55 protein-coding genes and 3 tRNA genes (2 of these 58 cut by a window edge) are annotated in these 54624 nt (G+C 63.4%); 24 read left to right on the top strand and 34 right to left on the bottom strand.

Annotated elements, in window-relative coordinates; translation table 11 throughout:
• Nucleotides 1-635, top strand: the 3' portion of a protein-coding gene (locus ACJ8FR_RS05910) for an SDR family NAD(P)-dependent oxidoreductase (RefSeq protein WP_407827695.1). It extends 358 nt beyond the left edge of the window; 635 of the gene's 993 nt are visible here — the last part of the coding sequence; its start codon lies off the left edge, out of view; the stop codon is at nt 633-635.
• A 161-nt stretch (nt 636-796) separates the two neighbouring features.
• Nucleotides 797-1603 (top strand): alpha/beta fold hydrolase, encoded by an 807-nt coding sequence (locus ACJ8FR_RS05905; RefSeq protein ID WP_407827694.1) that lies wholly within the window; start codon nt 797-799, stop codon nt 1601-1603.
• Here the strand turns inward: ACJ8FR_RS05905 and ACJ8FR_RS05900 are convergent.
• Genes ACJ8FR_RS05900 through ACJ8FR_RS05890 form a run of 3 tightly spaced genes read right to left on the bottom strand, consistent with a single transcriptional unit; the run spans nt 1600 to nt 5170 of the window.
• Nucleotides 1600-2889: a dihydrolipoamide acetyltransferase family protein gene (locus tag ACJ8FR_RS05900; protein WP_407827693.1), complete on the bottom strand. Its 1290-nt coding sequence runs from the start codon at nt 2887-2889 to the stop codon at nt 1600-1602. The genes ACJ8FR_RS05905 and ACJ8FR_RS05900 overlap by 4 nt on opposite strands.
• Entirely contained in the window at nt 2889-3902 is a 1014-nt protein-coding gene (locus tag ACJ8FR_RS05895; protein WP_407827692.1) for an alpha-ketoacid dehydrogenase subunit beta, read from the bottom strand. The genes ACJ8FR_RS05900 and ACJ8FR_RS05895 overlap by 1 nt, the downstream gene beginning before the upstream one ends.
• Nucleotides 3902-5170 carry a 3-methyl-2-oxobutanoate dehydrogenase (2-methylpropanoyl-transferring) subunit alpha gene (locus ACJ8FR_RS05890; RefSeq protein ID WP_407827691.1) on the bottom strand — a complete coding sequence of 423 codons (1269 nt, stop codon included), beginning with the start codon at nt 5168-5170 and terminating at the stop codon, nt 3902-3904. The genes ACJ8FR_RS05895 and ACJ8FR_RS05890 overlap by 1 nt, the downstream gene beginning before the upstream one ends.
• Before the next feature lie 128 nt (nt 5171-5298).
• Between ACJ8FR_RS05890 and ACJ8FR_RS05885 the strand changes: the two genes are divergently transcribed.
• Entirely contained in the window at nt 5299-5589 is a 291-nt protein-coding gene (locus tag ACJ8FR_RS05885) for a DUF3297 family protein (protein WP_407827690.1), read from the top strand.
• Here ACJ8FR_RS05885 and ACJ8FR_RS05880 read toward each other — a convergent pair.
• A complete protein-coding gene (locus tag ACJ8FR_RS05880) occupies nt 5550-5777 on the bottom strand; it encodes a hypothetical protein (RefSeq protein ID WP_407827689.1) in 228 nt (75 codons plus the stop codon). The genes ACJ8FR_RS05885 and ACJ8FR_RS05880 overlap by 40 nt on opposite strands.
• A 219-nt stretch (nt 5778-5996) precedes the next feature.
• Here ACJ8FR_RS05880 and ACJ8FR_RS05875 point away from each other — a divergent pair, with 219 nt between their 5' ends.
• Genes ACJ8FR_RS05875 through ACJ8FR_RS05860 form a run of 4 tightly spaced genes read left to right on the top strand, consistent with a single transcriptional unit; the run spans nt 5997 to nt 7573 of the window.
• Nucleotides 5997-6149 carry a hypothetical protein gene (locus ACJ8FR_RS05875; protein ID WP_407827688.1) on the top strand — a complete coding sequence of 51 codons (153 nt, stop codon included), beginning with the start codon at nt 5997-5999 and terminating at the stop codon, nt 6147-6149.
• Nucleotides 6142-6924: a PspA/IM30 family protein gene (locus tag ACJ8FR_RS05870; RefSeq protein WP_407827687.1), complete on the top strand. Its 783-nt coding sequence runs from the start codon at nt 6142-6144 to the stop codon at nt 6922-6924. The genes ACJ8FR_RS05875 and ACJ8FR_RS05870 overlap by 8 nt, the downstream gene beginning before the upstream one ends.
• A 17-nt stretch (nt 6925-6941) precedes the next feature.
• Nucleotides 6942-7343 carry a PspC domain-containing protein gene (locus ACJ8FR_RS05865; protein ID WP_407827686.1) on the top strand — a complete coding sequence of 134 codons (402 nt, stop codon included), beginning with the start codon at nt 6942-6944 and terminating at the stop codon, nt 7341-7343.
• On the top strand, nt 7343-7573 hold the full coding sequence (locus ACJ8FR_RS05860; RefSeq protein ID WP_407827685.1) for a hypothetical protein: 231 nt from the start codon (nt 7343-7345) through the stop codon (nt 7571-7573). The genes ACJ8FR_RS05865 and ACJ8FR_RS05860 overlap by 1 nt, the downstream gene beginning before the upstream one ends.
• A gap of 70 nt (nt 7574-7643) precedes the next feature.
• Here ACJ8FR_RS05860 and ACJ8FR_RS05855 read toward each other — a convergent pair whose 3' ends face one another.
• The gene (locus tag ACJ8FR_RS05855; protein WP_407827684.1) at nt 7644-9875 is read right to left on the bottom strand and encodes a TonB-dependent receptor; all 2232 of its coding nucleotides are present in this window, start codon (nt 9873-9875) and stop codon (nt 7644-7646) included.
• A 161-nt stretch (nt 9876-10036) separates the two neighbouring features.
• Here ACJ8FR_RS05855 and ACJ8FR_RS05850 point away from each other — a divergent pair, with 161 nt between their 5' ends.
• The 3 genes from ACJ8FR_RS05850 (at nt 10037) to xth (ending at nt 13215) form a co-directional block, all read left to right on the top strand.
• A complete protein-coding gene (locus ACJ8FR_RS05850) occupies nt 10037-10930 on the top strand; it encodes a cation diffusion facilitator family transporter (protein WP_407827683.1) in 894 nt (297 codons plus the stop codon).
• A complete protein-coding gene (locus ACJ8FR_RS05845) occupies nt 10927-12117 on the top strand; it encodes a threonine synthase (RefSeq protein WP_407827682.1) in 1191 nt (396 codons plus the stop codon). Before ACJ8FR_RS05850 ends, ACJ8FR_RS05845 begins: the two co-directional genes overlap by 4 nt.
• 306 nt (nt 12118-12423) lie before the next feature.
• Entirely contained in the window at nt 12424-13215 is a 792-nt protein-coding gene (xth, locus tag ACJ8FR_RS05840) for an exodeoxyribonuclease III (RefSeq protein ID WP_407827681.1), read from the top strand.
• On the opposite strand, the gene ACJ8FR_RS05835 is transcribed toward xth, so the two are convergent.
• The 6 genes from ACJ8FR_RS05835 to ACJ8FR_RS05810 all read right to left on the bottom strand — a co-directional run bounded on the left by ACJ8FR_RS05835 (nt 13212) and on the right by ACJ8FR_RS05810 (nt 17593).
• Nucleotides 13212-13550: a hypothetical protein gene (locus ACJ8FR_RS05835; RefSeq protein WP_407827680.1), complete on the bottom strand. Its 339-nt coding sequence runs from the start codon at nt 13548-13550 to the stop codon at nt 13212-13214. The genes xth and ACJ8FR_RS05835 overlap by 4 nt on opposite strands.
• Nucleotides 13551-13647: 97 nt before the next feature.
• Nucleotides 13648-13723 (bottom strand) — tRNA-Thr (locus tag ACJ8FR_RS05830).
• A gap of 17 nt (nt 13724-13740) precedes the next feature.
• A complete protein-coding gene (locus ACJ8FR_RS05825; RefSeq protein WP_407827679.1) occupies nt 13741-14592 on the bottom strand; it encodes a hypothetical protein in 852 nt (283 codons plus the stop codon).
• Entirely contained in the window at nt 14589-14933 is a 345-nt protein-coding gene (locus ACJ8FR_RS05820; protein ID WP_407827678.1) for a hypothetical protein, read from the bottom strand. The genes ACJ8FR_RS05825 and ACJ8FR_RS05820 overlap by 4 nt, the downstream gene beginning before the upstream one ends.
• Entirely contained in the window at nt 14933-16228 is a 1296-nt protein-coding gene (locus ACJ8FR_RS05815) for a mechanosensitive ion channel (protein ID WP_407827677.1), read from the bottom strand. Before ACJ8FR_RS05815 ends, ACJ8FR_RS05820 begins: the two co-directional genes overlap by 1 nt.
• Before the next feature lie 24 nt (nt 16229-16252).
• Complete coding sequence (locus ACJ8FR_RS05810) at nt 16253-17593, bottom strand: replication-associated recombination protein A (protein ID WP_407827676.1); 1341 nt, start codon at nt 17591-17593, stop codon at nt 16253-16255.
• Between the two features lie 94 nt (nt 17594-17687).
• Between ACJ8FR_RS05810 and ACJ8FR_RS05805 the strand changes: the two genes are divergently transcribed.
• Complete coding sequence (locus tag ACJ8FR_RS05805) at nt 17688-18323, top strand: PadR family transcriptional regulator (RefSeq protein ID WP_407827675.1); 636 nt, start codon at nt 17688-17690, stop codon at nt 18321-18323.
• On the opposite strand, the gene ACJ8FR_RS05800 is transcribed toward ACJ8FR_RS05805, so the two are convergent.
• Nucleotides 18316-19494 (bottom strand): glycosyltransferase family 4 protein, encoded by a 1179-nt coding sequence (locus ACJ8FR_RS05800; RefSeq protein ID WP_407827674.1) that lies wholly within the window; start codon nt 19492-19494, stop codon nt 18316-18318. The two genes, ACJ8FR_RS05805 and ACJ8FR_RS05800, sit on opposite strands and share 8 nt — an antisense overlap.
• 25 nt (nt 19495-19519) lie before the next feature.
• Here ACJ8FR_RS05800 and ACJ8FR_RS05795 point away from each other — a divergent pair, with 25 nt between their 5' ends.
• From ACJ8FR_RS05795 to ACJ8FR_RS05785, 3 genes are all read left to right on the top strand, one after another.
• The gene (locus ACJ8FR_RS05795) at nt 19520-20026 is read left to right on the top strand and encodes a DNA-deoxyinosine glycosylase (protein WP_407827673.1); all 507 of its coding nucleotides are present in this window, start codon (nt 19520-19522) and stop codon (nt 20024-20026) included.
• 24 nt (nt 20027-20050) lie between these two features.
• Entirely contained in the window at nt 20051-20359 is a 309-nt protein-coding gene (locus ACJ8FR_RS05790; protein WP_407827672.1) for a hypothetical protein, read from the top strand.
• A gap of 59 nt (nt 20360-20418) precedes the next feature.
• Nucleotides 20419-20494 (top strand) — tRNA-Glu (locus ACJ8FR_RS05785).
• Nucleotides 20495-20592: 98 nt separating this feature from the next.
• On the opposite strand, the gene ACJ8FR_RS05780 is transcribed toward ACJ8FR_RS05785, so the two are convergent.
• The 3 genes from ACJ8FR_RS05780 to ACJ8FR_RS05770 all read right to left on the bottom strand — a co-directional run bounded on the left by ACJ8FR_RS05780 (nt 20593) and on the right by ACJ8FR_RS05770 (nt 21785).
• Nucleotides 20593-20925: a hypothetical protein gene (locus ACJ8FR_RS05780; protein WP_407827671.1), complete on the bottom strand. Its 333-nt coding sequence runs from the start codon at nt 20923-20925 to the stop codon at nt 20593-20595.
• A 28-nt stretch (nt 20926-20953) separates the two neighbouring features.
• Complete coding sequence (locus ACJ8FR_RS05775; protein WP_407827670.1) at nt 20954-21205, bottom strand: hypothetical protein; 252 nt, start codon at nt 21203-21205, stop codon at nt 20954-20956.
• A 148-nt stretch (nt 21206-21353) separates the two neighbouring features.
• Nucleotides 21354-21785 (bottom strand): hypothetical protein, encoded by a 432-nt coding sequence (locus ACJ8FR_RS05770; RefSeq protein WP_407827669.1) that lies wholly within the window; start codon nt 21783-21785, stop codon nt 21354-21356.
• Between the two features lie 83 nt (nt 21786-21868).
• Here ACJ8FR_RS05770 and ACJ8FR_RS05765 point away from each other — a divergent pair, with 83 nt between their 5' ends.
• On the top strand, nt 21869-22108 hold the full coding sequence (locus ACJ8FR_RS05765; protein ID WP_407827668.1) for a helix-turn-helix domain-containing protein: 240 nt from the start codon (nt 21869-21871) through the stop codon (nt 22106-22108).
• 239 nt (nt 22109-22347) lie between these two features.
• Here the strand turns inward: ACJ8FR_RS05765 and ACJ8FR_RS05760 are convergent, their stop codons facing one another.
• The 6 genes from ACJ8FR_RS05760 to ACJ8FR_RS05735 all read right to left on the bottom strand — a co-directional run bounded on the left by ACJ8FR_RS05760 (nt 22348) and on the right by ACJ8FR_RS05735 (nt 27180).
• A complete protein-coding gene (locus tag ACJ8FR_RS05760; RefSeq protein WP_407827667.1) occupies nt 22348-22974 on the bottom strand; it encodes a DNA-3-methyladenine glycosylase family protein in 627 nt (208 codons plus the stop codon).
• Nucleotides 22971-23405: a very short patch repair endonuclease gene (locus tag ACJ8FR_RS05755; RefSeq protein ID WP_407827666.1), complete on the bottom strand. Its 435-nt coding sequence runs from the start codon at nt 23403-23405 to the stop codon at nt 22971-22973. Before ACJ8FR_RS05755 ends, ACJ8FR_RS05760 begins: the two co-directional genes overlap by 4 nt.
• Before the next feature lie 13 nt (nt 23406-23418).
• Entirely contained in the window at nt 23419-24510 is a 1092-nt protein-coding gene (locus ACJ8FR_RS05750) for a PmeII family type II restriction endonuclease (RefSeq protein ID WP_407827665.1), read from the bottom strand.
• Nucleotides 24511-24524: 14 nt separating this feature from the next.
• Nucleotides 24525-25862 (bottom strand): DNA cytosine methyltransferase, encoded by a 1338-nt coding sequence (locus ACJ8FR_RS05745; RefSeq protein WP_407827664.1) that lies wholly within the window; start codon nt 25860-25862, stop codon nt 24525-24527.
• Between the two features lie 152 nt (nt 25863-26014).
• Complete coding sequence (locus ACJ8FR_RS05740) at nt 26015-26623, bottom strand: hypothetical protein (RefSeq protein WP_407827663.1); 609 nt, start codon at nt 26621-26623, stop codon at nt 26015-26017.
• Between the two features lie 77 nt (nt 26624-26700).
• Complete coding sequence (locus tag ACJ8FR_RS05735) at nt 26701-27180, bottom strand: hypothetical protein (protein ID WP_407827662.1); 480 nt, start codon at nt 27178-27180, stop codon at nt 26701-26703.
• A 171-nt stretch (nt 27181-27351) separates the two neighbouring features.
• Here ACJ8FR_RS05735 and ACJ8FR_RS05730 point away from each other — a divergent pair, with 171 nt between their 5' ends.
• The gene (locus ACJ8FR_RS05730) at nt 27352-28119 is read left to right on the top strand and encodes a PDZ domain-containing protein (RefSeq protein WP_407827661.1); all 768 of its coding nucleotides are present in this window, start codon (nt 27352-27354) and stop codon (nt 28117-28119) included.
• A gap of 31 nt (nt 28120-28150) precedes the next feature.
• The gene (locus ACJ8FR_RS05725) at nt 28151-28801 is read left to right on the top strand and encodes a hypothetical protein (protein ID WP_407827660.1); all 651 of its coding nucleotides are present in this window, start codon (nt 28151-28153) and stop codon (nt 28799-28801) included.
• Between the two features lie 15 nt (nt 28802-28816).
• Here the strand turns inward: ACJ8FR_RS05725 and ACJ8FR_RS05720 are convergent, their stop codons facing one another.
• From ACJ8FR_RS05720 to ACJ8FR_RS05695, 6 genes are all read right to left on the bottom strand, one after another.
• Entirely contained in the window at nt 28817-29572 is a 756-nt protein-coding gene (locus tag ACJ8FR_RS05720; RefSeq protein WP_407827659.1) for a hypothetical protein, read from the bottom strand.
• A gap of 14 nt (nt 29573-29586) precedes the next feature.
• A complete protein-coding gene (locus tag ACJ8FR_RS05715) occupies nt 29587-30486 on the bottom strand; it encodes a DUF5677 domain-containing protein (RefSeq protein WP_407827658.1) in 900 nt (299 codons plus the stop codon).
• Nucleotides 30487-30528: 42 nt separating this feature from the next.
• Nucleotides 30529-30891 carry a thermonuclease family protein gene (locus ACJ8FR_RS05710; RefSeq protein WP_407827657.1) on the bottom strand — a complete coding sequence of 121 codons (363 nt, stop codon included), beginning with the start codon at nt 30889-30891 and terminating at the stop codon, nt 30529-30531.
• Nucleotides 30892-30894: 3 nt separating this feature from the next.
• Nucleotides 30895-31473, bottom strand: a complete 579-nt coding sequence (locus ACJ8FR_RS05705) for a hypothetical protein (protein WP_407827656.1) — start codon at nt 31471-31473, stop codon at nt 30895-30897.
• Nucleotides 31474-32821: 1348 nt separating this feature from the next.
• Nucleotides 32822-32998, bottom strand: coding sequence for a helix-turn-helix domain-containing protein (locus ACJ8FR_RS05700; protein ID WP_407827655.1), 177 nt, complete (start codon nt 32996-32998; stop codon nt 32822-32824).
• Between the two features lie 215 nt (nt 32999-33213).
• The gene (locus ACJ8FR_RS05695) at nt 33214-34569 is read right to left on the bottom strand and encodes an integrase (protein ID WP_407827654.1); all 1356 of its coding nucleotides are present in this window, start codon (nt 34567-34569) and stop codon (nt 33214-33216) included.
• A gap of 101 nt (nt 34570-34670) precedes the next feature.
• Between ACJ8FR_RS05695 and ACJ8FR_RS05690 the strand changes: the two genes are divergently transcribed.
• Together ACJ8FR_RS05690 and ACJ8FR_RS05685 are read left to right on the top strand one after the other, a co-directional pair.
• A tRNA-Glu gene (locus ACJ8FR_RS05690) sits at nt 34671-34761 on the top strand.
• A 106-nt stretch (nt 34762-34867) separates the two neighbouring features.
• Complete coding sequence (locus tag ACJ8FR_RS05685) at nt 34868-35635, top strand: Stf0 family sulfotransferase (RefSeq protein WP_407827788.1); 768 nt, start codon at nt 34868-34870, stop codon at nt 35633-35635.
• A 26-nt stretch (nt 35636-35661) separates the two neighbouring features.
• Here ACJ8FR_RS05685 and ACJ8FR_RS05680 read toward each other — a convergent pair whose 3' ends face one another.
• Genes ACJ8FR_RS05680 through ACJ8FR_RS05660 form a run of 5 tightly spaced genes read right to left on the bottom strand, consistent with a single transcriptional unit; the run spans nt 35662 to nt 42647 of the window.
• On the bottom strand, nt 35662-36681 hold the full coding sequence (locus tag ACJ8FR_RS05680; protein WP_407827653.1) for a cupin-like domain-containing protein: 1020 nt from the start codon (nt 36679-36681) through the stop codon (nt 35662-35664).
• Entirely contained in the window at nt 36681-38216 is a 1536-nt protein-coding gene (locus ACJ8FR_RS05675) for a tryptophan halogenase family protein (RefSeq protein ID WP_407827652.1), read from the bottom strand. The genes ACJ8FR_RS05680 and ACJ8FR_RS05675 overlap by 1 nt, the downstream gene beginning before the upstream one ends.
• On the bottom strand, nt 38213-39748 hold the full coding sequence (locus tag ACJ8FR_RS05670) for a tryptophan halogenase family protein (protein ID WP_407827651.1): 1536 nt from the start codon (nt 39746-39748) through the stop codon (nt 38213-38215). The genes ACJ8FR_RS05675 and ACJ8FR_RS05670 overlap by 4 nt, the downstream gene beginning before the upstream one ends.
• A complete protein-coding gene (locus ACJ8FR_RS05665) occupies nt 39745-41136 on the bottom strand; it encodes a tryptophan 7-halogenase (RefSeq protein ID WP_407827650.1) in 1392 nt (463 codons plus the stop codon). Before ACJ8FR_RS05665 ends, ACJ8FR_RS05670 begins: the two co-directional genes overlap by 4 nt.
• Nucleotides 41133-42647, bottom strand: a complete 1515-nt coding sequence (locus ACJ8FR_RS05660) for a tryptophan halogenase family protein (protein WP_407827649.1) — start codon at nt 42645-42647, stop codon at nt 41133-41135. Before ACJ8FR_RS05660 ends, ACJ8FR_RS05665 begins: the two co-directional genes overlap by 4 nt.
• 265 nt (nt 42648-42912) lie before the next feature.
• Between ACJ8FR_RS05660 and ACJ8FR_RS05655 the strand changes: the two genes are divergently transcribed.
• Nucleotides 42913-46566 (top strand): TonB-dependent receptor, encoded by a 3654-nt coding sequence (locus tag ACJ8FR_RS05655; protein ID WP_407827648.1) that lies wholly within the window; start codon nt 42913-42915, stop codon nt 46564-46566.
• Between the two features lie 61 nt (nt 46567-46627).
• On the opposite strand, the gene ACJ8FR_RS05650 is transcribed toward ACJ8FR_RS05655, so the two are convergent.
• Nucleotides 46628-48730: an alpha-glucuronidase family glycosyl hydrolase gene (locus ACJ8FR_RS05650; RefSeq protein ID WP_407827647.1), complete on the bottom strand. Its 2103-nt coding sequence runs from the start codon at nt 48728-48730 to the stop codon at nt 46628-46630.
• A gap of 73 nt (nt 48731-48803) precedes the next feature.
• Between ACJ8FR_RS05650 and ACJ8FR_RS05645 the strand changes: the two genes are divergently transcribed.
• Genes ACJ8FR_RS05645 through ACJ8FR_RS05630 form a run of 4 tightly spaced genes read left to right on the top strand, consistent with a single transcriptional unit; the run spans nt 48804 to nt 52930 of the window.
• Nucleotides 48804-49925, top strand: coding sequence for an endo-1,4-beta-xylanase (locus ACJ8FR_RS05645; RefSeq protein WP_407827646.1), 1122 nt, complete (start codon nt 48804-48806; stop codon nt 49923-49925).
• 12 nt (nt 49926-49937) lie between these two features.
• Nucleotides 49938-50318, top strand: a complete 381-nt coding sequence (locus ACJ8FR_RS05640) for a hypothetical protein (RefSeq protein WP_407827645.1) — start codon at nt 49938-49940, stop codon at nt 50316-50318.
• 6 nt (nt 50319-50324) lie between these two features.
• On the top strand, nt 50325-51998 hold the full coding sequence (locus ACJ8FR_RS05635) for a glycoside hydrolase family 43 protein (RefSeq protein ID WP_407827644.1): 1674 nt from the start codon (nt 50325-50327) through the stop codon (nt 51996-51998).
• Complete coding sequence (locus ACJ8FR_RS05630; protein ID WP_407827643.1) at nt 51995-52930, top strand: polysaccharide deacetylase family protein; 936 nt, start codon at nt 51995-51997, stop codon at nt 52928-52930. The genes ACJ8FR_RS05635 and ACJ8FR_RS05630 overlap by 4 nt, the downstream gene beginning before the upstream one ends.
• On the opposite strand, the gene ACJ8FR_RS05625 is transcribed toward ACJ8FR_RS05630, so the two are convergent.
• Nucleotides 52920-54624, bottom strand: partial view of a glycoside hydrolase family 3 N-terminal domain-containing protein gene (locus tag ACJ8FR_RS05625; RefSeq protein WP_407827642.1) — the 3' portion only. It continues 677 nt past the right edge of the window; 1705 of the gene's 2382 nt are visible here — the last part of the coding sequence; its start codon lies beyond the right edge, outside the window — the gene reads right to left on this strand; the stop codon is at nt 52920-52922. The genes ACJ8FR_RS05630 and ACJ8FR_RS05625 overlap by 11 nt on opposite strands.

The following is a 54624-nucleotide window of genomic DNA, read 5'->3' as shown; positions in this document are numbered from 1 at the left end:
CTCAGTTCGGAACCAACCATCTCGGCCATTTCGTGTTGGTCAACCGGATCGCTCCGCTGGTCACCGACGGTGGGCGGCTCGTGAATCTGTCCTCGGCGGGCCACCGCTATTCGGACGTCGACCTCGACGACCCGAACTTCGAGCGCACGCCCTACGACCCGATGGTCGCCTATGGCCGCTCGAAGACGGCCAACATCCTGTTCGCCGTCGAGTTCGACCGCCGCCACAAGGGCCGAGGCGTGCGAGCGACCGCCGTCCATCCCGGCGGGATCAGGACCGAGCTCGCCCGCTACATGAAGCCGGGCGAACTCGACGAGTGGGTGATGAGGATCGACGCCGACCTCGTCAGTCGGGGCGAGCCGCCACTCGAGTTCAAGACAGTACCGCAGGGCGCCGCGACCTCGGTCTGGGCCGGCGTGGTTGCGAACGGCGACGAGGTTGGCGGCCGCTATTGCGCCGACTGCCATGTCGTCACCAATGTGACCGACAGCGAGCTTTCAGTCCTGAGCGACGGGGTACGCCCCTATGCGCTCAATCCGGAGCACGCCGAGGCGCTCTGGGCAAAGAGCGAGGAGATGGTCGGCGAGCGCTTCGACCCTCCGGTGGCGCGCGTCGCGGAAGCAATTGCGGTCTAAGTGCTGAGGAGACGCAGCCGGCCTCAAACTGAGGCCCGCTGGCGTTCCGAGAGCCCCGGCGTTTTCCGCTCCCCTCGCCGGCGCCGGGGCTCCGCCTGAAATTCGACGCATTGCAAATCCGTCATCAGCTGCACAACCGGTGGAAAGTCGGATTTCGCCAAATGCCCTGTTTCCTTCAACAAGGTGAGATCGTCGTGATCGACAGGAGAGCCTTTTCGAGCTTGTTGATCGCCGGTGCAGCTGCGGCGGCCGTTACGCCCGAGCGCTCGTTCGCGACTCCGTTCACGCGACCAAAGGCCCGCAACATCGTCATGGTGCACGGGCTCTTTGCAGATGCCTCGTGCTGGTCGGAAGTGATCTCCAGGCTGCAACCGGCGGGCTTCAACGTGACGTCGGTCCAGAATCCGCTGACGACGCTGCCGGAAGCGGTCGCCGAAGCGACCAAGGTGCTGGATCGTCAGGACGGCCCGACGGTGTTCGTCGGCCATTCCTTTTCCGGCATGATCCTGACCGAAACGGGCATTCATCCGAAGGTTTCGGCCCTCGTCTATGTCGCGGCGCGAGCGCCCGACGCCGGCGAGGATTATGCAGCGCTTGCGGCCAAATATCCGCCGCCGCCGGCATCGGCAGGCATCGTCTATGACGGGGATGAGGGGAGACTCAGCGAAGAAGCATTCCTGAGCGACTTTGCCGGAGACATACCGGCCGCGAAGGCGAGGGTGCTTTACGCCGTGCAGCAGCCGTTCCACAAAGCGCTCCTCACCGCCAAAACCACCCGCGCCGCATGGCGTTCAAGGCCGTGCTATTATGCGGTCTCGACCGAAGACCGGACGATCAACCCGGACCTTGAGCGCTTCATGGCCAATCGGATGGGCGCAAAGACGATCGAGCTGAAGTCAAGCCATCTGTCGCTGATCTCGCATCCCGACGAGATCACGCGGCTGATTGTGGAAGCGGCCGCGGCCTAAGCCGACAAGAGCCGTAGCGGGTTTTCGATGTAGCCTTTCAAGGCCTGCATGAAGTTCGCCGCGTCCCACCCGTCGACCACCCGATGGTCGCAACTGACCGACAAGTTCATCCGCTTGCGGATTTCGATCTCGCCGTCGATCGGCACCAGCTTTTCCTCGACCTTGTTGACGGCGAGAATCGCGACTTCGGGACGGTTGATGACGGGGGTCGAAGTGACCCCGCCCATCGGCCCCAGGCTGGAGATGGTGATGCTCGATCCGCTGAGCTCGTCGCGCGCCGCCTTTCCGCTGCGCGCGGCCTCGGCGAGCCGGAGAATCTCGCTTGCAAGCTGCCAGACGCTCAACGACTGCGCATTGCGGATCACCGGCACCATCAGACCATTGGGGGTTTGGGTCGCGACACCCATGTGCACCGCGCCCGAGCGGGTGATGACGTTGGCGTCGTCGTCGTAGGTGGCGTTGAGCATCGGCCATTCGGCCAGCGCCCGCGCCATGGCGGTGATGAGGAAGGGCAGGAGCGTCAGCTTCGGGTTTGAGCCGCGGTCGGCGTTCATCATCGCCCGCGTCTCCTCGAGCGCGGTGACGTCATATTCCTCGACCAAAGTGAAATGCGGGATTCGGCGCTTCGCCTCCTGCATATTCTCGGCGATCTTGCGCCGCAGGCCGACGACCTTGATCGTCTCGTCAGGCCGGGCCGCGCTGCTGGCGCGGGGCGCCACCGTGCCGCCGTTGTAGAGCAAGTAAGCGTCGAGGTCGGAGTGGCGAACGCGGTCGCCGGCCGTCTTCACCTCGGCGAGGTCGATGCCGAGGTCCCGCGCGCGGGCGCGCAAGGCAGGGGAGGTGAGGACGTGGCCACCGGACGGTTCCTTGCCCGCAACCTCAGGTTCGACGCGCGGCGCCGGGGCCGGCTTCGGCTTCCTCGCTTCGACGTCGGCCGCGACCACCGGGATTTCCTTCGCCTGCTCCGGCGTCGCTTCGACCGCGCCGTCGGCGAGCGGACGTTCGTCCTTGCTGTCGTCGACCGGTTCGGCGGCGCGGTCCGCGCCCTCGGTCTCGATCACCGCGAGCACCGAGCCGATCGGCACCAGGTCGCCGACTTCGCCGGCAAGCTCGATGACCTTGCCCGCGACCGGGCTTTCCATTTCGACCGTCGCCTTGTCGGTCATCATGTCGGCGATCTGCTGATCCTCGGCGATGCTGTCGCCGACCTTCACGTGCCAGGCGACGATCTCCGCCTCGGCGATGCCCTCGCCGATGTCAGGCAGCTTGAATTCGTATCTCGCCATCAGTCGGCCATCACTTTCTCAAGCGCTGTCTTCATCCGCTTCGGGCCAGGAAAATAGGCCCATTCGTAGGCGTGCGGGTAGGGCGTGTCCCATCCTGTGACCCGCTCGACCGGCGCTTCGAGATGATAGAAGCAGCGTTCCTGGACCAGTGCGACGAGCTCGGCGCCGAAGCCGCTGGTGCGCGGCGCTTCATGGACGACGAGGCACCGCCCGGTCTTCTTCACCGAGGCCTCGATCGTATCGAGATCGAGCGGCACAAGCGTGCGAAGATCGATTAGCTCGGCATCGAGCCCCTGCGCTTCGACCGCGGCGAGGGCGACATGGACCATCGTGCCGTAGGCGAGAATGGTGAGGTCGCCGCCTTCGCGGACCACCGCCGCCTTGCCGATGGGAATGGTGTAATGGCCTTCCGGGACCTCGCTCGCCGAGTGCTTGGACCAAGGCTTCACCGGCCGGTCGTGATGGCCGTCGAACGGGCCATTGTAGATGCGCTTGGGCTCGAAGAAGATCACCGGGTCGGGGTCCTCGATCGCCGCGATCAGCAGGCCCTTGGCGTCATAGGGCGTCGAGGGGATGATGACCTTGAGCCCCGAGATGTGGGTGAACAAGGATTCCGGCGACTGGCTGTGGGTCTGGCCGCCGAAGATGCCCCCGCCGTAGGGCGTGCGGATGACCATCGGCATCGTCCACTCGGCCGCGGTGCGGTAGCGGATCTTCGCGACCTCGCTGACGATCTGGTCGTAGCCCGGATAGATATAGTCGGCGAACTGGATCTCGATGACGGGCTTCAACCCATAAGTGGCCATGCCGACGGCGGTGGCGACGATCCCGCCCTCGCTGATCGGCGCGTCGAATACGCGGGTGTTGCCGAACTGCTTCTGCAGGCCCTCGGTGACCCGGAAGACCCCGCCGAAATAGCCGATGTCCTCGCCGAACACGACGACGTCCTCGTCGCGCGCCATCACGACCTTGTGCGCATCGTTGAGCGCCTGGATCATGTTGAAGGTCGGCATCAGCCGCCGCCCTCGCTGAGCGCTTCCTCGCGCTGTTCGCGCAGGTGCCACGGCAGTTCGGCATAGACGTCGTCGAACATCGAACCGATGTCGTCCTTGCCTTGCTCCGGAAGAATTCCGAGCTTCTCGGATTCCTTCTGCGCCGAGCGAACCGCCGCCTCGGCTTCAGCCGCCATCGCGGCGTGGCGTTCGTCATCCCACTCGCCAATCGCCAGCAGATGCGCCTTCAATCGTTCAACCGGGTCGCCGAGAGGCCAGGCCTTCGCCTCGTTGGCCGGGCGGTAGCCGGACGGGTCGTCGGAAGTCGAATGGCCCTCGGAGCGGTAGGTGAAGAATTCGATCAAAGTCGGGCCGCCATTCGAGCGGGCGCGCTCCGCCGCCCATTGGACTGCCGCATAGACGGCAAGCGCGTCATTGCCGTCGACCCGCAGCCCGGCCACGCCGTAGCCCACCGCGCGCTGGGCGAAGGTCGCGCGCTCGGCCCCGGCAATGCCGGCGAAGCTCGAGATCGCCCATTGGTTGTTGACCACGGCGAGCACTACCGGGGCGTTGTAAACCGCGGCGAAGGTCATCGCGCTGTGGAAGTCGCCCTCGGCCGTCGCGCCGTCGCCGACCCAGCCCATGCAGATGCGGCTGTCGCCTTTGATCGCGGCGGCCATTGCCCAGCCCACCGCCTGCGGGAATTGCGTCGCGAGGTTGCCGGAGATGGAGAAGAAACCGTGTGCCTTGTCCGAATACATGATCGGCAGCTGACGGCCTTTGAGCTTGTCGCCGCGGTTGGAGTAGATCTGGTTCATCATCTCCGTCAGCGGATAGCCGCGGGCGATCAGCAGCCCCTGCTGGCGGTAGGTCGGGAAGTGCATGTCGTCGGACAAGAGCGCGGCGGCGGCGGCGACCGCGATCGCCTCTTCCCCGGTGCACTTCATGTAGAAGCTCGTCTTCCCCTGCCGTTGCGCGCGATACATGCGGTCGTCGAAGATGCGGACGGTGACCATGTCGCGGAGCATCTTGCGCAACGTGTCGGGGTCGAGCTTCGGATCCCACGGGCCGACGGCGCGATGGTCCTCGCCGAGCACGCGGACCAGCGCGGTAGTGAGCGGGTGCGTTTCGGCGGCAGCGACGCTGGTGTCGGGCCGAGGCGCGGCGCCCGCCGGGGGGATATCGAGCGACGAGAAATCAGGCGTGTCGCCGGGCCGGAAATGCGGCTCGGGCACGTGCAGCGCGAGCTTCGGCGCGTTGCGGCGCAGTGATGGATCCTTGTCGCTCATACCTCTCCAACGCGCCGCTTAGTCCCGTCTCGCCAGGGCGGCAACAGGCAATGACAAGTGTGCTTTACACGAACTTCTGGAGGCTAGCCGCGTTGACGCTCGAAGCCACCGAAGGGTAGGGCGCGGCCATGGCCGATAAAGCTACCGACACCCCACCCGACCGTCTCTCGCTCGACCCGCGGAGCGAGTTCTACGACGAGACGCTGCTGAGCCGTGGAGTCGGCATCAAGTTCAACGGTCAGGAAAAGACCAACGTCATCGAATATAGCGTGTCGGAAGGCTGGATCCGGATCGCTGCCGGCCGAAGCCGCGACCGCTTCGGCCAGCCGATGACGATCAAGCTCAAGGGGCAGGTCGAGCCCTATTTCGAAGCGCCGGCTCAATCCGCGGGCGAAGACGGGGCCGCCTCCGAAGGATAAGCGGCGTTCGCACGGCGCTTCCTGCGCCACTTCCGAAACGCCCAGCCGCCGAGCGCGAGCGCGGCCAAGGTCGGCACGCTGCGCTTTGCAAGCGAGGCCGCGCCGTAACCAAGGATCGCGCCTTTCGCCCCCTGGCCTTCGCCCGCAATTTTCTCGCCCAGCCACGCGCCCGCAAGCTTGCCCAGCATACAACCTCCTTGTCCGAACCATGCGTTCGACGCGCCGAAGGCAGCGAATGTTCCCAAACTCAAAGCTTGGGATTCCGCGCCAACTCTTGGTTGGGAAAATCCACCGCTCCGGCAATCTCAGTGCGATTCTGCGCAGTTTTCCGGGATTGGCACGCTCCTTGATTAGTAGTCGGCACGAGCCCGCAAACAAATGACAGCGGGCCAAAAAGGAGAATGAGAATGTCGTCGCAGTCGCAATTCACGCGAACCCTGGTTGCCATGGCCGCAGCGCTCGTGATGAGCACGGTCGCCGTCGGCGCAGCGGTCGGCCCGGCGCAGGCGGTTGCCGCCCACCCGGTCAGCAACATGATCTCGGCCAATTTCAATGCCTGACCTCGAGATCCTCGAAGCCAGGGTCCCGGTCCGCACGCCCGTGCTGGTCAAGGAAGCCGAGACCGCCCAGGACAACAGGACTTCCCGGCTCGCGCCGGTCGCCGGCTGGCTGAGCGGTCCCGTGTTCAGCCGCGCCCGCGACATTTTCGCCGCGAACATGACCGAGCTTCTCGACCGGGCTGAAGACCCGGCGCGGATGATCCGAATGATCATCCTCGAGATGGAAGATACTTTGGTCGAGGTTCGCTTTACGGCGGCACGATCGATCGCCGACATCAAGGAGATGCGGCGCACCGTGTCGCGGCTCGACGAGCTTGAGAGCGACTGGACGGCCAAGGCCGAGCTGGCGCTGAGCAAGGGCCGCGACGACCTCGCCAAGGCGGCGCTGCTCGAGCGGCAGAGCGCCGGCGAGATGGCGACAAGCCTGCGCCAAGAGCTCAACCAGATCGAGCAGGTGCTGCGCAGCTACGAAGCCGACATCGCCAAGCTCCAGGGCAAGCTGCGCGAAGCGCGCGCCCGGCAGAACGCGATCGCCGCGCGGTTCGAAAGCGCGATCACGAGGGCGAAAGCGCGCGAGATCATGCACGGCAGCCGTACCGCCGACGCATTTGCCAAGTTCGACCTGCTCGAGCGCCGCGCGGACTTCGCCGAAGGCCGCTGCGAAGCGCTGGGGATCACGAGCCTCGAAGACGAAATCGACCAGCTGAAAGCCGCCGAGAAGATCGACGCCGAGCTGGAAGCGATGAAAGCCGCGCTGAAGTCGCGCGCGAACTAAGGAAGGGGAAAATGACGATGGCGCGGAAAGTTTATCCTTACTCGCTCGACCGCAAGGACGCGAAGGTCGCCGGCGTCGCTTCAACGGTCGGCGCGATGATCGGGGTCGACCCGACCTTCATCCGCATCGGTTTCGTCGCCGCGGCGATCTTCATCAGCTTCAAGCTGACCCTGATCGCTTACGCCGCGATCGGCATCTATCTTGCGGTGCAGAAGAAGAGGTCGATCGTCGGCAAGAGCCGAATGAGCGATTTCGACCGAATGGAGCTCGCCGCGGCCAAGCGACCCACGGTCCATGCGATGGTCCACGACCTCGAGGAGACCGACCGCCGGCTGATGGCGATCGACCACCACATCAACACTCAGAACGAAGAGCTGGCGCGCGAGATCGAGGCGCTCCGGCACGAGGAGGAGAAGTGATGGATCTGCTGACGATCGGACTGCTCTCGGCCAGCGTGATCGTCGGGCTGGCCGGGGCGAGCCTGACAGCCCTCAAGGGGTGGAACGGCTGGCTCGAGCTCAAGAAGATGGAGCTGACGCAGTCGCTTGGCGACCGCGGCCTTCCTCCCGCCACCGGCCGGATCGAGATCGCCGACCTTCGCGAGCGGGTCCGCAAGCTCGAGGCGATCGCCGCCGGGATCGACATCTAATCCCGCGCGTCCTCCCCAGACGCGCTGCAGAGCGGCCCGGCGATCCCTTCCCGCCGGGCCGTTTTTTCGTTCAGCCGAACTTCTTGCTGATGCCGACGAAGAAGCCGCGCCTCTGGCCCCATTGCGGAGCGCCGACGCCGACGCCGGTTCCGCTGCGGATCTGATATTTGTTGTCGAACAGGTTCAGAACGTCGGCGCGGATCGAAACCCCTTTGAGCGCTCCAGGCCCATCGAAGTTTTGCGAGATGCCGGCGTTGAACACCCAGTAGCTGGGCAGCGCCCCGCCGTTCGGGACGATTCCGTTCGGGTCGTCCGTACGGAGGCCCGAGGCGTAGATGAAGTCCATGGTCGGCACGAGCGAGCCGAGACCGTTCTTAAGCGTGTAGCTGCCGCCGCCCGATGCGGTCCATTTCTGCGAGTGGTCGGTGAAGATGTAATGGTTCTGGATGAAGGCGAGCTCGTCGGGCGCGAAGAAATATTGCGCCGAGATGATGTCCTTGCCCTTCTCCTGGCCGCGCGCGACATTGGCATAAAGATCGATCGGCCCGTGGGTGTAATTGCCGCTGAGCTCGACGCCCCACGCATAGCCCTTCGCATAATTGAACGGCGACAGGACGACAGCGGAACCGAACTGGCCCTCGTCGAGGAGGTTCTTCTTGCGCTTGTAGTAGGCGTCGACCGCGAGCTTGAGGCCGCCGTTGAAGCGCTGCTCGACCCCGGCATCGAAATAATGCTCGCGCTCCGCCTTGACCGGATCGGCGGTCTGGATCTCCGATTCCTTGGTCGTGCCGTTGAACAGCGCCACGTCTCTTGTCGAAATCAGCTCCTGCGGAGGCGGGGTGAAGTTTCGCGCATAGCCGAGGTGGAACGTGGTGAGCGGCGTTGCGCGCCACACCAGATTGGCCCGCGGGCTCAGCTGCGATTCGTGCGTGAATGCGTGGACCACGTCGAACCGCGCGCCATAGTTGAGCGTCAGCGTCGGCGTCAGCTTCCACTCGTCCTGCACATAAACGCCATAGAGCTGGCCGGTCTTGCTGCTCTTATCCGTAATAGTGAACGGCACGTCACTGATCGGATCACCGACCGTGCATTCATCCTCCGACGCGTCCGCCTCCGTGCAGGTCGGAAGGACGGTTGAAACAACGTTCGACTTGGTGTGCTCGTTCTGGAAGAACACCCCGAAGCGCAATGTATGGTTGCTGCCGAGCGTTTGACTGGCATCGGCCTGCACGCCTGCCGCCAACCCCGAAAGCTTGGCTGCATCGGCAAAGCCGTTGAAGATCACGTCGCCATGGTTCGGATCGGGCGTGAAGCGGGTCTCGGTATAGCGAACGAACGGCGCGACCTGCGCGTTGAACGTGTTGCCGGCGTATTGGTAGGCGAGAACCCCGTAGTGGGTGATCTCTTTCTGGTTCTGGTCGAGCTTGGTCGAATCGAAATCGGAAACGCCGTTGACGGTGAATGCCGGTGTTTCGCCCGTGACATTCGGAATCTGGAACTTGCCGATGAAGCTCCCTCCGAAGAGCGAGATGCGGCTGCTCTCGGACAAGATGTCGGAGACATAGGCAAACGGACGGAACTGGGTCGTCCGGTCGTGAATGGCGTGCGTTGTCGGCTCGGGATTCTCGATTCCGAGATTGTTGCGAAGGTAGCTTGCCGAACCGAAATAGCTGAAATTGCCGCTCGAGCCCTGGATCATTGCACTCGGCTCGATCCAGCCGAAGCTCCCGCCGTAAACGCCAACCTCTCCGCCATTGCCGAGAAGGCCCGACTGAGTGCGGAAATTGATCACGCCCGAAGTTCGGTAGCCATATTGCGCGGGCAAGGTTCCGGTGATGAGCTGGATCGAACTGGCGATCCGCGGATCGAACGTCGTTCCGAAGCCGCTGATGCTTTCGGGGACGATGACCCCGTTCAGGCGGTACTGGAGGTTGGCGTGCTCGTTGCGGACGTGGATGACGCCGTAGCTGTCCTGGACGACACCCGGTGCCTGAAGCAGCGACTTGTTGAGCGTGAGGTTCGTGCCGCCCGGCTGTTTTTCCAGCGCCTCCTTGTCGAAGGTGTACTGGCTTGCACCGAGCGATGGCGTGATCGAATCGCGCGCGACGTCGAGGCGGCGACCGGTGATGACGATGTTGCTCGCCGGGGCTGGCGGCGGGTTTGGCGAAGACTGCTGGACCGTCGCCCTCTTGGCAGAATCAGGGACCGTCGACGTCGCCGGCTGGCCGGCCGCTTGGGCGAGGGCCGGCATCGCAGGAAGGGCCGCGGCGGCCGCGGAGACAAGAAGGATCGAGCGGTTCATTTGAGCCCCGTGCTTGGAAGAAGTCGGCCGGTGCTAGGGTAAATGATATATTGTCGCAAGAGAATGATATAATATCACAACAACATGTTCCGCGAACTGTTGCATTTTTTCGACAGGCGGTGATTTGAGTCCCTTGCCGCGACTGGGCTAGGGCGCGCTCCATGTCGGGCCATTCCCCTCATTGCCACGGCCACGAGCGAGACGATTTCACCGGCGCCTTTGCGTTGGGAATCGCGCTCAACGTCGCGATCGTCCTGATCGAACTGGTCTACGGCTTCCTCGCCAATTCAATGGCCCTCGTCGCCGACGGCGGCCACAACCTGTCCGACGTGCTCGGCCTCGTGGTCGGATGGGCCGGAGCAGTCATGGCGAAGCGATCTCCGTCGCCGCGCTTCACCTATGGGCTCAAGAAAGCCTCGATCCTCGCGGCGCTGATCAACGGCCTTTTCTTGCTCGTCGCGGTCGGAGCCATCGCCGCGGAAGCCATCGACCGACTGCTTCGCCCGTCGGTGGCCGACGCACGTACCGTGATCTGGGTCGCCGCGCTGGCGATCGTCGTCAACCTGACGACCGCGCTCCTTTTCGCCCGCGGGCGCGAGCGCGACATCAATGTGCGAGCCGCGTTCCAGCACATGGCGGCCGACGCCGCCGTGTCCGCCGCCGTCGTGTTCGCCGGCTTCGTGATCCTGTGGACCGGCCAGCAGTGGGTCGATCCGGTGATGAGCCTCGCGGTCGCCGGAGTGATCCTGTGGGGCAGCATCGGGCTGATGCGAGAATCGGTCGGGATGTCGCTGATGGGCGTGCCGAGCGGCATCGAACTCGACCATGTGCGCGAAGCGTTGAGCTCACTCGCAGGGGTCGAAGGCGTCCACGATCTTCACGTCTGGCCGCTGAGCACCACGGAGATCGCGCTCACTGCGCACCTCGTCTTCCCTGCCGGGCCGATCGACGAGCTGCTGCAAAGCGCGCGGGCAACGCTTCATGACCGGTTCGGGATCGAGCATTGCACGCTGCAGGTTGAACGGACCCACCTGGAAGACACCCCCTGCCGATGAACGTCACCCATCTCGAATGCTCGCTGACCGGCGAACGCTACGAAGCCGGACAAATCCACAACCTCAGCCGCGCCGGCAAACCGCTGCTGGTTCGCTACGATCTCGAAGCCGCGGCACGAACCCTGACCCGCGACAGCCTTGCCGCGCGCGAGCCGGGCATGTGGAAATGGCGTGAGCTGCTGCCGTTGCCCGAAGGCACGGAGCCGGTCAGCCTGGGCGAGCGCGAGACGCCGATCGTCCCGCTGACCCGCACCGGCGGGCCAAACCTTCTGGTCAAGGACGAGGGGCGGCTGCCGACCGGCTCGTTCAAGGCGCGCGGGCTGGCGATGGCGGTGACCATGGCGAAGCAGTTCGGGATCGAGCGGATCGCGATGCCGACCAACGGCAATGCCGGCGCTGCGCTCGCGGCCTACGGCGCGCGCGCGGGCATGGAGACCGTGGTGATCTGCCCGGCCGAGACGCCGGAGATCAATATTACCGAGACCGCGACCTATGGCGCGCGAGTCTATGTCGCCGACGGACAGATCGACGAATGCGGCGCGCTGGTCGGCAAGGGCACGGCGCAAGGCCTGTGGTTCGATTGCTCGACCCTGAAGGAGCCCTACCGCCTCGAAGGCAAGAAAGTGATGGGGTTCGAGCTTGCCGAGCAGCTCGGCTGGGAGCTGCCCGATGCGATCTTCTATCCGACCGGCGGCGGCACCGGCCTGATCGGCATGTGGAAGGCGTTCGACGAGCTCGATGCGGTCGGCCTGATTGGCTCGAAGCGGCCGCGGATGTACGCGGTGCAGGCCGAGGGCTGCGCGCCGATGGTCCGTGCGTTCGAAAAGGGCGAGGAGTTCGCCGAGCGGTGGGAGAATCCCGCGACCGTCGCCACGGGGATTCGGGTGCCCAAGGCGGTCGGCGATTTCCTCATCCTGCGCGCCGTGCGCGACAGTGGCGGCGCAGCGCTCGCGGTGTCCGAGCAGGCGATTCTGAAGGGGGTTGACGATGTCGCACGCGACGATGGATTCCTGCTCTGCCCGGAAGGCGGTGCAGTGGTCGCGGCTTGGCGGCAAGCGCTGGAACGCGGCCTGGTTGGGAAGGATGAGCGCGCGCTGCTGTTCAATTGCGCGAACGGCAACAAGTACCCGCTGGCGGACGGATCGAAGAGGCTGAAGCTGGCGGAAGCGAGAGCGGAGGATCTCTAAGCGTCATTGCGAGCGGAGCGAAGCAATCCAGCGTCCAAGTGGATTGCCGCGTCGCCCGCGGCTCCTCGCAATGACGAGGCCCATAAACGAGTAAACCCCGGCAACCGAAGTTGCCGGGGTTCCATGCTTCTTCCCTCTTTCGAGTTCAGAAGCACAAGACAACAATACACGGGCAGCACGGTTGTTCCAGCGGAATCGTACCGCCCCAAAAGCAAAACTGTGGGTGAATCGGTGGATAAACCTGTGCGACTCGCGGCCGACTCGGCGCGGTGAACGGAATCGCGCTGCAAAATGTTGTTCGAGGTCATGGCCAGCAAGCGGCGCCTTCGAATCGCGAGCTACAATATCAACGGTATCAACAGCCGGCTGCATGTGCTCACGCGCTGGCTCGAGGAGTTCAAGCCCGACATCGTGGGCCTGCAGGAACTCAAATGCACAAACGAGGCCTTCCCGCATGAGGCGCTCGCCGCTCGCGGCTACAGCGCGATCTGGCATGGCCAGCGGAGCTGGAACGGGGTCGCGATCCTGTCGCGGGTCGGCGAGCCGGTCGAGACGCGCCGTGCGCTACCCGGCGACCCGAACCTCGAGCAGAGCCGCTACATCGAGGCCGCCGTATGCGGGATCCTCATCGGCAACATGTACGCGCCGAACGGCAATCCCAAGCCGGGGCCCAAGTTCGACTACAAGCTCGCCTGGCTCGACGCACTCCTCGCGCATGCACGGGACCTTCTCGGCACCAAGGTGCCCGCGCTGCTGATCGGCGACTTCAACGTCATCCCGACGCCACAAGACGTGTACAAACCCGAGCGCTGGGCCAAGGATGCTTTGTTCGCGCCCGAAGCACGCGAGAAATACCGCGAGGTGGTGGCGCTGGGCTGGACGGACGCGATCCGCCGCCTTCACCCGGACGAGCGCGTCTACACCTTCTGGCATTACTGGCGGAATTCGTTCGACCGCGATGCAGGCATCCGCATCGACCATGCGCTGCTGAGCCCGAGCCTCGCGAAGACGCTAAAGGCGGCCGGCGTCGATCGCACACCGCGCGCGTGGGAGAAGACCAGCGACCACGCGCCGATATGGGTGGAGATCGAAGCCTAGCCGTTGCCGTTGAGGAGCAACTCGGGCGGCGGGCCGGCTACCGACTTGACCGCTGCGACGGGGCAGCGCTCGCCGCGCGCGATAACCGTCGACGTTTGGTCAAGCTGGCCGCTTGAGCCCATCTCGATCCGCAGCCGCCGGACGTCCGGCAAGGCATTGCATGAGCCCGCCATGCGCGCTTCGTACCAATTCCCGGCGGACTGGACGTAGAGCAGCGCGTCGGTGCCGATAAAGCGATCCACCGGGAGCAGGCGCGGCGCCGCCGGTTGGGCGGCTGCGGCCGGAGGTGTGGCCATGCAGGCGAAAAGCGCGGTTGCGCAAAGCATGATTTTCACGATCGAAGACTCCTGTGCACGCTCCGCCGCGGGACGGGACGAATAGGCGCTTCGCTCCAACCGTGACCCGGCCAAGCGATGAAGAGTTTGTAACGGTTGGTGCCGGATGCAGGATTCGAACCCGCGACCTTCGGTTTACAAAACCGCTGCTCTACCAACTGAGCTAATCCGGCCCGGCCACGCCTCTGCTTTATAGCACGCCGAAGGTCCACCCTTCCGCTTGCGCGATGTGCGGCGTGAGGCCGTCGGGGTCAAAGGCGCGCGGCTCGGTGGTTGCGAGCTGCCGCATCCCCGCCGCCGTGACGAGCGCGTCAGTTTGATGGTCATTGGGCTCGAAGCGCAGGCGCGCCGGGCGACTGCCGAGGCCGACGAGGGCCCGGTTGAGATCGGCTCGGCTCCTGAGCTTTTTCCCTGAAAGGCCCGCGCGACGCAGGTAGATGCGCGTGTAAATTTCGACCACCGCACTCCCGTGCTCGGGAAGCGGGTCCATCGGCCAGATTGCAACCTTGCCGTCGAGCCGGTGCAGGAAGCGCATGCCCGAGAAGCTCGCCTTGGCGACCTGCGCGGCGCCGATCGCGTCATAGGCGCTCGCCGTCTTACGACCGCCCTGCGCATTGAGCCGCGCGTCGCACTGGCGGAAGCGGACGTACTCGGCCTTCACGCCGTCGGCGATCCCGAAATAGAAATGGGGCCGGTGCGCGATTTCAAGGAAGCTCGCGGCGCCAAGGTCCTCGTCGAACGCGCGTGACTCGACATAAGCCCAGAATTCGCGCGCCGTCGTCGGGACGCCTTGCTCACCGGGAAGATACTCGCCGCGTTCGATCAGCGGCGGGGCGAAACTGAAGTCGAAGCCGAACAACGTCGGCTCCTCCGCTGATTGCTTGAGCAGCCAGCGGAGGACCTCCTCGCGCGACCAGATGTGGCCGGGGCGGATTAGCCGCGGCGCAGCGTCCCCGCGCGCTTCGGCGACGGCGATTCCTTTGTGCTTCCGGCCCTTCGCCCCCGACCAGTCGATCGCGACGTAGGCCGAGAATTGCCTCACTTGCGTTTGCGGGGCTTGGCCCTGGGCTTCGCGGCCACCCAGTCGCGAGAGCGGGCGATCACGTCGCGGACGCGTTCCTCGTCGCGGCTGTCGTAGCGGATCAGCACGCCTTCCCAGCCGACGTAATGGGGCGACTGCCAGAACGTGTTCGGATCGGTTTCCTTGAGGATCTCGATCGTGTCATGGTCGATCGCGACCGCGAACGAGGTATCTGCCTCATGGCCGGGGAAGATGAAGGCACGCGCGTTCGATGCGACCTTCACCGCCGGCTTGCCGTAGCTGGTTCCGCGCTCGGTGTCGGGCAGCGTCAGCGCGAACGCGACCGCTTCATCCCAATTCATCAGACCAGCGGCGGTTGCTCGTCCCCGGCGGGCGTCTGGCGGATGCGCCGCGGCGGGGCAGGGCGCGACGGCGGCCCGGCGTCGGACCAGCGCTCGAGGATCCGCGCCGCCGCGTCTCGCCCGCCGAGCCCGAAGGCGAGCGCCGTGGCGACCGCCCCCGCGCCGAGGATGAGCCCGAACGCCATCATCACGATCTGATCGGCGAGGCCCATGAAGGTCAGGCCGATGGCGGTGAATAGCGCGATGATCGCGTAGCGGATGACGGTCTGAGCAAACCCGCCTTCGCCGGTCCCGCTGCCGACCAGATTGGCAATGATCCGGGAGAGCAGGATTCCGACGACGATGATCAACGTGCCGAAGATCACCTTGCCGCCGAGCGCGGTCACCTGGGCGAGGAAGATCGCGATCTGGTCGCCGCCAAGTTGCCGTGCCGCCTCGATCGACGCCGCGAGGATGATCGCGATCATCGCGACGTTGGCGACGATGCGAGACGGAAAGGCGGTTGCCGGAAGCACGCCGGTGGAGCGGATCGCGTCGTCGAAGCCGGTCGGCGGCAGGATCGCCTCGATGATGGTGCGGAGGAATCGCGCGGCGACGAATGCGATGCCGATCCACAGCGCGGCGGCAAGCACGCGTGGAATCGCGGCGAGAATCTGGTTGAGCATGGCGATTGCGGGGCCGGAGATCGCTTCGATCCCGAGCACCTGCAGCGCCGCGATCGCGACCGGGATGATGATCAGCGCATAGACCAGCACGCCCGCGGCGCGGGCGAGGCTGGCGCGGGTTGCGCCTGGCGCTGCGCCGGGCGGCACCGCGGCCGGATCGGTCCGCGTCGTTCCTTCGGTTGAGCCGATGCCGACTCGCGCGAGCAGCCCATCGACGTTGGCCGCAACCAGCACGGTCTCAACCAGCCGTTTGGCGATCCGCGCCAGGATCAGCCCGACGAAGAAGATCAGCCCTGCGCCAATCAGGCGCGGCAGAAAAGCGAAGATCTCGGTGACCAGCTCGTTGATCGGCGCGAGGATCTGCGCGAAGCCGAGAAATTGCAGCGCGGCCATGATTCCGACCAGCCAGATGATCAGCTTGGCGATCGTCCCGAGCTGGTGCCCGACGGTCTCGTCCGGTGCACCGGTCATGTGCTTGCGGAGCGGGGGCAGGCGATCGATCGCCTTCTGGAGTATCCACTTCACCGCGCGGGCGACGACCCAGGTCGCAACGAGGATCAGGATCGCGATCAGGACCTTGGGTCCCCAGTTCATCAGCTGGGCCTGCCAATAGGCGCTCGTGTCGTACATGATCGCTCCCTCCAGATGCGCAGCTTAACCCGCGCCGCTATCGCTTTGTTGCAGGTCTTTTCGCCGTTGTGCCCAATAGTCCATCCGTTCCCGAACGCGCGCTTCAAATCCGCGGTCGGTGGGCTCGTAGAAACTCTGCGCGTCCATCTCTTCCGGCCAATAATCCTGGCCGGAAAATCCCTCGTCGGCGTCATGGTCGTAGGCATAGCCTTTGCCGTAGCCGACGTTCTTCATCAGCTTGGTCGGAGCGTTGAGGATGTGCATCGGCGGCATCAGCGACCCGGTCTCCTGCGCCGAGCGCCAGGCGCTCTTCTGCGCGCTATAGGCCGCGTTCGATTTAGGCGCGGTCGCAAGATAGAGGCAGGCCTGGACGATCCCCAGCTCGCCTTCGGGCGAGCCGAGGAAGTCGTACATCTCCTTCGCAGCGAGGCACTGAAGCAGGGCATTGGGATCGGCCATGCCGATATCCTCGACCGCGGCGCGCGTGAGGCGGCGGAGCAGGTACAGCGGCTCCTCTCCGGCGACGAGCATCCGCGCGAGATAATAAAGCGCCGCCTGAGGGTCCGAACCGCGGATCGTCTTATGGAGCGCGGAGATGAGGTTGTAATGCCCCTCCCGGTCCTTGTCGTAGACCGGCACGCGGCGGTGCAGCAGCTCGCTGAGCTCGGCCGGGCCGAGCGGTTGCTCGAGCTCGATCGAGAATAGAGTTTCGGCCTGGTTGAGGAGAAAGCGGCCGTCGCCGTCGGCGCTGGCGATGAGCGCTTCGCGGGCTTCGGACGTAACCGGCAGGGGCCGGTTCTCCAGCGCTTCGGCGCGGCGCACCAGCTCCTCGAGCGCATCATGATCGAGGCGGCGCAGGATCAACACCTGGCAGCGCGAGAGCAAGGCGGCATTGATCTCGAAGCTGGGGTTCTCGGTGGTCGCCCCTACGAGGGTCACCGTCCCGTCCTCGACGTAGGGCAGGAAGCCGTCCTGCTGCGAGCGGTTGAACCGGTGCACCTCGTCCACGAACAACAACGTCTGCTGGCCGGCGCGCGCGGCGGTGCGCGCTTCGGCGAAAATCTTCTTAAGGTCGGCGACGCCGGAGAACACGGCCGAGATCGCGACGAAGCGTAGGCCGACCGCGTCGGCGAGCAGGCGGGCTATGCTCGTTTTCCCGGTGCCCGGCGGTCCCCACAGGATCATCGAGGCCAGGCGGCCGGCGGCAACCATCCGCCCGATCGCGCCGTCGGGGCCGGTCAGATGCTTCTGCCCGACGACCTCGTCGAGCGCACGCGGGCGCAGCCGGTCGGCGAGCGGCGCATTGACCGCCGGCGGCTCGGCCGTCGCCGTCTGAAGCTCCTCGTTTGTAAAGAGATCGGACATCGCCCGCCATTGTAAGGCGGGCAGAAAAAATTGCACCTCCGCGCTTGCCGGCGATGCATCTAAGATATATCTGAGACACATCGAAAGGAATGTAATGCGACACAGACATCATGGTTGCGGCCCGCGCGGCCGAATCGAAATCGATATCCCCGAGGGATTGCTCGCGATGCGCGGCGGTCGCGGCTGGCAGGGGAATTGGGGCCCGTTCCACTTCGACTTCGGCGACGGTCCCGGCGGCTGGGGCGAGCGTCCGCGTGGCCGCCGCCGCTCACAGCTCAGCGCAGACGATTTGCGCCTGCTCATCCTGTTCCTGATCGCCGAAAAGCCGCGTCACGGCTACGACGTGATCAAGGCCATCGAGACGCTCAGCGACGGCGCCTATGCGCCGAGCCCGGGGGTCGTCTATCCGACACTGACCATGCTTCTGGATCTCGGTCATATTGAAGAGGTCCCCGAAGAGGGTTCGCGCAAGACCTATAAGGCCACCGCCGATGGCCGCGCCTGGCTGGAGGAGCAGGGCCAGCAGATGACTGGTGTGCTCGAGCGGCTCGACGGCATGGGCGAGGGTCGCAAGAGGGGCAGCGAAAGCCCGCCTCTCGGCCGCGCGATCGGCAACCTCATGACCGCGCTGCGCAATCGCGTCGCCAATGAGGGGTGGGACGAGAGCCTCGTGCACGAGATTACCGCCATTCTCGACGACGCCGCGCAGCGGATCGAACGCGTCAAGTAGCCGAGTGATCGATCATCCGCGACAGGCGGCCGCGCTTGACGATCGCGTGCTTGTAGGCGCGGATCACGGCCGAGTTGATCGTATCCCAGTCCATCGTCTCGGCGACCGCCAAGCCTGCCTCGCCGTGACGCCGGCGAAGCTTTGGGTCACGGGCGTAAAGGGCCAGCGCCTCGGCGAACTCGTCGGCGTCGGTGCCGTCGACCAGCATGCCCGTTACTCCGTGCCGCACGAGGTTGGTCGCACCGGTTGATTCGGCGGCGATTACAGGCAGGCGGCAAGCCATCGCCTCCAACGTCACATTGCCGAACGCCTCGGTGACCGACGGATTGAGAAACAAGTCGGCGCTCGCCAGCGCGCGGGCAAGCTCATCACCGGTAAGCTGGCCGGTGAAGATGGCTTCGGGCACCTGCTGCTCGAACCACGGCCGCGCCGGACCTTCGCCGATCACCAGCACGCGGTGCTTGAGCCCGAACGTCGCGAACGCGTGGATCGCGTCGGCGAAGACGTCGAGGCCCTTCTCCATCACGATCCGTCCGAGGAAGGCGATGACCATCTCGTCGTCCGCTATTCCGAGCGCGCGCCGCCACGCCATGTCCCGGCGCTCGGGATTGAACTGGTCGCGGTCGATGCCTCGGGCCCAGATCGTGATGTCGCGATTCATCCGTTGGGCCCGCAGGATCGCCGCGGTCGATTCGGCCGGCGCCAGCACGATCTGGCAGCGATGGTAGAGCCGGCGCATGATGTCGCGCGCCAATGGCTCGAGTGCCTGGAGACGATAATAAGCGAGATAGGTGTCGAAGCGGGTGTGGACCGAGGCGACCGCCGCAACCCGGTTGCGCCGCGCCCAAGTCACCGCACGGTGCCCGACGATGTCCGGGCTGGAGATATGGACGATGTTGGGATTGAAATCGGCAAGATCACGGCGGACACGCGGCGGCAGCCGGATCGGCAACCGGTATTCGGTCCGGCCCGGGACGGGAATCGCCGGAACGTCGACGAGATCGCCCGTGGGCGGAAAGGCGGGGTTCTCGACCGTCGGCGAGTAGACCCGAACATGCACGCCCTGGCGCAGCAAATAGCCGACAAGCCGGTTCAGCGCCTGGTTGGCGCCGTCCCGGACGTAGTTGTAATTGCCCGAGAACAGGGCAACGCGAAGGTCGGTCGATTGCACCCGGCAGGGCTGTAGGGGTTAATTGGTGAGCGTCAAAGCCGGTTTGCCGCCGATCGCCCGGCGTGACGCGCGGCTGTTCGTGCTCGGCAGCCTGCCAGGCGACGCATCGCTCGCCGCGCGGCGCTATTATGCGCATCCGACCAACCAGTTCTGGCGGCTGCTCGGGTTCGCGATCGGGGAGGAGCTTCATGCCCTCGATTATGACCAGCGCCTCGCCCGGCTGGGGGAGCGGCGCGTCGGGCTGTGGGACGTGATTGCCTCGGCCAGCCGCCAGGGCAGCCTCGACCAGGCGATCCGCGCCGCCGAGCATAACCGGATCGACCATCTGCTCCACGATTTCCCCGAGCTGTGCGCGGTCGCGTTCAACGGTTCGACGGCGTCGACCGTCGGCCGCAAGCTGATTGGCGAGCCGCCCCCGCGCATCGCCCTCATCGACCTGCCCTCGTCGAGCGCGGCCAATACCCGGCCTTTCGCTGAAAAAGCTGCCCGATGGTCGGCGCTGAGGGAATTTCTCGAACCCGAGGAGCTTTGACTTGCGCGGCGCGTACTTGCCGCCATGATCAGCACGATGATTCCCGCCGACGAAGACGTAACCGACACCGACAAGAGGCTGTCGATGGTCGACGAGGCGCTGGTCGCGGGCACCATCGCCAATACCAACGGCCTGCTGGTGATCCTCGCCAAGCTCGTCGCCAAGGGCGTGTTCGACCGCGCCGACCTGCAGAGCTTCTCCGACAGTTATTCCAAGCCGCTCGACCATGGCGGAATGCGCGAGAACGAGCTGGTCAGCCAGATGCAGGACCAGATGGAATCGACCCTTGCCGAGCTGATGCGCTATCTCAGCGAGCGCGAAGCCGACGACTGAGCGCGCGTGATTGACTAGGCCGCGCCAAGTCCACATATGGCCCGCCTTCACGCCGCATCGGCCCCTTCGTCTAGCGGTCCAGGACGTCGCCCTCTCACGGCGAAAACACGGGTTCGAGTCCCGTAGGGGTCACCAGCAATTTCAATAACTTAGCGGCTGTGTGGCGCAAAATATCAAATATCTGTCGAATAAGTGGCTCCGGACAGCAGCGGACGGCGGCAGCTTTTGACGGGCTAGGCCGCCTTCTGACCGAGAGCGTCATCGAGCGAGTCTTTCAGGTCGCCGAGCGCATCCCACGAAAGAACGGCTCCGCCTCGCTGTTCGGACAGCTGCAACAGCATGCCGTAGCGTATCCTGCCGAACTTCAGCGCCAGCACGATCGTGTTCAACTCAGCTGCTGTTAGCTGGACATCGACGGTGCCTACCTGTTCCGATGGATGCAAGCCGGCTCGCCCATGGGTGATCGTGACACCGGGCGGCGGCGCTGGGTCAGGCCATTCTTCGACGGTTACTCGGCGGCCACCTAGCCCAAACCAGCGCCGTTTCCCGATCGTCACGCTTTCCATCACACACCCTCTCGCCGCCCCGCCGAAATCACCGCAGGAGCATCATTGCCCATTCTTCCAGGACTTCGCCAGCGATCGCCTCGGCTGTCTCGCTGTCCTCCTCGAACTGCTCCGGCAAAATGGGCTCGACAGGATAGCCGGCCATTTCGCGGAGAGTCGTGCTGTATTCCGCCAGCGTCTGTCCTGCCGTCGATAGGTCGCCCGTGAGGACCAGACCTTCCTGCATCGCCAGATCGCGCAGGAGCGCCTTCGCGTCCTCCGGCTCAAGGTCATCGATCATTGCCTGTATGCGACCGGCCAGCATCATCCGATACTGATGCGGCCTCACGGGCATTGCGGGTCGCTGCCGGACTACGACCGATCCGATGGCCCTCTGACTGCAAGGTGGCGTGTAGACCAGCACGACTGCGGCTCTCGACTCCATGCGATCAGTTGTCTGGCCATTCCAGCGTGACGACCGTTAGACGCTGGGAACTGTTGCTGTCCTTACGCCATGCCAGCTTGAAGCCAGCCTCGACCAGGTAGTTTTCGATGAGTGCCGTCTCGGCTGAATATGCTTCACGCTTCCCTAGCGCCTTGGCGAAATTGACTGCGCACGCAACGGTGGCAAGGCCGAGGATCGCCGCCAACCCAGTCTGTCGTAGAAGGTAAAGCGCTACTGCGATCACGGCGCTGATGACGCCGAGCGCTGCCGATTTGGTCATCGCCCCCTCGGCCCTGATCGCTTCGTATCGTTGCCCGCTGAGGCTCGAATTGATCGCGCTCAGGAGCCGGTTGAACGGGACGAGACGCCGTTCCTCGCGCAGCTGCTGGAACCAAGGATCATCCCTGTTCACTCGAATGTCCGCATCGATACGCACGGCACGCTTCCTCACACACGCTTTACAACAATTCGTTGTATCAAGGTCCGTCCTCGATGCCAGCCCCTCACTGGGGCGATGGCATGGCCAAGGGACTTCATGACGAACGCTATCGGCGGCTGATGGAGCGGCTGGTAGCCAGACGAAAGGAACTGGGACTTACCCAGCAGGCTGTCGCGGACATGGTCGGCATGCATCAGCAGAATGTGAGCCGCTTCGAAACTGGCGAGCGACGACTGGACGTAGTCGAATTTCTGGATGTGGCCCACGCGCTTGGGTTGACCGCCACCACGCTGCTCCAGGATGTGCGTCCACTAAGCTGAGTTTTCCTTTTTCACCACAAAGCGCGCGAACCCCCAAGATCAGGAGAAATTAGGTCTTTCACGACGAGCAAAGTGAGTCCGTCAGATCATTGCCGTTGGCGGTTTTCGGGCAATTCCGGCGAATTGTTTGGTGGGCGAGCAAAGCCATGAGTGATCATGTAAAGCCATGGCCTACCTGATCGATCATGTTCCCGATCAGGGATGATCAGGGCTCTCCTTCACCGTGACTCCGAATGCGTTCAGGCGCTCTCGAACACTGAAGCGTTCAGATGGCCATTGTCGAGCGCGTGCCAAAGCGTGACTGCAAGGTAGCTTCGGTAGGGCGCTGCCCGATCGTGCTCCAATGGCTCACCAGCGAGCAGCAGCGACTGGACGCGGTCTATCGCTCGCACAAGGCTTCCGTCCGTCAAAGGGAAAACGTCTGGATGGCCGAAATGGAAGATCGCCAATACGGACGCTGACCAATCCGAAAGGCCCCATAAGGAGGATACTTCGCGCCTCAACTCGGCGAACGGTAGCGATCGCCACCGCCGTTCGAACGACGGGTCTTGGTCCATGTAAGACTGGATGCCCCGGAGGGTCCGGGTCTTCTGCGGGCTGATCCCGCATTCTCGCAGATCATCGTCGCTCAAATCATAGGCGGACTCGGCTCCGAGGGCGTCCACCCTCTCGCCGACGCGCCGCTTTATTGATGAAGCGGCGGACGTGGAAAGCATCTGCCCAATGACGATGCGCACCAGCGCGTGCTTGACCGGCTCATGGTTTGGCTCGGGAAGCGGGACTTCGCCGGTCGCGTCGAAAAGTGCTGCGACGCGAGGGAACTCGCGGCGGAGGAAGCCATACGCCTCTGCACTATCGTGCTTCATTTAGGTCTGCCCTTTTGTCCGAGCCGCGTCGGCCCGACGAACGCCCTTAAGCGGTCGGGTAGCGCCTTGTCCTTCAATTCGCATTCCCAAACGACCATCACGTCCCACCCGCGCTCCTTTGCTTCTGCCAACTGCCGCGCGTCGCGCGCCTTGTTCCGGGCAAACTTTGCCGCCCAATACTCGGTGCGGGTAGCCGGGGTATGCGATCCCCCGCAGCCGTGCGCGTGCCAGAAGCAGCCATGGACCTGGATCGCCTTGCGGCGGCCGGGAAAGGCAACGTCGGGGCGACCGGGTAGCGCGTTGTAGTGGATGCGGAAACGGTAACCGGCTGCGTGGAGCGTGGATCGGACAATCCGCTCGGGCTGCGTGTTGCGCCCTTTGATCGCTGCCATGTGCCGGCTGCGCTTCTCCGGCGTCAGGGGGTCGGTCACAGGGTTCCTGCCGTCAAATCCCTTCGTCGAAGAAGGCCGTCATGGCCGTAGCGAACCAAAACAGCTGGTTCTCGTTGAAGTCCTCGCGCACCCACTCCGGTAGGCTGTTGCGGGGGAACTGCAGCTGCGCCAGCGATAACGCAAGCGCCTGAAGCTTCAGGTTGATCCTGCCCTCTATGCCAGCTTCAGCTATGCCAGAGCCGAGGGCCTTCGCGAGGGCCAACAGCACTTCCAAAAACACAAACTGCGCCGCTCCGGGATTGTCCGGCTGCCCAATGAAGGACCAAAACTCGCGGCCTATGCACCGATAGACCCTGATCGATCGTGTTTCCTCGTCAATGAGGATGCCCGGCTTCTTCACCGGGTCTTCTTCGACGAAACCGCAATCCATCAACTTGATGAGGATCTGGTTTTCTTTGTTGTTGGTCGTCTTGTCGGTGCCATAGGTCAGGCCCAGCACGACATCCAACTCATTCACGCTAGGGTATGTCTGATGCGTCTGCTGGAACCATGCCCGATAGTTGTCCCGGATAGCTGCGGTCATTCCCGCGACCTGCGTGTCGTTGATCGTATTCGGGCCGCTCTTGATTGATGTGAGGAACCGCCGGTTGCCGACCACGCATGATCTGTCGATTTCGCGCCACACTGACTGGATGCGCCTCTGCGCACGGGTTTCGCGGTCGAGTCCTTCCAAAGCCCCGAACTCAGCGACTTTCTCCGGGGCATCAGTCCATCGATGCTCAGCTTGCAATGGGTAGCGACCCACGAAGGCCGCCTCGATCTGCTTGCCGAAGGAAGTCTCGAGCGCCATGTAAAGTTTGCTGTCGAACAGGAACTTCCCGAACTGTGCTGGCTCCCCCAGGTTCATGACGCTGGCAGCGGTCATCAACACGTAGGGGTTCGTTCGATAGTCGGACAAACCGTCCCGCTTTTCGAACGCCGCGGGCAAGTTTACTGAAATGTAACCGACCAGCCTGCCCGCCAATTCCTCGACGCGCTCTTCGTCGACCTGCTGGAATAAGTGGAGGATTTCGTCCGCATCGAAACGATGCCGACGCTCTTTCAACATGCGTGAAAAGCGGTTGCGTCCTGCTGCAAGTGCCATGGGTGGGGCGTGCCTTAGAGAGTGCTTACACGGCGGAGCGTTTGCGGCCGCTCGTAGACTGCATGGCCGTTCTCGCCGCCGTCATCCCATACGAAGGTCTGGCCCTTTTTGAACCATTGGCGCGTGCGCACATGCGATTGCACGTAGATCACGCGGTAGCTTTCCGGGGCCTTGCCGAACGGCTTCCACTCCCGCGACTGCAACTCTTGAAGCTTCCGCGCAATGACGGTGCCGGCCACCGCGCCTAGGCGGACCGGGACCGCATTCCCCACTTGCGCATACTGCTGTGATGCGGTGCCGCAGATTTCCCAGTCAGCTGGGAACTCTTGGATTGCCGCGTATTCCTTCAGGGTCAGCGCCCGCGTCTCTGTTGGATGGCAAAGCGACGTGCTTGCATGGTTGGGCATCGTAACGAGGGTCGGGCATGGAAGATCGAAGTTCAGCCGCCGCCACCAGCCCGAACGCCCACCCTTTGCGAACCACGCTTTGCCCATCGACTCCCGCTGCGCGTCCTCGGGCAAGCTGCGCCAGTTTGAGCCGGGTGGAACCAGGCTAAGGAACTCCTTCTTTCGCGGACTAAAATCCATGATTACGTCGCCCGGATCATTCAGATGGCCAATGGCGTCACCGAGTGTCCGCCAAGGCTCCAATCCCGGCCCTCCGAACAGGTCCACCACCTGGCTTCCTGCGACAGGTCCATGCGTCGGGTTTGGAAAGTCGATGACCGCGTTGTAGCGGTTCCCAATGAACAGCGCCCGCTCGCGCAGCTGAGGAGCGCCGTAGTTGACGGCGTTCACTTCGAAGCAGTCCATATGGTAGGGACCGCCCTCTATCCGCTGAAGGTCATCCGCAAAGAGCCGGACTACTGACCCCGCCAATTCGTCCTCGTCTAGAACCGACCCTCCTCGGTCGGGTCGCTGTGCCAGCTGCCGATGCCGGAGTGCGGCCGACAGCACGCCTCGGACATTCTCCATAAGGAAGAAGCGAGGGTTCAGTCCCTCGACGAAGCGGAGGAAATCCCAAAGCAGTGTCCCACGCGGGTCTTGGACCGACCCCCGTCGTCCGGCGGTGCTGAACGACTGACAGGGCGGCCCTCCGACCAGCAGGTCGATGTCGCCACGTTTCAGGCCGCAATCGCGCAAGATCGTTTCCGGGTCGAGCAGCGATACATCCGCCTCATAAACACGCAGCTGCTTTGGCAACCTGCCAGCCGCCTGGTTCTTTCGTATCGTGTCGCAGAAGGATTTCTCCTTCTCGACTGCCGCAATCAATTCGAACTTCCCAGTCTCTTCTAGGCCCAGGTCTAGGCCCATTGCTCCGGAAAACAGCGAGACCACACGGAACGGCTTCATGCGTTGAAGCCTAGCTGCCACGATCGCGTCTCGCTACCAGACTGGCCATAATTCCTGTGGGTTGTTGCACGCATAGTCAGGCTTTGGCCTTCACTAGCAGATGTTCACAATATGTTCCACAGCACACAACGCGCTTCACCATGCCCCCGGCGTTACCTGTGACTCTCGACCCACTCCTTCACTCGCCGGCATGCCTCAAGGTATTCAAAGAATATCCCGGCCCAACTTTCCAGGGTGGGGTTTCGAAACTTCTCCACGGTGAGCAGGAAAGGCATTGAATTGAAAAAACTACAGTCGTTCACGTCGACTAGCCGTTTCGCTAAATCCGCACTGATCAGCCTGCCCATTTGCATGAGCCGGTTGATACTCTCATTTGTGCGGGTCTGCTGGTTCCAGAAGTATTGGAACCAAGTCGCACGGGTGAGTTTGTGATCGATTACCATGTTTGGGGGCGAAGACATTGACACAGCCGCAAAGGCGGCTTTCACTTCGGCTTCGCTGGCATTATCAAAATCCAGTTGGTGGCCGCTAACCCTATTTATCTCCGCCAATTGTGCGATGCAGTCACCATACACTCGCGTGGCATGCTTGACGACGTATGGAGCCACAATCCGCTTATCCGAAGTCTCCTGCCAATGGACGAAGAATAGGTAGAAGACATAGCTTGCCACGACCTGTGACAGGGTAATCTCGACCACGTTCCCGAGTTGGTGCGCCTTCGCAAAGGCGGCGGGCAGTTCGTCGAGCCACAGGGCCTTCACTAGCCACGTCAAAAGCGCGACGGCCGCGACGGCGTTCGCATACGGAGACGTAGACTTGAGGAACTCCCTTATTCGGCTCATGCCATGCGGGCACCTGAAGACCGCCCAGCCCAATAGGCGTTCTTATCGAAGAACTCCCCGGTTTGAAGGGCAGCAATATCCGCCAACACTGGAACGGCGCTCTCGGCTAATCTGACGATGCGAGGCAAGCCGATTGGGTCCGCCTCGAAGCCAGAGGGGTCGACGAACTGATAGTGTTTGGCGAACTCGCCTATGAGGCAACTCTCACACATGCGCAGTGCAACCCGGCTGGCTCCCTCTACGAGTGCTACCCAACGGAAATCCCAGACCCGGAAAGTCTGGGTCCAGTTTGGCGGCCTCTTCCAGTGGGCGCTGGCGGCTTTGCCACCATGTGCGTGCTTGCGCCCGACAATGTTCATGGTTTCGCCAATCCTGAAATAACGCGGCTCTGTCCGGCTCTGCACAAGGTAGACTGCCGTTGGGACGCTTCGGTCCAAGTGCTGGAGGGCATCGCCGGCATAGGTCTGGATGATCATAGGATTGCGAAAAGTAGCGCACGACGACAATCCTGCAACGCCGGGATTTTCCAGCTTGGCAGCTGTTCCAGACTCTGAAGGGCCCGTTAAAGCCCGCCCTCTGGACAACCGCGCTGCCAAAGCCATGATGTCGGTCGGGTGCCGAATGAGCGTGTGCGTAAAGGGGGACAAATGAAACGACCGATTTGGTTGATCGGCTGCACCGTTCTTGTGTGCGCGAGTGCCGTGCGGGCAAAGAAGCCAGAAGAGCCGATCGACCCAGGCCCACGACCGACCGATCAGGAGTTCGTCGAAAAGGCCACACAAAGCTTGCTCGCGTCGTTCTTCGATCCGTCAGCTGCCGTCGTAGAATGGCCGAACGGCTTGGCCGGAGGCTGGTGGAAGCCGTTTCTGTCTAAGAAAATCCCCGGTTGGTTCACCTGCGGACGCGTCAACGGAAAGAACCGCATGGGCGGATATGTGGGGTTCCACGACTTTGTGGCAGTCATGCATGACGGCGCTGTGGCTTACACCGAAGTCGGTAGCGGCAACTACGATCTGATCGCAGCGCAGTGTCAGAAGGCCATAGCAAGTGGCCTAATTCCGACCGTGCCGCTTGAGACAAAGGCTGTGGCCGAAGCTGCTCCCGCACCGCCGGCCAACGGTTTCGCTCCCCTGCTCGGGTTTCAGTTCACGGACGACGCCACCGGCGTGCGAATTGACGCTGTGACACCGGGCTCCGTCGCCGACGCGGCCGGTCTGAAAGAAGGGGCCGTCATCCAGAAAGTGAACGGTGTCGCGCTCGCGTCCCTCGACTTTTCAACGAAGGCGAAGCTTTTCGAAGCAGCAGACGCCGGAGCGACACTTTCGAGCAGCGACGGCACGGACGTACTGATGAAACGCCCTTTGCCCGCAGCAAAGCCGAAGCCGACGAAGACGGTCAAAAAGACCCGGCGCTAAAGCCTTCAGTACGTGCAGGGCAGGGGGTGGTATGTTGGTGTTTGTTGCGTTGCTTGCGGCCCAATCGATTGATGCTGCTACGGCGAAGGCGGATTTAGACGCCATCATGAGCCGCACGGAGAACGTCGAGAAGCAGACGTTCGATTGCATGGATCGGGAAGTGAAGGTGCAAGCCAAGGCGCATTTGATCGAGGGCACTCCCCAGAGCCTCGTCGAAGGGGCGCTCGCGTCCTGCTCGTATCTCAAAAAGGAGTACGTTGACGCGGCGACCGATCCGCATGGAGTCGTCTCAGCATCTACTGCTCAATCGGAGGCTGACGGCTGGTTCGCCAAGATCAAAGACATCTACGTCACGCAGGTCGATAAGTGGATGGCGCAGCCGCAGCTGGCCGACGCCAACATGAACGTCGTGATCTTCCACTGGAAAAAATGCGTGGGGGACAAAGCTGCCGATTGGTCACGCCTGACAGACGAAGCCAGCACGGTCGCTCAAGCGGCAGTCAGCGCATGTAACAGCTTTAGACCGTACCTAATTCGCGCCGTTGGCTACGAGTATCGCAGCAAGGGCCTTCGCGCAGCTGACGCTGGCGAAGTAGCGGAAAAGCTTCAAGCGGACATGAAGGAGTATGCGGTGCAGGTAATCATTTCCGAGCGCGCAAAGCGCCTTCCGAAGGTTAAGTGATGTCGCACCACTTACTCAATCGCCGTCATACCGGCGGTGACGGAACGGTCCGGTAACAACGAGAGCGTTGGCCAGATCGGCACTCTCTTGCTCGGCGCTGTAGTCGAACGGGCCAGCTATCGCCTCGAAATAGTTCCTCCACGACCGTCCGAGATTGTTGATGAACTCGACCAGATCGTCAGTGGCGCGGTCGCTATAGAGCGGGGCCCATAAGTAGACGGCGTAAGGGTTGTCCGGCAGTTCAACACAATGGTTCGTCTGGTAGATGAACGCATCAGTACTGCTGTAGCTTTGGCCCGCCAGCACGTTCGCGATGAGTCCCATAACCATGCCCGGCGGAAGTCCACGGAAGCTGTCATTGACGATGATGAGGATGCCTCTCCAGCCGACCAGACCCAACTCCTGCTTTGTCTCCTTGATTTGCCGATTTGCCTTGTTGATGATCCGCTGGAGTGGCGCGCGAAGTAGCTTGATCAGTTCACCCCGGAGTGGCGTCGTGGGATCGTCCGGGTGCTCCCCAGGATATTTCGCGGCGACGTGATCGACCTTCGCCAGCATCTCTGGTGTATGAGCGAACTCGGTCTCTAGAACCTTCAGTTCGGCCACCACGCGAGCCGCTGGGAACAAGTAGTCTGCGTTCTTTACGCCCTGGCGTTTGATCAGTGGTGCTACGAGTTGGCCACCGACCGTCGGCACAAACGCGTTCCAATGCGGCTCGTCGGCCACACCCTTCATACTGCTGTAGTCTTGAGGGTCGGCATCGTCGCTCACGGTTCCGCTGCTCTCTACCGTGTGCGGTGCCGACGACCTTGGTCGCGCTCCACATTGGCTTCGATCTGCCGGTCCGTCAGGTGCGGCTCGCGAGTTTCCGCATCGGGAAAAACATCAAGATGGACATCGATCGCTCGGGCAAGTGACTCGGCAGCGGCACCGACTGCGATGATCATGTATTGCTTCTCCATTCGGGTCTCCACGCCGGACCCACGGGCGTGTTCAGCCATCCGATAGAACGCAATTGGCCCGGTGTGCGTGTGCTGCGAGAAGAAGCGATAGAGGGTGCGGAACTGCTGCGGGTCCACGCCCATTTCAGTGAGAACGTCATCTTGGATGAAAGGTGACTTCTCGCCCCGCAACGCAACGCGGCGCTCCCTCTCGCCCAGGGATGCAAGGAACGGGTTCTTGTCAAATTTGCTTACCAAGTCTCGAAAAACAAAATGGTTGTCGCCCTCCGGAAACTCCTTTGGGTATAGCCGTCGCCTCGACCCGTAGTCGTGCAGCTGGAGTAGGATAAACCGGCCTGCTCGAACCTGTTCATCGATCCCTGGGCCGCAGAGCCAGTAATAAATCAAACCTGCTTCCTGCAAGTTCCTGGTCAATGAAGCGACCGAACCGAAGTCCCAATGTTCGCGCGGCTTAGGGTTCGGTAACAAGTGGTCGATGCTCTTCGAAATCACACAAATGCGTGTGAAAAGCACTGAGGCCCAGAACATCCTATTGCCCGTGGAAAGAACGCCACCGGAGCCGAGGGAAATGCGCCTAGCCCGTTTGAGCAGGTCACGGAACTCACGCCTGACCCGCAGATAAAATTGGGTCAGCTGAGGGTTGGTGAGTTTCTCAAAGCCCGCTGTGTCCAGCGCCTCCCAATCACTCAGCTGAGCGCCATCCTCGGGTTCGTTCTTCTTCATCGCTTGTTTTCTAGTGCTGATCGGCCGAGGCTTAGGACTAACTTAAGTTTGGCAGTCCCGAGCAATGATGCCGGCGTTGTCCCAGTTAGGCTTATAGATCGCCTGACCCTTTTCTAGCTGCCGGCAGGACAAGTTGACGCGCCCAGCCCAGACGACCGCGACCGTGCGGCCATATCGATCAGTTGTGATCGGATCATAACGGATTGGCCCAAGCCTAAGCGCCGCAATGAGGCTCCGTTTGGACGCTTGGCCGTCACCGGGCGCGCAGACCCTCCACCGCGGGCAGCGCTCGATTTCCGGTGCATCTATGCCGAGCAGACGCAGACGCTCGGGGCCGCAGCGGATCGTATCGCCGTCAACAACATACGCACTCGGGCAGTGAGAAATCGCGTGCGAAGCCTCCATGCTCTACATGCCGCTCACATTCGCGTCCGCATGGTCTGGCTCTGCCGCTGCCTGTGCCGGTTTACGGGACGCGGCAAGTTCGATTGCCTTCCCGGCGATGGCGACGCGCAGCAGGGCGTCCGGTCCTCCGTGCGGGTATGCAACTAAGAAATCATCTTCCTTTTCGAGCGAGGGTCGCAGGATGTAAGTTATGCTGACGGGACCACGCTCAGAACCCACGTCCACGTTCACGCCGCAAGTGACTTCGCCTATATCTTTATTTGAAGCCAAGGCTTGGAAATCTGTGAACTTGGGTTCGCCGACCATCTGCTTGGCCTGTTCAAAATCTGCTGCGGTAAGTCCCTGAGACGGGTAGTCGTCTGGAGTGTCCCTGTCGGCCTCGGCGTGCATGACTTGAAGCCAGCGCTCCTTGACAGCTGGATGAGCGCAAGCTTCCGGTTGGCCGGCCTTTAACATCTGTCCGATCGGGACGGCCTCCGCCGCATTGGCGGAAGCGCTCGTTGAGTTATCGCTGCCGCTGTTATCAGTTGCCGAGTGACAAGCAACCGCCGCGAGACTCAACGCTACAACCAGTCTTTTCATGATGCCCCCGTGCATTAGCCCAGGAGCATACCCAACAGGCGGGGACTGCCAAGTCGTTTGTGCGACACGGGTATTTTTCGCCAGCACCTACTCTCAGATTTTACCCAGGGTGCTTTTTAGAAAACGGGGGGGTGCATTTCGATTTGCACCGGCACCCCCTGACTTAGTCTGGATGGAACCATCAGAGGCGATGCCGGGTCACCTGCACCACGTGTCGGGGGTAGGGCATAGCGCCCCCGATCATGGGCATAGCGCCTCAATTCACGGCATAGCGCCCACCCCGGAGGGCATAGCGCTCTGGCAGCTGAGCGTAGGTCACCCATGACCTATGAGTAGGTCACCTATGACGTATGAGTAGGTCGTCCATGACCTATGAGTAGGTCACCGATGGCCAATCGGCACACGCAATCGGGCTTGCACTGATTGTCCCTTGTTCGCTCGAGCAGTTCACTGAGTCAGCTGCGACGCGCCTTCCGTCGTTTCACCGGCACTGGATCAAAGGGAGTGAAGATCTTTTCCAGTCCGTAACCCGACAGGATTTTGTTCCTCTTTGGTGGCTTCTGAAACTGAGGAAATGACATGTAAAACCTTGCGGGCGACTGGCTGTAGATCGACCATAGTTTACCAGCTTGTGAGGCTTGCCGGCGACGAGCCGAAGTAGCGAGCACCAGATTGAAGTCCCGTTCAGTGTTGTTCGCGTCGACTTGCTCGGTTGCACGCTGAGAAGCCCGATTGTTCGCCCTCATGGGAGACTGTCCTTGATCCTTGGTGAGCGTTGGAGGCGGATACAGCTTTGCCTACCACCACCAGGACTGTGTTATTCGAGCAACACAGACGCTGATGGAGGCAAAGCTGAGTGTCCGGTGAGGATTGATCCTCGGAGCCACGCCGTATGGCATGGACACAGGTGGATTAGCGGAACCCGTTAAGGGGTGGGGCGGTCAGGCGGTCTCCCATTACCCGCTGCTTGTTGGCGCAAGCGACGCAGAGCCATCCACTGACAGACACGCCGCTTTGTAGGTTGCCGCAGTGGCAGAGCCTACTCGTGCGGCCCCCACCAGATCGATCGGGACCGCTTCGCGAATACAGCTGGCATCATCGCTGATGACGGCTGGTTCAGAGTGCCTCCGCCCTGATCCCGTTCAAGCACGTCGGCACGAGGGGGCGGCCCGTAGGGGGCTTTGACAATATGTCGCTCCTGGAAACTGAAGCGACGCCCTCTGAACAGCAGCGTCACCACTATTGTGCCGGAGGGCTGGCAATCAGCCAAGCCCCCCGCACGGATTTTTTCTCCGACTATGACGCAAGTTCATGGTAGTCCGCCGTGCGGCCACCGTAGTTCGGCACGCTACGCTGCCTTTCTAAGGGACTGCGCGTAGCTGTTGAGACTCTCAACCACGATCATGCGGCGCTGGCCGATCTTCACGGACTCCACATGATCGCTGTTCATCAGTTCATAGATCATCGAACGCCCGACACCCAGGGCGCTCGCAGCATCAAGCACACTGCAAAAAATCTTCGCCATATTCCCTCGAACCCAACGATCCTCCCTGTTGATCGATCGCGGCGATGTTGCCGCGCCAGCCGGATAGAGCGAATGCCCGTTCGCCGCCAAGCGTCGCCCGTGAAAATCCTCACAAAACGCGACTCTTTCATGGCCTTCGGCCCTGTCTTTAACGGGCGTCGGGAGCGTTATGCACGGGCGCGGTGCGGGTCTTTCACGGGCGTCGGTGCAACAGGTCAGACTCGTGTCAGCGACACGACATTGTTTTCGCGCGACTCGGGAAAAAGCGGAACGACGCTCAGTGCCGCCACATCATCAACTTCCGCGATGAACCGGCTGTAGTGTCGCTCGATCATCGTGACCGACGTGTCGTGGAGCGCAGCTACCCATCGGATCGGCTGCTTCTTTAAGCCTCGAACGATGCTGGAGTGCCTGAGGGCATATAGCACCACGCCTTCACCCAAACCTGCGCGTTCCCGGATCGCGGCCCAAGGACGGGCAAGTTCGGAAGCCGACCGCCAAGGACCGCGCTCTCCTTGTTCCCACTGGATGCCGCCGGGCACCTGCTTCTTGCGCCAGCGCTCAAACAGCAGCGCAGTCTTGGAGCGACCGCTGATCGCCGGCAGGATCGCCTCCATGGCATCAGGACCGATACGCAGTGCTGCGCTGCCAGTCTTGCCAGTTCGACCTTTACGGCTGACTGGCATCATTACGCGACTAGCATCAACCAGCACGTCTCCGACACGCAGCCTCGCCACCTGGGAGAACCGCGCCCCAGTGGCCGCCAACATCGTCATGATGCGCGCTAGATCGCCGCCCCAGCCTTGCTCTGCATCGATCTGAAGGACTGCGCCCATCACGTCCATCAGCTGTCTGTCAGAAAGTATCTGGTTCTCGCGCGCGATCGGCTCCGCCTCTTCTCCGCTGTCGATCGTCCGAAGCCCATGCTTGATTGTGGCTGGCAGATGCGTGGGCAGTCGGCTGCGATTGTTCGTGTAGACCGTGTTCAGCGCCGCCTTCAGGTCGTTGATCAGCCGCCTCTTCGATGTCCCTTTCAGGGTCTCCGGCAGTTCCGCGCGCCACTCGAGTAGGTCACCCTCAGTCAATTCGTGAAGGTGGATTTCTGCCAAAGGTGCGGCTGGGACAGCCTTGCGCTTGCCGCGCGCATTTTGCCCGGCGACATACCGCGATAAGCGACTGCTGGCGTCTGATCGAACAGTGCGGCCTTTCCGGGCGCAGTCCCGAGCATCCCGCGAAGCCATGTAGGTCTCGACCGCAAGACGGACCGACAGCAGTGGTCCAGCGGCAGCGGCCCGCGCGGTGCGGCGCTCCTTTTCGACTACTTGTCGGGCTTCCTTGACCGCTCCGGCAAAATCGAGCGTGCCTTCGCGCAGTTCGTCATCTGCGGTCCCGAATGTCCTTTGCTGATATTTCTTTCCGTCATACCAGCGAACGAGCCATGAGCCGCCACGCTTCCCTTTGCGATAGCCAAGGTGAACTTCGGGATCGACGCCGCGCCAATGAACGCCGGATGCCAACTTCTTGCGCTGCTCGCGGGTGGTGATTTTTGCTTCCGTGAGGGTCTTTGCCATGCAGCTGGTTTAGACGACTAGTCTAATATCAGTCAAATATCCCGGGACAGACACGTCCGGACATCGGCAAACGTCAGCCAGCTTGAATACAACGAAATCAAGACGTTGGCGCACAGCGACAAACTCGAGAAAGATTTACGTTTACGCCCTCTCACGGCGAAAACACGGGTTCGAGTCCCGTAGGGGTCACCAGATGCGCTCGCGCGTGGCGTCTCATCGCGGCTGAGGGCATCAAACGAGGGTGGATCGGCCGCCTTGCGCGCGAATAGCCCGCCGCGCATGCTAGAACGTGCGCAACATGCTGATCGACATCGAAACCGGCTACGAGGGTAGGTTCGACTTCACCGCTCGCCAGCAGGGGCCCGAACGCACCTATCTCCTCGCCTCGGTCCCGCGGGCGGGCAGCACCTTCTTCAGCCACCTGCTGTGGCGCACGGGCTGCTTCGGCGCGCCGCTCGAATATCTGAACTTCGAACCCGCCGGCCCATACGGCTTTGCCGGCGGCTCGCCCGACCTTCAGCGCCGGCTGTGGCGCTCGGTTCTGCGCCGACGGTGCTCGCCCAATGGCGTGTTCGGGCTCAAGGCGTTTCCGCAGCAGCTGGAGCAATTGCAGCGGACGAACCCGCTGTTGCTCGAAGAAGTGCTCGCGACGATCCTGCCGCATGGCGGGCCGCCCCGGATCATCTATCTCCGCCGTCGTGACCGGCTAGCCCAGACCGTCTCTTACGCAAGGGCGTCAATGTCGGGCGTCTGGCGCAAGGAGCAGGAGCGAGCGGCCGAGCCCCGACTCGATTATTCTGACGACGCGCTCGAAGCCGCGGACCGTGGCATCGCCTTCCAGGAGGCTGGATGGGAACAGATGTTCAGCGACCTCAGGATCGAACCTTTGACCGTCTGGCACGAGGAGGTGCTGTCGGACGGGTCCGCTGTTGTCGAAGCGGTCGCGAACTATCTCGGTGTGCCGGTCGACCCTCGGGCCGCGGTGGAGGTGCCGCAGATCGCAAAGCAGTCCGAAGGTAACTCGCGCGAATGGGCCGAGCGCTACGCCCGTTCGCGTGGTCGTTAATTGGCGGCGGTCTAGCATTCGACCTGTCAGGTTTTGTTGAGGACCTGACGAAGCGTTGCCCGCATTCGCCCAAGTTGCTCCTCGGTCGGCTTGCCGAGCACCCCTCGCGCATGTTCGGGCAGATGGTCGACCGGATCGCCGTCCAGGGCGAAGACGTAATGATCGAAGTCTATGCGCCAGACCGCACGCTGCTCGGCAGGAAGTCGCTTGATTGCATAAAGGGCATGGAGCAGCGCGTCGTACGGATTGCCCGTGCTCGACCGCGCGTCGTTCCACCAATAATTGACGAACAGATTGACCGGTTCGAGAGAGTCGATTCCATGCCACCAGTGGAATGGGATGTAGATCGCATCCCCCGGACCGAGCTCCGCAACTTGCGCCCATTTGAGGGCCTCTGCGAACCGAGGGAATCGCTCGAAGTCGGGATTGCGGGTGTCGACGACGCTGACGGGCGTGCCCGCCGGCGTCAGCTCGAACGGGCCGACGTAGAGGTTCTTGAGCTGGTCTGGCGGAAAAAGGGTGAAGTGGCGCCTGCCCGCGACGACGATTCCGATATTCTCCATCAGATCATAATGAGGGGCGACGCGGATGCGATTGCCGATCCAGGCTCGCGGCGTGACATTCGTACCGACAAGGTCGGTCCGGTTCTCGTTTTCGAAACCGGGCAATAAGGCAGGGACTTCTTCGGACTGCACCGCGATCGCGTAGGGGCGCGGATTTTCGCGGTCGCGCAGCAAGCGATCGAGAAATGAATCGAGGGTCGACATCCCGCGTTGGAAATTGAGCGCGCGAAAATCATCGGTGTAGAAGAACCGTCCATCGATGTCGGGAGCGCCGACAATCGCGGCTACCGGCCGGCCAACGCCGAAACGCCGCAAATAAGCGATCAGTTTTTCATCGGAGCGCTGGGCTGCGACCACGGCGGGCCACTCGGCCGCGACTCCCCGGAGCACTGCGGGTTGACCTAATGGGCGGATGTTCTCGCGGAACTCCGCCTGAGTAACACCGGTATATTCCGCAATCGGGCGCAGCTTGTCCAAGTCCATCAGGATGCGCGCCTGAGCGTCACATTGCTCGCGCTTCCCTGTCGCTGCAGATAGTCGTTCTGCGTGGGCATCATCGCGGCCGTTTGGGCGACAACCTCGCGGATGTGCGCAAGGCGTTGGAGCGTTTCGGCATCGGACAGGATGTCGGCCGCCGGATGATAGTTCTGCGCCTCGGCCCCCTGGCCGACCAGCACCGCCAGCCAGCTCGTTTCGGTGAACAGTTCGTCATGCTCGCGAATGACGCGCCCCGTCCGGCGGAACATGTCGAGCTTGTACGAGACGCCCTCCGGCGGAGCAGTCTCGCGGCAGTAGCGCCAGAGCTCCGAGTCGGTCCGTTCGTTGGCATGATAGTGCAGGACGAGGAAGTCCCGGATGTCGGCATACTCCCGGACGGTCAGGCGGTTGTAACGCTCGATCTCGATGTCGTCGAAGCGGCGTGTCGGGAACAAGGTCATCAGCCGGGCGATGCCGGTCTGAATGAGGTGGATGCTGGTCGATTCGAGCGGCTCGAGGAACCCGCCGGCGAGTCCGATCGCGACGACATTCTTGATCCATGCCTTCTTGCGGTGCCCGGCCTTGAAGCGAAGCAGACGCGGCTCGGCAAGCGCCGCCCCGTCGAGGTTCGCAAGCAAGACGTCGGCAGCTTCGTCGTCGCCGATTTGAGCGCTCGAATAGACGTAGCCGTTTCCGGTCCGGTGCTGGAGCGGGATCCGCCACTGCCAGCCGGCGAGCCGCGCGGTCGAGCGCGTCAGCGGCTGCTGATCGTCGCTGTTCTCGCACGGCACGGCGACGGCCCGATCGCACGGCAGCCACTTGGACCAATCTTCGAACCCGCCTTGCAACGCCTGCTCGATGAGGAGGCCGCGAAAGCCCGAGCAGTCGATGAAAAGGTCGCCTTCGACGAGCCGCTCATCGGAAAGTACAACGGCCTCCACGAACCCCGTTTCGCCGTTCTGGACGACGTCGACGATGCGGCCTTCCGTGCGCCTGACGCCCAACGCCTCGGCACGTTGCCGCAGGTATTTGGCATAGAGCGAGGCGTCGAACTGGAAGGCATAGGCGATCCGCGACAGAGGCGAGTTCGGCTGATCGGGGCTTGGGTGCGCGAAACGGCCGGCAAGTCCGGCCACGACGCCGAGCGAATAAACGTCGAGCGGGACTGCATCGCCGGCCATGCGGCCTTTGAGCCAGTGATGATGGAATTCGATCCCGAGCATGTCGAGTCCGTAGAAGCCGAACGGATGGACGTAGCTGTGACCGATCCGCGTCCAGTCGCGGAACTCGATTCCGAGCTTGTAGGTCGCGTTGGTCGAACGGACGAAATCGCGCTCGTCGATCCCCAGCAGTGCGTTGAACAGGTTGATCTGGGGGATCGTCGCCTCGCCAACGCCGACAGTCCCGATCTCATCCGATTCCACCAGCTCGATCGTCAGGTCTGGCATTTCGCCGAGGATCTGCGACATGGCGGCCGCCGTCATCCAGCCGGCGGTACCGCCGCCGACGATGACCACCTTGCGAATTCGGTCGCCCCTCACAGGACGATCTCGGCCGGCTGCGCGGCGGCGTTGGTGCCGGCGCAGCACTGGGCGACAAATTCCTCGTGCATCGGCAGCCGCCCCGCGGTCTCGAGCATGGAGACGCGCATCTGCTCAAGCGCCTGGGCAATCTTATTTTCGTCAAGCCCGTCGACGACCGGATCATAATCATCGGGGACGATACCCTGGCCGAGCATGACAGAAACCCAGCTGACCGTGTTGAACAGCTCGGCATCGGCGAAGACGCGCCCCTTGTTGCGGAACTGCTCGACGCGCCCGGCGAGACTGTCCGGTATCTCCATCGCCGCGCAACGCTTCCAGAATTCGGAATCGTCACGCGCGGTCGCCTTGTAGTGGAGGATGATGAAATCGCGGACCCACTCGAACAGCGACTGCATCCGTCGGTTGTATTCGTCGCGCTCGATTGGGTTGAAGCGCTTGTCGGGAAACAAGGCAATCAGGCGTGCGATGCCCGCCTGGATGAGATGGATGCTGGTTGATTCCAGCGGTTCGACGAAGCCGCTCGACAGGCCGAGGGAGATGACGTTGCGGTTCCACGCGAGCTTGCGCCGGCCGGTGGTGAACGAGAGCCGCCGCGGTTCGGCAAGCAATTCGCCCTCGAGGTTCGAGCGCAATAGTTGTTCTGCTTCGTCGTCGGAGATGAATGCGCTGCAATAGACATGCCCATTGCCCATGCGGTGCTGGAGCGGGATTCGCCATTGCCAGCCGGCCGAATGCGCCGTCGAGCGGGTGAACGGATCGAGCCTCACGCCATGGCTGCACGGCGCAGCGATCGCGCGGTCGCACGGAAGCCAGTGGCTCCAATCTTCGTAGCCGGTCTCGAGCGCCTGCTCGATGAGCAGGCCCCGGAAGCCCGAGCAGTCGATGAACAGCTCGCCCTCGACCACTGGGCCATCGCCGAGCTCGACCGCCTCGACATGGCCATTTTCGCCGGACAGGCGAACGTCGACGATCTTGCCCTCGACGCGGCGAACGCCGGCGTGCTCGGCGTAACCGCGCAGGAATCGCGCGTAGAGGCCCGCGTCGAAGTGGAACGCATACAGTACCTGGTTGAGCGGATATTGCGCGCCGCGCCCCGGCCGGGCGAATTTGCCCTGGGCGGCAGCGACCGCGCTCATTGCCCAATCGGAAATGTCGGGCAGTTCTCGGCGCTGTCGCTCGCGCAGGTAGAGCTGGTGGAACGGGATGCCCTGCAAGTCCTGGCCGAGTGTCCCGAACGGGTGGAAGTACCGATGGCCGAGCGCGCCCCAGTTCACGAATTCGATCCCGAGCTTGAACGTCGCCTTGGTCTCCCGGACGAAGTCGTTCTCGTTGATTCCGAGCAGCGCGTTGAAGCTCAGCAGGGGAGGGATGGTGGCCTCGCCAACGCCGACGATCCCGATCTCCTCGGACTCGATCAACGTCGTCCGCGTATAGCCATTGTTGAGGTAGCGTGAGAGCGCGGCGGCCGCCATCCAGCCGGCCGTTCCGCCGCCGACGATGACGACCTCACGGATGCTGTGTTCGTTCATGGCTGTGCGTTCTGCCCCATTTGCAGGAAAGATCCGCGGTAGCTCGGCTGCGCTGGGGCGAGACGCTCAGGCGTCCGGCGGCGCCGCGATGAAAGTGCATGTTCGACCTGCTCGGCCGTCACCGAATCGGCCAGGGGGTCGATCCTGCGGGGGAGGAAGCCCTGGCCAAGCAGGACCGCAAGCCAGCTGTCGCGCGCGAACGTCTCCTCCTCGTAGTAAGGAAGGCGCCCGCGCTCGGCGAAAAGTGACAGCGTGTGGGCGAGTGACGGCGGTAGCTCATCGGGAGACGCGTCCTTCCAGAAGGGTTCGCTGCGCCGCGCCGTCACATAGTGCATGCAAAGGAAGTCGCGGACGCGGTCCGCCTCGGCATTGCACTGGCGGTTGTACTCGTCGATCTCGACCGGAGCGAAACCGGCGTCGGGCATCATCGAAACGAGTCGGTCGATCTGGCTGTGGGCGAGATGGAGGTTGGTCCACTCGAGCGGCTCGACCATGACCGCCGAATCGCCGATCGCCACGCAATTGCGGACCCATGGCTCCGAAAGGCGCCCCTGCCGGATCGGATTTGCACCTTCTACATCCGCGCTGTGGGCAGACGAAAAGACGCTTCCGGTCACCGTTGCGGACGGCGAGGAGGAGCGCCAGGTCCAGCCGGCGGCTGTCGCAGTTATCTCGTCAAGCAAGGGCTTGTCGGGTTCGGGCGCGCCGGCTTCAACAATGATCCGGTCGCACAGCAACCACCGGCCCCAGTCGTCGAACCTGTCAGCCATTCGCGATCGAATCCGCGCTGCGGGACCTGTGCAATCGATGAACAGGTCGGCCTCGATACGCTGGCCGTCGGCGAGAAGCAGCGCCTCGATGGAGCCGTCGGCACCGCGAAGCTCGACATCAACCGGGTCGCCCGGCTGTTCGACGACGCCGAGGTGAAGCGAATAATCGTGGATGAGCTGGCGATAGATCTCGGTCTCGAGGCGGAGCGCGTAGCCGGCCTCGCCCGCTGGCGCGAAGGAGTCGAACGGCCGACCGCGCGGATAGTAGTGTCGCAGCCACAGCTGGTGGAAGGCGACTCCTGCGACCGGAACCCCATAGCTTCCGTAGGCGTGCATATAGTCGGGAAGCCCTTCGGCCCAACCCTTGAAGGCCGTGCCAATGCGGAGACCGCTGCGCGCGCGGACGACCGTGTCTTCGTCGGAGAGTCCGATGTCGGAATGGAACTCCGCGATCGACGGCAGCGTGTTGATCATCCGATCGGCCAGCGCGTCGGGTGGTGGCGGGCTGCTGACGACCACCACCTCGAGCACGGATATCCTGCGCTTCAGGGCGGCGGCGGTGGACCAAGCGGTAATTCCACCGCCGACGACGACGACACTGTTGATCGCCCGGTTCATGCGGCGACCGCCATCGGGCAATAGGCTTCGACGTGCGAACGGTGATCGGGCATCCGCGACGCCTTCGCACGGATTTCGCCGCGGAGCGCCTCCGCACTCCGGGCGAGCGCGTCGAGCGGCGGCAAATCGCCGCGGATGTCGTGGCCTTCGGGAATGATGCGCTGGCCCATATAGACCGCGACCCAGCTCGCATCGAGGAACACGCCTTCCCGATATTTGACGACGCGGCCGCGCCGCCGGAACAGCTCGATCTTTTCCTCGAGCGTATCGGGGACCGTCATCGTCCGCACATAATCCCAGAACGGCGAGTCGGACCGCTCGGTCGCATGATAATGGAGGATCAGGAAGTCGCGGATGCGGTCGTATTCCATGTCGATCAGGCGATTGAACTCATCGCGGTCGAGGGGTGAAATTTCATTCTCGGGGAACAGTTCGACAAGGCCCGAGATCGCCGCCTGAATGAGGTAGATGCTGGTCGATTCGAGCGGTTCGAGAAAGCCGCTGGCAAGCCCGACCGCAACGCAGTTCCTGACCCAGCTGCGGGTGCGGCGCCCGGCCGTGAACTTGAGCACGCGCGGCTCGGCAATGCCTTCGCCCTCGACCGCGCCCACCAAGGCGGACTGGGCAACATCATCGTCCGTGAAGCTGGATGAGTAAACGTATCCGTTGCCGGTGCGGTGCTGGAGCGGGATCCGCCACCGCCAACCCGACGGCATCGCGATCGCGCTCGTGTAAGGCGTCAGCGGGGTCTCGGTTCGGCAGGGCATGGCGACCGCCCGGTCGCACGGAAGCCAGTGCGACCAATCCTCGAACGGTTCGCCGAGCGCCTTGCCGAGGACGAGCGAGACGAACCCCGAGCAGTCGATGAACAGGTCGCCTTCGATGCGCCGGCCGTCCTCGAGCCGAAGCGCGGCGACGTCACCGCTTTCGCCGTCGAGATCGACATCGACGATCCTGCCGTCGATCCGCGACGCGCCAAGCTTCTCGCCGATGGTTCGGAGGAATGGGGCGAACAAGGTCGCGTCGAACTGGTAGGCGTAATTGAACGTCGACTCGATCCTGGCCGGGTCGGGGTCAGGGCGAGCGAAGCGGTTCATGTGCGCCATGGTCACTGCCATCGAATAATCGCCTAGCGGCGAGATCGCTGCGCCCTGTTCGCGCAGACGGGACCAGTATTGGTGGAAGGGAAGGTCGCCCTGGCCGCTACCAAACGTGCCGAACGGATGGATGTAGCTGTCGCCCAAGCGGCTCCAGCCCTCGAACTCGATGCCGAGCTTGAAGGTCGCCCGGGTCGCCGCCATGAACTCGGCTTCATTGATTCCGAGGCGCTCATTGAAACCGCGGATATGCGGGAGAGTCGCCTCGCCCACGCCGACAATGCCGATCGCTTCGGATTCGACGAGCGTCACTGTGCACCGCGTGGGCAGCAGCTTGGCCAGGGCCGCTGCGGTCATCCAGCCTGCGGTTCCGCCACCGACGACGACCACGTTCAATTTCGGTTGCTCCCCCATGCTCCATTTTTCCCAAAACAACGCGCGCGCAAACTTCCTTAGGAGGGCGGTCCAATCAAGCATTGTTGTGCGTCGGTGCTCGCCACCAAATCAATCGCTCAACGTCCGGCCGGTCGCGAAGTGCTGCATCGCGGCCACAGTCAGCCGAAAGATCGCGTTAGCGCTACCATAATCAGTCTTGCCGGGAAAAACAGCGCGCGTTATGCAGTCGTTTGGAGAGAGGCTGGTCGCGTGTGTTAGCGCTACCAGAAACAGGGAGCGGCTAATGGCCAAGTCGAAGGGGCACTCGGATTCTGTGCGCGCCCTGCGCAGCGGCGTTTCATTCGTTGCGATCAGTGCACTGACCGTCAGCGCGCCGGCATTCGGGCAGACCACGACCAACGACACGATTGCAAACTCGACATCGCCGACCCAGCCGACGACCACGGCAGCGAACACGACGGCGCCCGGCGCACCGACGGAAAGCCGCAATGCGATCATCGTCACCGGCATCCGTCAGAGCCTGCGCAATTCGCAGCAGATCAAGCGCAATTCCGACACGATCGTCGACGCGATCACCGCACAGGACATCGGCGCGCTTCCCGACCGCTCGGTGACCGAAGCGCTGCAACGCGTTCCCGGAGTCGCGATCAACCGCTTCGCCGGCACCAGCGATCCCGACCACTTCTCGGCCGAGGGCGCGGGCGTCACCATTCGCGGCCTGACCTTTGTCGCTTCCGAGTTCAACGGCCGCGATACGTTCTCAACCGGCGTCTATGGCCAGGCGATCAACTTCCAGGACGTGCCGGCCGAGCTGCTCGGCTCGGTTGAGGTTTACAAGCAGACGACGGCGGACCGGATCGAAGGCGGTTTGTCCGGCACCGTCAACATGAACCTGCGCCTGCCGTTCGACAACAAGGGGTTCCACCTCGGTTACGATCTCGAGGCCAATTACGGCGACCTCGCCAAGAAATGGTCTCCCGTGGGTTCGGTCCTGGTCAGCGACAACTGGGATACCGGGATCGGCCGGATTGGCCTGCTCGGCGCCTTTTCCTATGCTCGGCTTTTCACCCGCTCCGACGCCGTCCGAATCTCCAACTTCCAGACACGGAACGGCACTTATTCGGACAACAACGCTTCCGGCCAAGGGACTGGAATCTGCCGCGCAAACTTGCCTCTGGGCACCGATGTGCAGGGCTTCCCGCCGGTCCTCCCGACGGCGGGTCCGGGCAGCCCGTGCTTTGGAACGCCTCCTGCCGGTGCGAACGGGTCCGCCGACTTCGCCGACCTCCGCTATGCGCCGGTCGGCGGACAGTTCCAGACCGAGGATCACGACCGCAAGCGCCGCGGCTTTGCCGCTGCTGCGCAATGGCAAAGCAATGACCGGCGTGCGCTCCTCACGGCGCAATTCCTCAACTCCAAAGCCACGGAGTCGTGGGAAGAGCATACGATGGGCGTCGGCTCCGACCTTTCCGAATACAATACGTTCCCAGCCGGATGCCAGCAGAACGGCACGTTTGGCAGTCGCCCGGAGGCGCAATGCCGCCTCGACGCTTCCGGCAATTTCGTCTTCGGCAACAACGGCAGAGGCCAAGGGTATAATCCCGGCGGCTCGTTCCCGAATTACCAGTACGACGCCAACAACGTTTTCGAGAGCGGCTTCATCACGCTGCCCGGTAGCGGCTGGCGTACATCCAGCAGCGGCAGCGCGACCACACGGGTTCCAACCGGCGGCATGCAGCAGTCGCTCGACGCGCGGGCGGTCCATGAAACGAACGTCGTCCAGGACACCTCACTCAACTTCAAGTTCAGCCCGACGCCGCACTGGGATATCAACCTCGATGCCCAACATGTCACGGCGAGACACGACAATCTGGACATGGAGATTTCCGGGTCGAACTTCTCTGATCAGCAGATCGACCTCACCGGCAATTTCCCGCAGATCATCGCGCACAAGCCGCTCACGCTCAGTGCGACCTGGGCTGCTCCCAACCCCGCGATGGCGAGTGCCACGGATGCGCAATATTTCGCTGATCCGCGCTTCACCTTCTGGCGCAACGCGATGGACCACATGGAGCAGAGCCGGGGCCATGAATGGGCATTCGCCGGCGATGTTGCTTACAATTTCCTCAACGACGGCTTCCTGAAGCAGCTCAAATTCGGCGCGCGATATTCCGATCGCCAGCAAGATATCAAATACACGACCTACAACTGGGGCTCGCTAAGCGAAATTTGGTCGGGAAGCCCAATCTTCATGGATCAGGTTGGCGTTCCGCAGGGCGCTAACCAACTCTTCACGTGGGACAACTTCTTCAGAGGTAAGTCGGTCGCTCCGCCCCCGGCGCAATTCTACAGCGGCGATTTGGTCGGTAACTACCAGCAAGCGATCGCCTTCGCCCAATCGGTCCAGGCCGCCGCGCGCGCGACTGGAAGCACGGCCACCTCGTGGAATCCGCTAGCTTCGCGGCCGGGCGTCATCGCTGGTACGCCGTTCCTGCCGCAGGACATCCAGCCGGTCGGCCAGAAGACCGATGACGCTTATGCGATGCTTCGCTTCGGCCAGTCCGAGCCGATCTTCGGAAACGTTCGGCTCGATGGCAACATCGGCGTCCGCTACGTTCACGACAATCTCACCTCGTCGGGCGCGTTCGGAATCAACCAATCGTTGCTCGGCATCACCAGTCCATTCAACAGGGTGACTAATCCCGTTACCGGCGTGGTCACACCGGGCCGCTGCGATGCCTCAATTCCTCCGCCGCCTGCGCCGCAGGTTCCCACCGTACCCGGCGGGATCTGCAACATCGGACCGGCGGCCTACGCGCAGCTGCAGCAATGGGCCGGGACAAGCACTGCGACGATCGCGAATACGGCTGTCAACAAATACAGCTACTGGTTGCCAAGTCTGAACCTGAAGTTCGGTCTCAGCGAAGACCTCATCTTCCGCTTGTCCGCGAGCAAGGACTTTGCACGGCCGGGGCTTGCCGACATCCGCAACTTCCTGACGATCGGACTCGATTCCAACGGACTGCCGCAATCGAATGCCGGCAACCCGTTCCTGAGGCCGATCACCTCGGATAATTTCGACGCGACGCTGGAGTGGTATTTCGCCGGGAGCAGGGTCGGCTCGCTGACCTTCGATGTCTTCCTGAAGAATATCCACAATTACATCTATTCAAATACGGTCCCACGCGACATCACCAACAATGGCATTACCGAGACCGTCGCGGTCCGAGGTCCGTCGAACTTCAGCGGTACCGGCAAGGTCAAGGGTTTTGAAATCTCGTACACCCAGACGTACGATTTCTTGCCCGGCTTCCTCAGCGGTCTGGGGCTGAGTGCGAACTATGCCTATGTCGAAAGCACGGGCATCCCGAACTCGTTCCTCAACGGCGGTTCGGCTGTGACCAACGTACCCCCCGTGGGGGCGTCGACCAACCTGCCGCTTGCGCAACTGTCGAAGCATACGGTCAACGTCGAACCGTTCTTCGAGAAGGGGCCGGTTTCGGTTCGCGTGGCGTACAACTGGCGCTCGAAGTTCCTGCTGACCGAGTCCGACGTCATCTTCCCGTACTTCCCGATATTCCAGAAGGCATATGGGACCCTGGATGCGTCGGCCTTTTACTCGTTCGGCCCGCACCTCAAGGTCGGAGTGCAGGCGCAAAACCTCACCAATGCGGTGACCAAAACGCTTCAGCAATTCACGCTTTCCGGGCTGCAGGGTACGCGGTCCGACGTGATGCAGGACCGGCGGTACTCATTCATCGTGCGCGGTAGTTTCGGCGGGTCCAGCGCTCCGCCGCCGCTCCCGCCGCCAGTATTGCCTCCGCCGCCGCCACAAACGCAAACGTGCCCCGATGGGTCGGTCATCGCGGCGACCGCGACTTGTCCGCTCCCGCCACCGCCGCCACCCCCGCCGCCGGCTGCGCCAGAGCGCGGGTAAAGCGGACCAAGCCCTTCCCCAGGCCCTCTCCGCATCCGCGGAGGGGGCCTTTCTCTTTTTTCTAGTGCCGCTGGCCGGGCAGGGCCGGCGGGCGCAGCGTTTGGTAATATGCGAGCGGGTGCGTGGGCCGGGGGCTCCCTTTGGGAAGCGGCAGCCTCGACAGGCTTTGGAAATAAGCGATGGAAGCGTCGCGCCACCAGCGCGCCTCCTCCTCTTCGCGGCGCAGGTCATCCGCCACGGCATTCCATCGCTCGGCATCGGCATAAGGGCGCACGGCCGCCCACGTCCGGCGCATTTGCGCGGTCTCCGCGACGCCGTGGGCATAATGGATGACGAGCTCGTCCCACAGCGTCCGGCCGGAGCGCATGCGATACGTCCACGGCAGATGGTGGAACCACAAGAGATACTTGCCGTCGGCCGTTCGCAGGTTCGAGAAGCCGCGCGCCACGGGAGGCGCATATTGCGCGACGGCATTGGAGCCCGCCGCCGTCCGGTCGAAACCGATGCCGCCTGCATCGGCGCGATTGTAGTGGCAGGGATTCCAGCTTGGCTGGAGGTCGCAGACCCATGGCGCGGGCCCGTAATGGTGATCGGTCGCCATTTGGTGGGCGAGGCCGAGCGGGGTCATGAAGTCCACCGCCGCTTCGCGCGAGCCCATCATCATCGCAAGGATCGGCCGGACGGCGCGCGGATCGTTGCTCCACGTCATCCGCGCCCATTCACCGGCGATTTGCCCGGCGGGCAGGCGCGGGTTCCAGGCCAGGCGCCCGAACGCGTACCAATTTGCCTGGTCGAAATCACTGCCGGTCCAGTTGCGGTCGCTGCCGACGTTCGAGACCCCGGCCATTGCCATGATCGTCGATGACACCGGGGTGCCGCAGCGGGGCGCGCAGGTGTCCGCGCCAAGCACCTCCGACCACATGGTGCCGAGGTAGGCGATGCCGGTGTTTTGCCCGAGATATTCCCGCGTGATCTGCGCCTCCAGCGCCACGCGCGTATGCGTCATCTGGCCGAACAGGGGATGGAACGGTTCGCGTGGCTGGAAGTCGATCGGGCCGTTCTTGATCTGAACGATGACGTTGTCCGCGAACTTGCCGTCGAGCGGCTTGAACTCGTCGTAAGCCTGCCTGGCCCGGTCATCGCCGCCAGGGGAATAGACGAACGCTCTCCAGATCACGGTCCCGCCGTGCGGTTGCAGCGCCCAGGCGAGCATGTTGGCGCCGTCGGCGTGGGTCCGGCCGTAGTCTTGCGGGCCCGGCTCGCCCTCGGAATTGGCCTTGACCAGGAAGCCGCCGAAGTTGGGGATCAGCCGGTAGATCTCGTCGGCCTTCGCCTGCCACCAGCGCCGAACGCCCGGGTCCAGTGGGTCGGCGGTCTTCAACCCGCCAATGTCGATCGGGGCGGAGAAGCGCGCGGACAGATAGACGCGAATGCCCCATGGCCGGAGACACCCGGCTAGCGCTTCGACCTTCTGAAGGTAGGGTGCGGTGAGGATGTCGGCGGAGGCGTTGACGTTGTTGAGGACCGCGCCGTTGATGCCGATAGAAGCGTTCGCCCGCGCATAGTCAGTGTAGCGCGGGTCCTTCCGGCCGGGCAGCGTCCGCCAATCCCACAGCGACCGGCCCGCGTAGCCGCGCTCGATGCTGCCATCGGGATTGTCCCAATGGTCAAGCAGGCGGAGCTGGAGCTTCGGACTATCGGTGGCGTCGAGATGATCGATCGGCCGATGCGTCTGGATCAGCCGGAGCAGGGCAAAGGCGCCATAGAGAAGCCCGTGCTGGTCATAAGCGGCGATGATTGTCACGCGATGGCCGGCGCGCCGCCCGGACCGGATGACGAACCCCTCGCTGCCGAGGTTCGAAGAGCCGCTGAGCTCGCCGACCACGGCACCATCTCGGTCGACTCGATTTTGCACGGGCACCAGCGCCGCCAGTAGGCCCGAGAGCCCGCGCTGCAGCTCGCTCGAGGCGGAGGTTGCGACGGCGCCGTTGGGTACCATGACGATTTCGGTCGCGTTCGGGGCGTACCGCTGGCGCAATTGCGCGGGCAGGGGCTGGTAGCGGAGCCACAGCCGATAGCCGTCCTCGGCATGTGCGGGTGCCGCGGTCACCGACAAAATGAACGCGATCAGCGTCGCGGACGAAGCTCGTTTCCAATGCCGCATTGTCCCCGCGAGCCTATGCTGTTAGCGCTATCATTGTAAGGGAGACGCCGTGTTTCTTACCAGGCGCGAGAGTTTGGCGGCAGTTGCGGCGCTGGCCGGAGCGGCAGCCGCTCGGGCCGCTCCCGCGGCTTCGCCACCGCTCGATCGATTGGCACGGGCAAGCGGCCGCCGCTTCGGCTCGGCGGTGGCGTGGAGCCCGCTTGGCACTGATGCCGGCAGCTTCACCAATCCCGCTTATGCCGCGCTCCTCGAGCGCGAATGTTCGCTGCTGGTGCCGGAGAATCAGCTCAAGTGGCAGTGGGTTCGGCGCGACCCCGGTGCGTTCGATTTCAGAGCTTTCGACGCGATCGCCGATTATGCGGCACGCCATCGGTTAAAATTGCGCGGACACACGCTCTTCTGGACCCCGACCAAATGGTACCCGAAGTGGCTCGCCGAGACCCGGTTCCGCTCCGCGGCCGAAGCGGAGCAGCTGCTGACCGAGCATGTCCGGACCGTCTGCCGCCGTTACGGGACGCGCATCTATTCTTACGACGTCGTCAACGAGGCGGTGCAGCCCGAGACGGGCGAGATCCGCGACACCAACGTCACGCGCGCGCTTGGCGGGGAGCATTTCCTCGACCTCATGTATCATACGGCGCGCGAACAAGCCCCGCACGCGCAGCTTGTCTACAACGATTACATGAGCTGGGAACGCACCAGCGAGGACGAGACGCATATCAAGGGCGTGTTGAGGCTGCTCGAAGGCTTCCGCAAGCGCGGCACACCCGTCGATGCGCTTGGCGTGCAGTCGCACATCCGCCTGCTCAAGCGGGTCCCGGTGGGCGACATCGTCCGCGAATCCGAACGTCCCTGGCGCCGCTTCCTCGATGAGGTGGTGGGCATGGGCTACAAGCTGCTGATCACCGAGTTCGACGTGAACGACCATGCGGCGCCGACTGATACGCGCATCCGCGACCGGATGGTCGCCGATTACGGGCGCGCCTATCTCGACCTGATGTTGAGCTACCCGCAGCTCGGGGACATTCTCGCGTGGGGGATGACCGACCGGTATAGCTGGCTCACCGATTTCGACCCGCGCGCCGACAAGACGTTGAAGCGCGGCACGCCGTACGACGCGCGCTTCCGGCCCAAGCCGCTGCGGGCGGCGATGGCGGCGGCTTTGCGATCGGCGTCGGCGCATCACGTCGGCTGAAGGAGGTTGGAGATGAAGCGTGCGATTGCCTTGCTGTCCCTCGCCGCCACGTCGTGCGGAACCCAGAGCGCTCCGCCGCCGGCCGCGCCGATTGCCGCGGGCGCCCAGACGCGCTGCATCGACCTTCAGCAGGTCATAGCGAGGCATGCACAGCCGCCGTCGTCGATCGTGTTCGAGATGTCAGGCGGAGTGATCTATCGCAACGACCTGGTGGGCGGATGCCCGGGAGTGGCTCGCGCGACGGGATCGGAGATCGTCCAGACCGAATCGCAATCGACAACGCTCTGCGCCGACGACACCGTCCGGGTCTACGATCCCGTCGAGGCGAAGGCGACGGGAGCGCGATCGTTCGCCCAGTGCCGGCTCGGCGTCTTCACCGCGGTGCCGCGCTAGCGCGTGATGTTCCTGAACGCGCTAGCGGCAACAGCGATGCTCGCGGCCACGGGTGCACAAGCTGCCTCTGTCGCCCGGTTCGACTGGTTCGAGTATCGCGGTAACGATCATCAACCGACGCCAAAGCGCGGCGAGTACGGCAATCCCATTCTCCAAGGGTTCTATCCCGATCCGAGCATGATCCGCGTCGGCGACGATTATTATCTGGTGAATTCGACCTTCGCCTGGTTCCCCGGAATTCCGGTGTTCCACAGCCGCGACCTCGTCAACTGGAGTCAGATCGGCAGTGCGATCGACCGGCCGGGGCAACTCAACTTCGCCAGGATGACCATGTCGCAGGGTGTCTATGCGCCCGACATCAGCTGGCACGACGGCACTTTCTATATCGTCAACACCTGCGTCGGGTGCGGCGGCAATTTCGTGATCAGTGCGAAGAATCCCGCGGGGCCGTGGTCTGATCCGGCCTGGATCCCGGTCGACGGCATCGACACGTCGCTGTTCTTCGATGACGACGGAACCGCGTGGATCCTGAACAACGGAGATCCGGTCGGCAAGCCGCGCTACGAAGGCCATCGCGCCATCTGGTTGCAGCAGTTCGATGCCAAGCGGCTGAAACCCATCGGTCAGCGACAGGTGCTGGTCGATTCCGGCGTCCATCCCGAGGAGAAGCCGATCTGGATCGAGGGTCCGCACATCCTCAAGAAGGACGGGGCTTATTATCTCTATGCCGCGGAAGGGGGCACAGCGGAGGGCCATTCGGAAGTCGTGTTCCGGAGCGACAAGGTGACAGGGCCGTACGTGCCGGCGGCCGACAATCCGATCCTCACCCAGCGCGACCTGCCGGCCGATCGGCCAAGTCCGGTCACCTCGACCGGCCATGCGTCGTTCGTGAAGACTCAGCGCGGCGACTGGTGGGCCGTGTTCCTCGGCGTCCGGCCGTACGATGCCGCCGGCAATTTCAACACCGGCCGCGAGACGTTCCTGATGCCGGTGCGGTGGAAGGACGGCTGGCCGCGGATCACGCGACCTGGCGAGCGTCTGCCGCAGGTTGCCACCGGGCCGAACCTACCGGCCGGACCAAAGCCGCCGCTGCCGACGCGCGGGACCTTCACCTTGCGAGACGAGTTCGGCGGAGCCAGGCTCGCGCCCTACTGGATGACGCTTCGCAACCCCGATGGGAAATGGTGGCGAACTTCCGGGGGCGCACTGCAGATCGAGGCGCGAAGCGCGCGCCTCGGCGGTCTCGGCAATCCGTCGCTGATCGCGCGGCGGCAGCAGCACCTCAATGCGAGCGCGCGGACGAAGGTCACATTTGAACCGAGCGGAGACGCAGAAGCTGGACTGGTGGCGCTTCAGAACGACGAATATTGGTACTTTCTCGCGATCGGCCAGGAACACGGAAGGCTGGCCATCCGAGTGAGACGGCGAGCCGGCGGGAACGAGCCGGCGGCCGGGGTCATACTCGCAAGCGCTTCGACTGGCGTCCCGCCGACTTCGCCGGTTCAACTGCGCATCGACGCGCACGGCGCCGCCTACGACTTCAGCTGGAGCACCGACGGGCGGCGCTGGCATTCGCTGCTCCGGGATGCGGACGGAACATTGCTCAGCACCAAGCGGTCCGGAGGATTCGTCGGCGCGGTGTTTGGGCTGTACGCTTACGACGCGGGCGGGACACCGTGAAGCGGGGCCTCGCGCTGATCACCGCCGCGCTCCTGGGCTCCTGCGCGACCCCGCAGCAGCCGCGCGCCCTCGAAATCGCGCTGACCATCGACGACCTGCCCGTGCACGGCCCAATTCCCGCCGGCGAGAGCCCGAAGAGCGTTGCGGACGATGTCATCGCCGCGCTCATCACGGCGCATGTTCCGGCCTACGGCTTCGTCAACGCGCACTGGACCGCGGAGCAGCCCGGAACCCTGGACGTGCTAAGAGCGTGGCGCAGGGCCGGGCTGGCGCTCGGCAATCACACCTGGTCGCACCGGCACCTCAGCGAAATGTCGATCGCGGATTTCGAACGGGAAGTCGCTCGCGATGAGCTCGTGCTGCAGCAGCTTGCCGGATCGAGCGACTGGCACTGGTTCCGCTACCCGTTCCTCGACGAGGGCGACAATGCCGAGAAGCGCGTCGCGGCCCGGCATGTGCTCGCTCGGCGCGGGTACAAGATTGCGGCGGTGACGATGGACTTTGGCGACTGGCAGTGGACGGCGCCTTACGCGCGATGCATGGCGGCGGGTGACCAGGCCGCGCTCGATCGGCTCGAGCGCATTTACCTCGACGCCGCGGGGGAAGCGATCAGCTATTCCCGGACCTTGTCGCGACAGCTGTACGGCCGCGACATTCCCTACGTCGTCCTGCTCCACGACAGCGCGTTCGAGGCGCGCATGCTCCCGCAACTGATCGGCCTTTATCGCGCGGCCGGCTTTCGACTGGTGAGCCTTCCCGAGGCGGAGCGCGACCCTGCTTACGCCGACCAGGTGCGGCCCGATTCGCCGGCGGAGGCGATGGGCCTCGAAGGAAAGGCGGCGGCTCGCGGTATCAGCCTGCCGCGGCGGACCGACTTCGCGCCGCAGCTTGCCGCGATCTGTCCCGGCAGGCCGGGCGCCACTAGCCCGTGACCGTCAGTTTCGCGCTCTTGAGATCGGCCGAGTTCGGGCCCGAGTAGATCGTGAAAGTTCCAGGTTCGACGACGTGCTTCATTTCCGGGTTCCATAAAGCGAGATCGTCGGGCTGAAGATCGAAGGTGAGCGTGCGACGCTCGCCGGGCCGAAGCGTCACGCGCTGGAAGCGCTTCAGCTCGATGACCGGCCGAGTGACCGACGATTCGTCGTCGCGGATGTATAACTGGACGACCTCGTCACCGGTTCGGCCGCCGGTGTTGGCGATGTCGACCTGGACCTGCGCGGGCTGACCGGCCGCGATCACCGGCGTGACGATCCGGGGCGGCGAGATGTCGAAGGTTGTGTAGCTGAGCCCGAAACCGAACGGGTAAAGCGGCTGCGTGGTGTCGAACAGATAGCCGCGGCGCGCGCTCGGCTTGTGATTGTAATAGACGGGCAGCTGCCCAACCGACCGCGCGATCGACAGCGGCAGTTTGCCGCCCGGATTGACCGTCCCGAACAGAACGTCGGCCACGGCGTGGCCGGTCTCCTGTCCGAGGTACCAGCCTTCGACCAGCGCGGGCGCGTGCCCGGCAAGATAGTTCACCGAAAGCGGCCGTCCGTTCAGAAGCACGACGACGGTCGGCTTGTGCAGCGCGAGGATCGCGCGGGCTAGATCCTCCTGCTGCCCAACCAGGTCGAGCGAGGAGCGGTCGCCGAGATGGGTTTCCGCCCAGGCTTCGCGGCTGGTCTGCTCATTGTCGCCGAGCACCATCACCACGATGTCCGCCTTGCGCGCCGTCTGTAGCGCTCGGGCGATGAGCCTGCGGTTTTCCGACGCGGGCGCGAGCTTCACTTCGTCGCACGACCAGCAGCGCCCCTCGGTGATCCGGACGCCTTCGGCATAGTCGACCGTGAAGCGGCCCTTGCCCGCTTCCTGCATGCCCTCGAGCACGCTGACGACGTGCCTCGGAACGTCGCTGTAGCCGCCGATCGGAGTATCGCGGGCGTGGGTGCCGATCACCGCCATGCGCCGAATCTTCGCTGCGTTTAGCGGGAGCAGACCCTTGTCGTTCCTGAGCAGGACGATGGTGCGGTCGGCCGCCTCGCGTGCGAGGGCAATGGCGTCGGGCGTCGCGGTCTTCGCTTCGGCGGTGGCCGGATCGGGGAAGGGGTTGTCGAACAATCCGGATTCGAACTTCAGGCGAAGCACGCGGCGGACTGCGGTATCGACAAGCGCTGGCGGCACGCGGTGTGTGCGGACGAGCTCGGGAAGTGCGCTATACCCTTCAGGATCAGGCGTTTCGACATCGACTCCGGACTCGATCGCGCGTTGGGCAGCGTCGGCGATGCTGCCGTACATCTTGTGCCGGGTCATGAGCTCGCGAATGCCGTAATAATCGCTGACGACAGCGCCCTGGTAACCCCATTCGCCGCGAAGCACGCCGTTCAGCAGCCACCCGTTCGCGTGGGACGGGATGCCGTCGATCTCATTGTACGACGCCATCACCGACTGCACCGGAAAAGCGTGGACGATGCGTTCGAACGGCGGGAAGAAATCGGTCCTGAGCTCGCGCTGGCCGACGTGCGCCGGTCCGACGTTGGTGCCGCTTTCCGGAGCGCCGTGCCCGGTGAAGTGCTTGAGCGTCACGAGCACCTTGTCGGGCGCGAGCGGGAGCGTCAGGCCCTGGAACCCGCGCGCCGCGGCAAGT

The organism is Sphingomonas sp. (genome assembly GCF_045810705.1).
Classification (GTDB): Bacteria; Pseudomonadota; Alphaproteobacteria; order Sphingomonadales; family Sphingomonadaceae; genus Sphingomicrobium.
Note: the sequence above shows the minus strand (reverse complement) of the source record. Positions and strands in the feature narration are given on the sequence as shown.

Excerpts from the sequence above, each read along its gene's own strand:
- ACJ8FR_RS05905 (WP_407827694.1), top strand. The coding sequence starts at position 797 with ATGCCCTGTTTCCTTCAACAAGGTGAGATCGTCGTGATCGACAGGAGA.
- ACJ8FR_RS05900 (WP_407827693.1), bottom strand. The coding sequence starts at position 2,889 with ATGGCGAGATACGAATTCAAGCTGCCTGACATCGGCGAGGGCATCGCC.
- ACJ8FR_RS05895 (WP_407827692.1), bottom strand. The coding sequence starts at position 3,902 with ATGCCGACCTTCAACATGATCCAGGCGCTCAACGATGCGCACAAGGTC.
- ACJ8FR_RS05890 (WP_407827691.1), bottom strand. The coding sequence starts at position 5,170 with ATGAGCGACAAGGATCCATCACTGCGCCGCAACGCGCCGAAGCTCGCG.
- ACJ8FR_RS05885 (WP_407827690.1), top strand. The coding sequence starts at position 5,299 with ATGGCCGATAAAGCTACCGACACCCCACCCGACCGTCTCTCGCTCGAC.
- ACJ8FR_RS05880 (WP_407827689.1), bottom strand. The coding sequence starts at position 5,777 with ATGCTGGGCAAGCTTGCGGGCGCGTGGCTGGGCGAGAAAATTGCGGGC.
- ACJ8FR_RS05875 (WP_407827688.1), top strand. The coding sequence starts at position 5,997 with ATGTCGTCGCAGTCGCAATTCACGCGAACCCTGGTTGCCATGGCCGCA.
- ACJ8FR_RS05870 (WP_407827687.1), top strand. The coding sequence starts at position 6,142 with ATGCCTGACCTCGAGATCCTCGAAGCCAGGGTCCCGGTCCGCACGCCC.
- ACJ8FR_RS05865 (WP_407827686.1), top strand. The coding sequence starts at position 6,942 with ATGGCGCGGAAAGTTTATCCTTACTCGCTCGACCGCAAGGACGCGAAG.
- ACJ8FR_RS05860 (WP_407827685.1), top strand. The coding sequence starts at position 7,343 with ATGGATCTGCTGACGATCGGACTGCTCTCGGCCAGCGTGATCGTCGGG.
- ACJ8FR_RS05855 (WP_407827684.1), bottom strand. The coding sequence starts at position 9,875 with ATGAACCGCTCGATCCTTCTTGTCTCCGCGGCCGCCGCGGCCCTTCCT.
- ACJ8FR_RS05850 (WP_407827683.1), top strand. The coding sequence starts at position 10,037 with ATGTCGGGCCATTCCCCTCATTGCCACGGCCACGAGCGAGACGATTTC.
- ACJ8FR_RS05845 (WP_407827682.1), top strand. The coding sequence starts at position 10,927 with ATGAACGTCACCCATCTCGAATGCTCGCTGACCGGCGAACGCTACGAA.
- xth (WP_407827681.1), top strand. The coding sequence starts at position 12,424 with ATGGCCAGCAAGCGGCGCCTTCGAATCGCGAGCTACAATATCAACGGT.
- ACJ8FR_RS05820 (WP_407827678.1), bottom strand. The coding sequence starts at position 14,933 with ATGAATTGGGATGAAGCGGTCGCGTTCGCGCTGACGCTGCCCGACACC.
- ACJ8FR_RS05815 (WP_407827677.1), bottom strand. The coding sequence starts at position 16,228 with ATGTACGACACGAGCGCCTATTGGCAGGCCCAGCTGATGAACTGGGGA.
- ACJ8FR_RS05810 (WP_407827676.1), bottom strand. The coding sequence starts at position 17,593 with ATGTCCGATCTCTTTACAAACGAGGAGCTTCAGACGGCGACGGCCGAG.
- ACJ8FR_RS05805 (WP_407827675.1), top strand. The coding sequence starts at position 17,688 with ATGCGACACAGACATCATGGTTGCGGCCCGCGCGGCCGAATCGAAATC.
- ACJ8FR_RS05790 (WP_407827672.1), top strand. The coding sequence starts at position 20,051 with ATGATCAGCACGATGATTCCCGCCGACGAAGACGTAACCGACACCGAC.
- ACJ8FR_RS05780 (WP_407827671.1), bottom strand. The coding sequence starts at position 20,925 with ATGGAAAGCGTGACGATCGGGAAACGGCGCTGGTTTGGGCTAGGTGGC.
- ACJ8FR_RS05775 (WP_407827670.1), bottom strand. The coding sequence starts at position 21,205 with ATGATCGATGACCTTGAGCCGGAGGACGCGAAGGCGCTCCTGCGCGAT.
- ACJ8FR_RS05765 (WP_407827668.1), top strand. The coding sequence starts at position 21,869 with ATGGCCAAGGGACTTCATGACGAACGCTATCGGCGGCTGATGGAGCGG.
- ACJ8FR_RS05760 (WP_407827667.1), bottom strand. The coding sequence starts at position 22,974 with ATGAAGCACGATAGTGCAGAGGCGTATGGCTTCCTCCGCCGCGAGTTC.
- ACJ8FR_RS05750 (WP_407827665.1), bottom strand. The coding sequence starts at position 24,510 with ATGGCACTTGCAGCAGGACGCAACCGCTTTTCACGCATGTTGAAAGAG.
- ACJ8FR_RS05745 (WP_407827664.1), bottom strand. The coding sequence starts at position 25,862 with ATGAAGCCGTTCCGTGTGGTCTCGCTGTTTTCCGGAGCAATGGGCCTA.
- ACJ8FR_RS05735 (WP_407827662.1), bottom strand. The coding sequence starts at position 27,180 with ATGATCATCCAGACCTATGCCGGCGATGCCCTCCAGCACTTGGACCGA.
- ACJ8FR_RS05730 (WP_407827661.1), top strand. The coding sequence starts at position 27,352 with ATGAAACGACCGATTTGGTTGATCGGCTGCACCGTTCTTGTGTGCGCG.
- ACJ8FR_RS05725 (WP_407827660.1), top strand. The coding sequence starts at position 28,151 with ATGTTGGTGTTTGTTGCGTTGCTTGCGGCCCAATCGATTGATGCTGCT.
- ACJ8FR_RS05715 (WP_407827658.1), bottom strand. The coding sequence starts at position 30,486 with ATGAAGAAGAACGAACCCGAGGATGGCGCTCAGCTGAGTGATTGGGAG.
- ACJ8FR_RS05710 (WP_407827657.1), bottom strand. The coding sequence starts at position 30,891 with ATGGAGGCTTCGCACGCGATTTCTCACTGCCCGAGTGCGTATGTTGTT.
- ACJ8FR_RS05705 (WP_407827656.1), bottom strand. The coding sequence starts at position 31,473 with ATGAAAAGACTGGTTGTAGCGTTGAGTCTCGCGGCGGTTGCTTGTCAC.
- ACJ8FR_RS05700 (WP_407827655.1), bottom strand. The coding sequence starts at position 32,998 with ATGGCGAAGATTTTTTGCAGTGTGCTTGATGCTGCGAGCGCCCTGGGT.
- ACJ8FR_RS05695 (WP_407827654.1), bottom strand. The coding sequence starts at position 34,569 with ATGGCAAAGACCCTCACGGAAGCAAAAATCACCACCCGCGAGCAGCGC.
- ACJ8FR_RS05685 (WP_407827788.1), top strand. The coding sequence starts at position 34,868 with ATGCTGATCGACATCGAAACCGGCTACGAGGGTAGGTTCGACTTCACC.
- ACJ8FR_RS05680 (WP_407827653.1), bottom strand. The coding sequence starts at position 36,681 with ATGGACTTGGACAAGCTGCGCCCGATTGCGGAATATACCGGTGTTACT.
- ACJ8FR_RS05670 (WP_407827651.1), bottom strand. The coding sequence starts at position 39,748 with ATGAACGAACACAGCATCCGTGAGGTCGTCATCGTCGGCGGCGGAACG.
- ACJ8FR_RS05665 (WP_407827650.1), bottom strand. The coding sequence starts at position 41,136 with ATGAACCGGGCGATCAACAGTGTCGTCGTCGTCGGCGGTGGAATTACC.
- ACJ8FR_RS05660 (WP_407827649.1), bottom strand. The coding sequence starts at position 42,647 with ATGGGGGAGCAACCGAAATTGAACGTGGTCGTCGTCGGTGGCGGAACC.
- ACJ8FR_RS05655 (WP_407827648.1), top strand. The coding sequence starts at position 42,913 with ATGGCCAAGTCGAAGGGGCACTCGGATTCTGTGCGCGCCCTGCGCAGC.
- ACJ8FR_RS05650 (WP_407827647.1), bottom strand. The coding sequence starts at position 48,730 with ATGCGGCATTGGAAACGAGCTTCGTCCGCGACGCTGATCGCGTTCATT.
- ACJ8FR_RS05640 (WP_407827645.1), top strand. The coding sequence starts at position 49,938 with ATGAAGCGTGCGATTGCCTTGCTGTCCCTCGCCGCCACGTCGTGCGGA.
- ACJ8FR_RS05635 (WP_407827644.1), top strand. The coding sequence starts at position 50,325 with ATGTTCCTGAACGCGCTAGCGGCAACAGCGATGCTCGCGGCCACGGGT.